Consider the following 54,630-nt stretch of genomic DNA (forward strand, 5'->3'; position numbering starts at 1 on the left):
GCCCGTCTGGTCGTCGAGGCCGCCGACCGCCATTTCGCCGCGAAAGAGGCCGAGATCGGCGAGGCCGACATGCGCAACATCGAGCGCTTCATCATGCTGCAGGTGCTCGACCAGAACTGGAAGGAGCACCTGGCGCGCATGGACTACATGCGCCAGGGCATCCACTTGCGCGGCTACGCGCAGAAACAGCCCAAGCAGGAGTACAAGCGCGAGAGCTTCGAGCTGTTCTCCGAGATGCTGGAGAAGGTCAAGCGCGATCTGATCCAGATCCTCGCCCGCATCCGCATCCGCAGCGAGGAGGAGGTCGCCGCGCTGGAAGCCGCCGAGCGCCAGCGCCAGGCCAACCGGCCGATGCAGTTCCAGCACCCGGAGACCGGCGGCTACGGCGCCGACGAGGAAGCCGCCGAGGTCGAGGCCCGGCGTCAGGCCGGCGCCGGTCAGCCGGTGGTGCGCGACATGCCCAAGGTCGGCCGCAACGACCCGTGCCCCTGCGGCTCCGGCAAGAAATACAAGCAATGCCATGGCCGCCTGAGCTGACGGCGGCGCCGGGCCTTGCCACCTTGCAGGAATGATCCACCCCGCTTCCGAGCCGCAAGATGCGATCGTCCGTGCCCGGCCCTGAGGGCCGGCGTCTGCATGTGGTGGCGGCCGTCCTCGAAGATGCCGGCGGCCGCGTCCTGCTGACGCGGCGCACCGAAGGACGCGATCTCGCCGGCGCCTGGGAGTTTCCCGGCGGCAAGCTGGAGAACGGCGAATCGCCCGCCGCCGGCCTCGCCCGCGAACTGCACGAGGAACTCGGCATCGCTGTCGATCCCGCCGACTGCTCGCCGCTGATCGCCGTGCCCTTCGCCTACGCCGACAAGCGCATCCTGCTCGACGTGTTCCGCATCGCGCGCTGGGAGGGTGCCCCGCGCGGGCTGGAGAGCCAGGCGCTGGCCTGGGCGCCGCCCGAACGCCTGCACCGTTACCCCATGCCGCCGGCCGACCGTCCGGTGATCGCCGCCCTGCGCCAGCCCGGGTGCTATCCGATCACGCCCGAGCCGGGCGACGACCATGCGGCTTTCGTCGAGCGGATCGAACGCCTGCTCACCGCCGGCTGGCGGCGCATCCAGCTGCGCGCGCGCCGCCTGGACCGGGACGCCCTGCGTCCGCTGGCGGCGCAAGTCGCCGCCCGCTGCCGCGAGGCGGGGGCCGAGCTGCTGCTCAACGGCGACATCGCCCTGGCACGCGAACTCGCCCTCGGCGTGCACCTGCGCGCCGACCAGCTGCCCGGGCTGAAACGGCGTCCGCTGCCCGAGGGCCAGCCGGTCGCCGCCTCCTGCCACGACGCCGACGAGCTGGCCCGCGCCGAAGCGCTGGGCGTCGACTTCGCCGTGCTCGGTCCGGTGCGGCCCACCGCCAGCCATCCCGGTGCCGCGCCGCTCGGCTGGGACGGCTTCGCCGCCCTGCGCGAACGCACCACGCTGCCGCTGTACGCACTCGGGGGCCTGCGGCCCGACGACATCGCCGAGGCGCGCCGTCACGGCGCCCAGGGGGTGGCCGGCATCTCCGCATTCTGGCCGCCGGCCCGCTGAGGCGCCTGTCCTGCACGGGCGACACAAACCGCGACCGCGGTGGCGGGAAACGAGCGGGGGGAGTGCGGAGCGGGAGAACGACAAGGCAGCGCCGGTCGCGCGCTCCCCCGTTTCTCACGCCGCCCGACTCACGCCCGGATGCCCGGTCCCGGGGCGCTTCACGTCGGCGTGTGGCGCGCCGTCGCGTCCGCCGCCAGCGCCAGATAGCGTGCGTGCAGCGCGGACACCGCCGCGTCCAGTGCATCCAGCGGGCCGTCGTTGCCGATCACGTCGTCGGCCAGCGCCAGCCGTTGCTCGCGCGTGGCCTGCGCCGCCAGCATCCGCCGCGCCAGCGCCTCGTCGATGCCGTCGCGCCGCATCAGCCGGCGGACCTGTTCGTCGACCGGCACGTCGACCGCCAGCACCCGGTCCACCCACGGGTAGGCATCCCGGCCGCCCACCTCGGTCAGCAGCGGCACCGCCACCATCGCGTAGGCGCCCGGCGCCTGCGCGCATTCGCGTGCCAGCGCCTCGCGGATGCGCGGGTGCAGGATCGCCTCCAGATCGCGCCGCGCCTGGTCGTTGTCGAAGACGTGCCGGCGCAATGCCGCACGGTCCAGGCGTCCCTGCGCATCCAGCACACCGGCGCCGAAGCGGGCGACGATGTCCGCCAGCGCCGGCTGCCCCGGCTCGACCAGGGCGCGCGCCGCCACGTCGGCATCGGCCACATGCACGCCCAAGCGCTCGAAGCGGCGCGTCACTTCCGACTTGCCCGAGGCGATGCCTCCGGTGATGGCGACGACGTAGCGGGACATCAGCGACCCGGCGTGGCGGGAAGTGTCGCGCACCGCGGGCGATCACTGCCGCGTGACAGGCGTTTTATCGCCTGCCAGTCGCCGCGCGTCAAAGCCTCTTTCTTGGCCCGGCTCCAGCCTTTGACGCGCCGCTCTGCGGCCAGCGCCTCCTCACGACTGGCAAAGCTCTCGGACCAGCACAGACGCAGCGGCCGGCGATCGCGCGTGTAGCCCGGCAGCTCGCCTGCATGGTGCTGGGCGATGCGTCGATCGAGATCGTCCGTGTGGCCCGTGTAGTAGGAGCCGTCCGCGCAACGGAGCATGTAGACCCAGAAGGGCATGGTGTCCTCCCTGACTGTGGGGCATGAAGAAGCTGGCGCCAGTCCGAGCGGAGCGTCCTCCGACATCGGCCCGGCCCCCGTTCGTCCTGAGCGTAACGCAGTGAAGTCGAAGGATGAACGGGGTGGGGTGGATGTTTCGGGGCGTCCTTCGACTCCGCTTCGCTACGCTCAGGACGAGCGGGGGGTGGGGCTGAGCGGGTGAGCGGGGGCTGGGGGTGAGCGGGTGAGCGGGGGCTGGGGCTTGTGCGGATGAGCGGAGGTGGGGCGAGGTGGTCTCATGCTGCTGCCTCCCATCCTCATCAGCCCTGGACCCCGTTCGTCCTGAGCGTAACGCAGTGAAGTCGAAGGACGAACGGGGTGGGGTGGGTGTTTCGGGGCGTCCTTCGACTCCGCTTCGCTACGCTCAGGACGAACGGGGAGGTTGGGACTGAGCGGGTGAGCGGGGGCTGGGGCTTGAGCGGATGAGCGGAGGTGGGGCGAGGTGGCCTCATGCTGCTGCCTCCCATCCTCATCAGCCCTGGACCCCGTTCGTCCTGAGCGTAACGCAGTGAAGTCGAAGGATGAACGGGCTGGGTGGATGTTTCGGGGCGTCCTTCGACTCCGCTTCGCTACGCTCAGGACGAACGGGGGGGTTGGGGCTGAGCGGGTGAGCGGGGGCTGGGGTGGGTGTTTCGGGGCGTCCTTCGACTCCGCTTCGCTACGCTCAGGACGAACGGGGGGGTTGGGGCTGAGCGGGTGAGCGGGGGCTGCGCGCACGAATGCAGGCAGGGGATATGCGTGCGTGCAGCGGCGGCAGCGTCCGTGCTCAGGCCAGTCCCGCCCAGCGCGCGTAGGCGCCGAGCAGGTCGGGCTGGAAGACCAGCTCCACCCAGCCGGCCAGTGCCAGATAGGGGCCGAAGGGGATCGGCGTGGCGCGGTCGCGGCCCTTGAGGGCCAGCCAGGCGCTGCCGACGATGGCGCCGATCAGCGAGGACAGCAGCACGATCGGCAGGATCGCCTTCGCCCCGCACCAGGCGCCCAACGCGGCCAGCAGCTTGAAATCGCCGTAGCCCATGCCCTCCTTGCCGGTGAGCAGCTTGAACAGCCAGTACACCGACCACAGGCTGAGATAGCCGGCCACCGCACCCAGGATCGCCGCCGGTGGCGCCACGTACAGCGTCACCAGGCTGGCCAGCAGGCCCAGCCACAGCAGCGGATAGGTGAGCTGGTCGGGCAGCAGGGTGGTGCGCAGGTCGATGCCGGCCAGCGCCACCAGGAAGCCGGTGAACACCACCGCCCCCGCGCCTTCCCAGGTCAGGCCGAAGCGCCACACGCAGGCCATCACCATCAAGCCAGTGACCAGCTCCACCAGCGGGTATTGCCAGGAGATCGTCGCGCCACACTGGCGGCAACGCCCGCGCAACAGGACAAAGCTCAGCAGCGGGATGTTCTCCCACGCCGCCAGCGCGTGGCCGCAGTGCGGACAGCGCGAGCGCTCGATGACGATGCCCGGCGGCGCCGGCCCGTCCTCGGCCGGCAGCTCCAGCATCTCGCGGCAGTCGCGCCGCCACTGCCACTCCAGCCGGCGCGGCAGGCGCAGGATCACCACGTTGAGGAAGCTGCCCAGCAGCAGTCCGAAGGCGAAGGCGCTGGCGAGCGTCAGCGCCGGGGAAGACTCGATCAGGCCCAGCACGCGATGGCAGGCCTCAGATCGCCGCGGCGAGCTTGAAGATCGGCAGGTACATGCCGATCACCATCGCGCCGACGATGCCGCCGATGAAGATCATCACCATCGGCTCGATCAGGCTCGACAGCGCGTCCACCGCGTTGTTGACCTCTTCCTCGTAGAACTCGGCCACCTTGAACAGCATGGTGTCGAGCGCGCCGGCCTCCTCGCCGATCGCGGTCATCTGGATCACCATGTGCGGGAACAGGTTGACCTGGCGCATTGCCACGTTCACCTGGTAACCCACCGAGACGTCGTCGCGGATGCGTTTGACGGCATCCTCGTAGACCACGTTGCCGGTGGCGCCGGCGACCGTGTCCAGCGCCTCCACCAGCGGCACGCCGGCCTTGAAGGTCACCGCCAGGGTGCGGGCGAAACGGGCGATGGCCGCGTTGTGCATGATCTGGCCGATCACCGGCAGCCTGAGCATCATCCGGTCGAGGAAGCGCGCGAAACCCACCGAGCGTTTCCTGGCCTGGACGAAGGCGAAGATCATGCCGACCGCGCCGAACAGCACCGCCCACCAGTAGGCGATCATGAAATCCGACGCCGCGATGATCATCAGCGTGAACGCCGGCAGATCCGCGCCGAAGCTGCTGAACACGTTCTGGAACTGCGGCACCACGAAGATCAGCAGGATGGCGCTGACCAGGATCGCCACCGCGATGACCACCGCCGGGTAGAACAGGGCCTTCTTGATCTTGCCCTTGAGCGACTCGATGTTTTCCTTGTAGGTGGCCACCGTGTCGAGCACGGTATCGAGCACGCCCGCGCTCTCGCCCGCCTTCACCAGGTTGCGGTACAGCTCGTCGAAGTACACCGGGTGCCTGCCCAGCGCCTCGGACAGGGACGAGCCGCTCTCGATGTCGTTCTTGATGTCGGTGAGCAGCTCCTTCATGCGCGGGTTCTTCTGCCCGCCGGCCATGATCTCCAAGGCCGTCACCATCGGCACGCCCGAGGCCATCATGGTGGCGATCTGGCGGCTGAAGATGGCGATGTCGCGTGGCGTCACCGCCTTGCCGGCCTTGCCGAACAGCGGCTTGGGCTTGGCCTTGACCACCGTCGGCTGGATGCCCTGCCGGCGCAGCTCGGCACGCAGCATGTTGGGGTTCTTGGCGAGGGTTTCGCCCTTCATCTTGACGCCGCGCTTGTCGACGCCTTCCCACACGTAGGTGTCCAGGACGCCGGTCCCGCGACTCTTGGGCTGCGTCTGGGCCTTCACTGCGGACTTGGTGGCAGCCATGGCTTGGTCCTCAGTCCTTGGTCACGCGGTTGATTTCGGCCAGGCTGGTCACGCCCTGCTTGACCTTCCACAGCGCCGAGGTGCGCAGGTTGCGCACGCCCGAGCGCTTGGCCGCCTCGGCGATCTGGATGGCGTTGCCGCCCTCCAGCACGATGCGCTGGATCTCCTCGGTCATCGGCATGACCTCGTAGATGCCGGTGCGGCCCTTGTAGCCTTCGTTGCAGTCCTGGCAGCCGACGGCCTCGTAGATGCGCAGCCCTGCGGCGATCTCTTCCTTGCTGAAGCCTTCCGCCAGCAGCGCGTGTTCCGGCAGATGGACCTCGCGCTTGCAGTTGTTGCACAGCCGCCGCGCCAGGCGCTGGGCGATCACCAGCGTCACCGACGAGGTGATGTTGTACGGCGCCACGCCCATGTTCATCAGGCGGGTGATGGTCTGCGGCGCGTCGTTGGTGTGCAGCGTGCTCAGCACCAGGTGGCCGGTCTGCGCCGCCTTGATGGCGATCTCGGCGGTTTCCAGGTCGCGGATCTCGCCGACCATGATCACGTCCGGGTCCTGGCGCAAGAAGCTGCGCAGCGCGGCGGCGAAGGTCATGCCGCGCTTGACGTTCATCTGCACCTGGTTGATGCCCGGCACGCGGATTTCCACCGGATCCTCGACCGTGGAGATGTTGCGCTCCTCGGTGTTGAGGATGTTCAGGCCCGTGTACAGCGACACCGTCTTGCCCGAGCCGGTCGGGCCGGTCACCAGGATCATGCCGTAGGGCTTGGCCAGCGCGTCCAGGTAGAGCTGCTTCTGGTCGTCCTCGTAGCCGAGCTTGTCGATGCCCAGCCTGGCCGCGCTGCCGTCGAGCAGTCGCAGCACCACCTTCTCGCCGAACAGCGTCGGGCAGGTGCTGACGCGGAAGTCCATCTGCCTGGACTTGGAGATGTTCAGCTTGATGCGGCCGTCCTGCGGCACGCGTTTCTCGGCGATGTCGAGCTGTGCCATCACCTTCAGGCGCGCCGAGATGCGCTCCTTGAGCTTGATCGGCACCTTGGCCACCGGCTTGAGGATGCCGTCCAGGCGCAGGCGCACGCGGTAGTCGTTCTCGTAGGGCTCGAAGTGGATGTCCGAGGCGCCGCGCTTGACCGCGTCCAACAACACCTTGTTGATGAAGCGCACCACCGGCGTGTCGTCGCCCTTGGCATCCACGCCGCTGTCGGAGGCGCCGGGCTCGTCGTCATCGGCACCGATCTCCAGGTTCTCCAGCCCCTCGGCGTCCTCCATGCCCTCGGTCAGGGCCGTGCTGGAGGCGAGGAAGTGATCGATGGCGCGCTTGAGCGTCTCCTCGTCGACCAGGATCGGCTCGACGGTGAGATTGGCCTGGAACTTGATGTCGTCCAGCGCCCGCGTATGGGTGGGGTCGGCGATGGCCACGAACAACCGGTTGCCGCGCTTGAACAGCGGCAGCGCCTGGTTCTTCTGGATCAGCTCCTCGTCGACCAGCTTGACGGCCGACTGCGCCACATCCAGCGCCGAGGCATCGAACAGCGGCATGCCGAACTCGAGCGAATTGGCCGCCGCCACATGGGCCGGGCTGACCAGCTTCTTCTCGATCAGGTAGGCATGGATGGGCTTGCGCTCGGAAGAGGCCGCCGTCATGGCCTGGCGGGCATCCGGCTCGGCGAGCACGCCGTCGAGCACCAGCCGGCGCACGATGCCGGTGATGCCCACGAGATTGGCCGCTGCCGCCACGTTCATCTCGCCCCCCCAAGGACTTACGCCCGGAACTTTACCTTAAAACGCGATACCGGCCACAGCCGGGCCGCCCACCCCGGCCGGGCTGGGGCGGGCCTGCACACCTTATAAACTATTGCGCCGCTGCGACAGCATTCTGTCGCCCACGTCGCGGAACGCGCCGACGGAATCCCGCCAGCACTGCCCCGTGGCATGCGCTCCGCGCACGATCCGGGCCGCTGCCGAAGCCTGTAGCCCGGATGCAGCGAAGCGGAATCCGGGAGGCGTGCCGCGCCCCGGATGCCGACCTGCGGCCTTCATCCGCGCTACGGCACGGCCTGTCGGTCGGTGTTGCATGCGCCAAGCGCCCGCTCTACTCCCTCCCCTTGAAGGGGAGGGCTTGAAGCGCGCAGCCCCGTGGCATGCGCTCCGCGCACGACCCGCGCCGCGGCCGGGGCCTGAAGCCCGGATGCAGCGAAGCGGAATCCGGGAGGCGTGCCGCGCCCCGGATGCCGGCCTGCGGCCTTCATCCGCGCTACGGCACGGCCTGTCGGTCGGTGTTGCATGCGCCAAGCGCCCGCTCTACTCCCTCCCCTTGAAGGGGAGGGTTTGAAGCGCGCAGCCCCGTGGCATGCGCTCCGCGCACGACCCGCGCCGGGCCGAGGCGGCCGTGCCGGGCAAGCCACCACCCGCACGACAGCCTGCCCCGCAATCCGCTACCCTCTTCGATGTGCCCGGGGCCGGGCCGACGTGTCCGAGCCGGCAGTTGCCCGGCCGGCGAGGCGCGACATGGCCGGAGGTGATCATGCCGCCATGTGCGACAGTGGCACATGCTCGACGAGGCACGCAGCATGGAGAGACGACAATGCGCCCCACCGAGCTGGACCCTCTCACCGAGCGCGCCGTGCGGCTTTTTCTCCAGCGGATCGCCGCACAGCACCAGGCGCAAGGTGCCATCGTTTTCGGCAGCCGCGCCCGCCGTACTCACCGGCCGGACAGCGACGCCGACGTAGCGGTGCTTCTGCGTGGCGAGCCCGGCCGTTTCCTTGCGACCAAGCGGTCCATGGCCGACGCCGCCTTCGACGTGCTGCTCGAAACCGGGATCCGGGTACAGCCCCTGCCCGTCTGGGAAGCGGAGTGGGCTCACCCGGAGCGCTACCCGAATCCGCGCCTGCTTCGGAACATCGCCAAGGAAGGTATCCGTCTGTGAGCGAAGGGCTGACGCCGGCCGTCCTGATCGCCAAGGCCTGCCGCGCCTGTGAGTCCGCCCGGTTGCTGCTGGCGGCGGGAGACATCGATGGCGCCTGCAACCGGGCGTACTACGCCATGTTCGACGCCGCGCGCGCCGCCCTGTTCGGTGGGCCTGCGGCCATACCGCCCGAAACCGTCAAGACCCACAGCGGCCTCATCGCCGCGTTCGGCCTCAACCTGGTCAAGCCGGGCTTGGTGCCACTGGCTCTCGGGCGTGCGATCAACTGGGCGGAGGACCTGCGCCTGATGGCCGACTACCGGGGCGACGCGATCGAACCCGGCGATGCGCGCGAACTCGTCGAGCAGGCCGAAGCGTTCGTCGCCGACATCCAGCGCATTTTTCCGGCCTTGCGCGACACGCACGAGCCGATATGAGCGTCACGCCTCGCTGTCACCCCAGCACCCGTTCGTCCCGTTCGGCATAGCCGACCCGCACGCATTCCGGGAACACAGCCGGCCCGAAGGGCTGGTGGCGTCGAAGGACGAACGAACCGGCCACCCCCATTGCCGCCATGGCGGCTCCCACAGGCCGGATCGTGCGCATGGCGCACGCTACAAGAAGTCGCGCGCACCCCGTAGCGTGCGCTATGCGCACGACCCGCGCCGCGGCCGGGGCCTGTAGCCCGGATGCAGCGAAGCGGAATCCGGGAGACGTGCCGCGCCCCGGATGCCGACCTGCGGCCTTCATCCGCGCTACGGCACGGCCTGTCGGTCGGTGTTGCATGCGCCAAGCGCCCGCTCTACTCCCTCCCCTTCAAGGGGAGGGCCGGGGTGGGGATGGTGTGCATGCCGTATCGCATGCGATGCGGGTGCGGGAGATGTTTTGTCGCGCCAACACCATCCCCACCCAACCCTCCCCTTGAAGGGGAGGGCTTGAAGCGCGCAGCCCCGTGGCATGCGCTCCGCGCACGACCCGCGCCGCGGCCGGGGCCTGTAGCCCGGATGCGGCGAAGCGGAATCCGGGAGGCGTGCCGCGCCCCGGATGCCGGCCTGCGGCCTTCATCCGCGCTACGGCACGGCCTGTCGGTCGGTGTTGCATGCGCCAAGCGCCCGCTCTACTCCCTCCCCTTCAAGGGGAGGGCCGGGGTGGGGATGGTGTGCATGCCGTATCGCATGCGATGCGGGTGCGGGAGATGTTTTGTCGCGCCAACACCATCCCCACCCAACCCTCCCCTTGAAGGGGAGGGCTTGAAGCGCGCAGCCCCGTGGCATGCGCTCCGCGCACGACCCGCGCCGGGCCGAGGCGGCCGTGCCGGGCAAGCCACCACCCGCACGACAGCCCGCCCCGCAATCCGCTACCCTTCCCCTGCCATTTTCCGGGGGAGTGCCGGATGCGCATCACCGTCATCCTGCCCGCCAAGAACGAAGCCCAAGGCCTGCGCCAGATCCTGCCCGCGCTGCGCCAGACCCTGCCCGAGGCCGAGATCATCGTCGTCGACGACGGCTCCAGCGACGACACCGCCAGCGTTGCCACCGAACACGGCGCGCGGGTGCTCGGCACTCCCTATTCGATGGGCAACGGCGCCGCCATCAAGCGCGGCGCCCGCGCCGCCAGCGGCGACGTGCTCGTCTTCATGGATGCCGATGGCCAGCACAACCCCGCCGACATCCCGCGCCTGCTCGAGAGACTGCAAGCCGGCTACGACATGGCCGTCGCCGCCCGCGACCGCCACGGCCAGGCCAACCTGCAGCGCGGCCTGGCCAACGCCTTCTACAACAAGCTGGCGAGCTGGATGACCGGCCACCCCATCCGCGACCTCACCTCCGGCTTCCGCGCCGTACGCGCCGACAAGTTCCGCGAATTCCTGCACCTGCTGCCCAACGGCTTCAGCTACCCCACCACCATCACCATGGCCTTCTTCCGCAGCGCCTACCCGGTGGCCTACGTGCCGGTCGAAGTCGCCGCCCGCGTCGGCACCGCCAGCCACATCCGCCCTCTGCGCGACGGCCTGCGCTTTCTGCTGATCATCTTCAAGATCGCCACCCTGTACTCGCCGCTCAAGCTGTTCGCCCCCACCGGCTTCGCCTTCTTCCTGCTGGGCCTGGGCTACTACGGCTACACCTACGCCACCATGGCGCGCTTCACCAACATGAGCCTGCTGCTGTTCAGCGCCGCGGTGATCATCTTCCTGATCGGCCTGGTGTCCGAGCAGATCACCTCGCTGGTCTACAGCAAGTCGCGTGGTTGAGCGTGCAGCCTGCCATCGTTCTCGTCACCACCTCCTTCCCCATCCTCGGGGACGGCAGCGAAGCGGCCGGTTCGTTCGTTTCCGACCTCGCCGAAGAACTCGCCAAGCACCTGCCCGTGCGCGTGGTCGCGCCCGGCGCGCACAGCACGCGCGAGCATTGGGCCGACAATGTCGAGGTGTTCCGCTTCGCCGCCCCGGACAAGCCGCTGTCCACGCTCAAGCCGTGGATGCCGTCGGACCTGCTGGCGATCCGGCGCGTGCTTGCCGCAGGCGAAGCCGCCACGCGCGAGGCCGCAGGCGCCGGCCCGACCGCGCACATCCTCGCGCTGTGGGCATTGCCCTCGGGCCATTGGGCCCGGCGCATCTCGCGTGAAACCGGCGTGCCGTATTCGGTGTGGACGCTGGGCAGCGACATCTGGACGCTGGGCCGCATCCCCGTCGTGCGTGGCCATCTGCGGCGCGTACTGCGCGATGCGCACACCTGCTACTCAGACGGCCTCAAGCTGGCCGACGACACCCGTCGTATCGGTGGGCGCGAAGTCGAGTTCCTGCCCAGCACCCGCCGTATCGAGCGCACCCGCACCACGCCGCTCAAGTCGGCACCGCCGTATCGCCTGCTGTTTCTCGGTCGCTGGCACCCCAACAAGGGCGTGGACCTGCTGATCGACGCGCTCAAGCTGCTGCGCGACGAGGACTGGCAACGCATCGAGACCGTGGAAATCTGTGGCGGCGGCCCGCTCGAACCGCTTGTGAAACAGGGCGTCGCCGACCTGCTGGCCGCGGGCCGCCCCATCGAGCTGCGCGGCTACCTCGACAAGGCTGCCGCCGAGGAGGCCATCCTGCGCGCCGACTACCTGCTGATCCCGTCGCGCATCGAGAGCATCCCGGTGGTGTTTTCGGATGCGATGAAGCTGGGGTGCCCGGTCGTCGCAACACCTGTCGGCGACCTAGACTCGCTGGTGACGCATTATCGGTGTGGCGAAGTGGCCACCGAGGTGTCTCGCGACGCGTTCGCCGAGTGCCTGCGCAGGTCGCTGACGGCTGATCGGAGGAGTCTCTCCCCCGGCATCTTCGAAGCGGCAGTTCGTTTTTCTCTGGATACGCTCGCTACGCGCATCCAGTCATCTACATCCAATCCACGCGGACGAGAATGAAGGCATGTCAATGCATGCCGTGCTGGTGCGCAAAGCAATACTGGCCGCCTTGGTGGTGGCCGGTATCGGCTTTTCGGCCTATCTGGCTTGGGTATACCGCACTGATATCGCTGTTGCTCTTCGTAACGCAGATCTTCTGGCAATCCTTGGCTGCCTGATTTTGTTGATGTTGGCCAACATGTCGATTGCCTGGGTTTTCTCCGAGCTGGCGAGCAGGGAGGCTGACCAGCCCATTCCAAAAATGGCCGTCGCCGGAGCCTTTCTTCTTGCTCAAGTAGGGAAATACGTTCCAGGCCGGGTGTGGGGGTTGGTCATGCAGAAGGCTGCCTTGGGTCAAGCACTTCAAACGCGAGCAATGATAGTCGCAAACCTAGAGGTGTCTTTGATCTCATTGGTGGGAATGGCGGGGAGCGGTCTGGCATGCATTGCACTCATCCGTTTGGGGTGCGTTACTGCGGTCGCAGCCGTGTTGCTCACGGCAGGGGCGATGGTGGCGATGATGTCAGCGCGTTTCATGAAGCGCGCCGAGGATTTGATCGTGCGTGTCGTTGGGAGGGCGGGCTATCAGACTGAACGGCGGCGCGCGCCGAATTCAGCCATACGCCTTGTCCGCGTGGTCCCGCTCATTCTTGCCTACTTGTCGCTGTATGCCTTCGGTTGGACGATGCTGCTAATGTTAGGCTTTGGTGTCAGGCTTGAGCCTGCCCTGCAGTTTGTCGCCGCTCAGTCGGCATCGCAAATTCTTGGTGTGCTGAGCATGGTGCCTGCTGGGATCGGTATTCGAGAGGTGGCACTACTGGCATCCTCGTCATGGTTCGCTGTGGATGCGGTTGTTGTGGCTGCTCTTGTGGTGATCACGCGACTGGCGCTGGTCTGCATCGACCTGCTGAGCATGCCGTTAGGCGCCTTGATGCTCTATGGCGGGCGCAGGGGTTGATCAGATGGCGGGAACCATCAAGCACGGTGTTTTTGTCTTGTTGGAAATGCTATTGCGCCTGTGTGTCGCACCGAGATTGCGCTCGAATCTTTTGAGACTTTTGGGAGCAAAGGTCGGGAAGAACGTCCGCGTGTACGAGTGCCGTTTCATCAACTTGGAGAACGGCTTCAAGAACCTTCATCTTGCGGATGATGTCCATGTCGGGGCCGACTGCCTGTTCGACCTGAAGGGTCCAGTTCGCATCGGCAGGGGCACAACCTTGTCTCCACGCGTGACGATCATCAGCCATTCCGATCCCGGGTCCAGTCACGGATCTCCGATAGTGGCTCAGTACCCATGTGAAGCACATGGAGTCACCATAGGAGATTTTTGCTGGATCGGGACTGGCGCCACAATTCTGTCCGGCGCGATCGTAGGCAACGGAACAGTCGTCGGCGCAGCGGCATTGGTGCGAGGTGATCTTCAGGCCAACTCGCTATACGTCGGTGTGCCAGCCCGTCGGATAAAGAGCATCTGAGCGCATTCTCGGCGACGCATCGAAGGGCTAAAGCAGATTTCCAACTGCTGAGAGCACGCGAGCGACATCTGATTCGGACAACTTCGCCGACAACGGCAAGCTCACCGTCTCCCGCCCGATCTTCATCGCGTTCGGCCATTGTTCCGGCCGCCAGCCGAAACGCTGCTGGTAGTAGGGGTGCTCGGGCACCGACAGGTAGTGCACGCCGGTGCCGATGCGCTGGGCGTTCATGCGGTCGAGGAATTGGTCGCGCCCGATGCCGCAGCGGTCGCGGTCGATCATCACCGTGTACAGGTGGTAGGCGTGGCGGGTGCCGGGGGCGGGTTCGGCCGGAAGGCCGATGGGCAAGTCGGCGAGGGCCTGCTGGTAGTGGTTCCAGACCTCGCGGCGGCGCAGCCAGTTCTTCTCCACGCGGGCGAGCTGGTGGATGCCGATGGCTGCCTGCAAGTCCATCATGTTGTATTTGAAGCCGCACTCCACCACCTGGTAGTGCTTGTAGCCCTTGTCGCCGAAGCGGTGCCAGGCGTCCTTGCTCATGCCGTGCAGGGCCAGCACCTTGGCGCGGGCGATGTGCGCCTCGCTGCGGCCCAGGATCATGCCGCCCTCGCCGGTGACCACGTTCTTGGTCGCGTAGAAGCTGAAAGCCCCGAAGTCGCCGAAGGTGCCGGCCTTGCGGCCGTGGTACTCGGTTTCGATGGCGTGGGCGCAGTCCTCGATCACCAGCAGCTTGTACTTGTCGGCGATGGCCATGATGCGGTCCATCTCGCAGGGCCGCCCGGCGAAATGCACCGGCAGGATCGCCTGCGTGCGCGGCGTGATGGCGGCTTCGATGGCATCGGGCGAGATGCATTGCGTCACCGGGTCCACATCGGCCAGCACCGGCGTGAGCCCGGCATGGATGATGGCGTTGACGGTGGCGCAGAAGGTGAGCGGCGTGGTGATCACCTCCGCGCCCGGCTCCAGCCCTGCCGCCACCATGCTCACGTGCAGCGCCGCCGTGCAGGAGTTGACCGCCGCCACATGCGCCGCGTCGGTGCCCAGGTAGGCGGCAAAGTCCGCCTCGAACCGCGCCACGCGCGGCCCGGTGCCGAGCCAGCTCGAGCGCAGGCAGGCTTCGACCTCGGCGATCTCTTCCTCGCCGATGAGGGGGCTGCCGAATGTCAGAAACGGCTGCTCGTCCATGGCTGGTCCCTATCGGTGCGCATTGCGCTCCAGGTGGGTTGAGGTCACGTGCTGCCGCTCGTGGTCAGGGGCACGATGAGGCGTGCGCCAATGCGACGGCCACTCTTCCAGTCGTCGATCGCGGATTGAAAGGTCTCAATGGCCTTGTCGAGCCTGAGATCGCCTTTTCCTTTTGATTTCTTGAGAATGTCGAGCACTTCTTCACATGTCTCCATGTTCCCGAGAGATGCGCTGACCTGGAAGAGAAAGACGCCGACGCCGATATTGTGGCGGCTCGATTCCCATGCCTGGTGGGCGAGCATGGCTGCTTCATCCAGGCTCCCCTGTGACGCAAGCATTCTTGCGAGGTTGTATCTGACTCGCCAGTTGCCATGCTCGGTTTCGGGTGTGGATGTGCTCTGGAGCCAAGATCTTCCGATGGCGATGAGATCGCCAGCATCGACTGCCGCGCATTGCCCGGCTTCCACTCGTTGGGAAAGACGTTCCCAGACATTCAGTGCAAGAATCGAGATCGGCGCATCTTTGCGGGCAAGCAGCTCGTCGATGAGGCCGTCATCGATGGGGGTGTTTGCTGCGCAATGAGCCAGTGCCTTCGCGATGGAAATGCCCATCTTGTCGCGATCCGATGCGTAGGTCTCGGCGATCCTGAGGTGGTGCAGCGCCTCGTCGAGGCGGCCGGCATCCATGTACTCGGCTGCGAGGATGGTCTGCATTCGGGGGGATGTCGGGTTGTGCCGAAGCTCTTGCGTCATGATGTGGGCGAAGTCCGACCACACGATGTTTCGCGAGTACGTGGCGAAGGAGAAAACGACAGCGCACACGCTGGCGACAAATGTCAGCAATCGTTTTCTGTTTTGCTCGTCCGGGCTGCCTTGGGTGATCAATGTGTTGATGAGCGCAGCCAGCGCCAGTAGAAGGCCAAAAGAAGGGAAGTAGTTTCGATGCTCGAAGTAGGGTTCGAGCGGAAGGAAGCTGGACTCGAGTGCGTGCCCTGCGAAAAAGATCCCGATGCCGGCAAGCATCGAGGGGGCGCGTTTGCGCAGGGCGATCGCAATGGCGATCACGAGAGCCCATCCAGTGATGGCCAGGATCGTGGTGGCCGGAGAAAGCAGGCCTGTAGACAACGGGTAGTTGTCGTGGAATATCCCCATGCTTGGCCCATGGGGCACGATGAGGTTTCCGGCGTAGTCCCAGAGGATTCTCGGTTGGCTCAGCACCCTTTCGAGCAGTGTGAATGCCCGTTGCTCATAGCCTGCCAGGAAGTAGTCTGGTCGCAGAACGAGGGCTGCGGCCGCAAGAAGTGCAGGAGTTAGCAGGAACAGGCCGAAGTAGAGTCGGCATGCCGGCGTGAGGCGGCGTTCCCGTGAGCGTCGGAAATAAGCGATCTCGATTACGCCAGCAATGAGGGGGACGAGAATGCCGTTCTCTTTGCTGAAGGCTGCGAGGCCGGTAAGCACCGGCGAGAGGACGAGCAGCCACAGCCAGCCGCTTCCTGGCGAAAGAGCCTCCCTTTGTCGGCCAACCACGAAGGCCCAGATGGCCAAGAGCATGAAGAGGGTGCTGAGCTGCGCCATGCGCTGCACCACATAGAGCACCGTGCTCACGTGTGCGGGTGCGATCAGCCATGCCGCAGCCAAGACAGCCGCTGCCAGTGTGGGGTTCCGGAAGCTGCCATCGACTTCCATGAGCCGCTTCATCAGCCGCCATGCGATCAAGCCGCATGCCAGATGGATCAGCAGATTGACCAGCTTGAGGTGATAGGCGTCGAACAGGCCGAGCTTGGCGTTCGCCACAAAGCTCGCCATCGAAACGGGGCGCCCCAAGGGGCCGGATCTGTTCCCGAAGACGACGGACTCTGCCGTCCTGTGCCCGTCCACATACTCTTGCACAGGGTCAAGATTCTGGGCGTCATCCAGCAGGAATGGGCCATCGAGGCCCGGCAGATAGAGCAGCGCGGTGACAAGGGCGAACCCGAGAAAGACCCAACTGCCGATGCTCTTCTTCGTCATGGCGCCCTGCCGAAGCTTCTCCGCGCAAAAAAACAGCCCCGTCACGATGACGGGGCTGTCGTCAGACTGCAAGCAGTCAGCGGCAGGTGGCCGGCAGATAGCGCGAGGGCACCGTACCGGGGGCGCAGGTCCAGCGCACGGATTCGCTGGCAAACGTCGGAGTCAAGGTGACGGTGGCGTCAGTGGGCAGCTCCGTGATGTTGCGATAGGTCACGGTGATCACGCCATTGGCGCCCACCGCGATGCTGTTCACATAGGTGGACTGGATGGTGTTGGCGATGCCGGCGGTAGCATTGTTGCTCGGCCATGTGCCGCGCGTCTGGCGGGTCTCGCTGACGCCGAGCTTGGCGGCGGTGGCCATGTTCAGGCCCTCGGAAACCTTCGCGCGGACGGTGTAGTCCTGATACGCCGGAATGGCGATCGCCAGCAGGATGCCGAGGATCGCGATGACGATCATCAGTTCGATGAGGGTGAAGCCTTGCTGGATCTTCTTCATGTTCATGACGTTTCCCCTAGGTGGAATGTTTGCTCACGTGCCCGTCGCGGGCCTTGCCAATCCATTGGTGCAGCCGTGCGACCTTCGCACGTGCATGGCAGAGGATGCATCAAGCGTGCCATTTGGGCCAGCGGTTGACAGCGCGAACTTCATCGCACTTCCGGGATGTTGGGGGCTGTTTTTCCGGGGTGGACGTGAGGGGGCGGCCGGGGTGCGGGGCACATAGTGACGCAAAGGGTCACTGTTGGACATGGGGGTGGGGGGTTCCCTTGCGTTCGCTGTTCGCATGTCGGGGGCGCGCCATGACGGCGATGGTCGGCGTGGGCTATCGGCGCGGCACGGGCGCGTGTTCGATGCCGGGCTGGCCGGGCTGGCACGCGGCGAGCTGCCGGTGCTGCGCGAGCCGCGCACGGACCAGTACGGGATACGTGCGGTGCTGGGCGATGCGGTGGCGCCGGTCAAGTTCGAGATCGTGCGCGAGGCGCGCATCGCGCTCTCGGCTGCGCCGGAGCGGCTGGCCGGCGTGCCCTTGCTGTCGCGGGCGGACCTGCACGCCGAGAAGCTGCTGGCCAATGCCGACTGCGGTCTGGATGCGGCCACGCTGCATCGTGACTTGATCGACCTGTGCGTGATGGTGCGTCGCTGGGGGGCGATCCCCGTGGCGGCGGCGGACAAAGCGCGCGCAGCGTACGGGCACAGCATCGACCGCGCCTTCGAGCGCGTCGCGGCGCGCTTGCGCGAGCAGCCCGCGGAGAGGCGGCGTTGCCTGGCGGCATTGCAGGCGGAGGCGGACGTGGCGGCGGATGTCGAGGCCGTGCTGGCCTGCGATGGGTTGGATGCGTTGATCGCGGCGGATTGAGCGGGCGTCGCATTCGCCCGGCCTGTGTTGCCTGCGCGAAACCCCGTGGCGTGCTGCGCGCACGATCCGCCGCGTGGCCGAAGTGCGGAGCCGGGATGCGGCGAAGCGCAGTCCGGCAGGCGCGCCGGATGGTGTGTACATGGTGTTGCCTGGGGGTGTTCATGCGCACAGCGCACGCTACCTGCGGCATGCGGTGGCCGGGGCGCTGTGGGGTGCGGCCATGGCCGCGATGGTCGGCGCGGCATGTGCGGGGTGCGCGCGGTGCGCGGGATCGCCGCCGTGGCGGCTCCCACGGGGAGGGGCTGTCGGCTTTGGGGTGGAGCCCTCGACGCCGCGGAGCCGCGCTAGAATCGCGCCGATCACGGGAGATTCGCCATGAAGTTCAATATCGAGTGCGAGCGTGAGGCGGATGGGCGCTGGCTGGCCGAAGTCCCCGAGCTGCCGGGGGCGATGGCATACGGCGCTACCGCCGACGAGGCCATGGCACGCGCCGAGGCGCTGGCGCTTCGCGCGCTTGCGGAGCAGCTTGAGAGCGGCGAGGTCCGCCCGCTCGCCATCAGCATCTCGCTCCCTGCCGCTGCATGAGCGAGTGGCCGGCGTGCAAGGCCCGGCGAGTCCTCGCCGCGCTGCATCGTCTGGGGTGGAGATTGAAACGTCAGTCCGGTTCTCATCGGACGTTGTCCAGGGATGGCTTTCCGGATTTCGTCTTCGCGTTTCATGACGCAGACGAGATCGGACCGCGCATGCTCGTCCGCATCGCGAGGCACACCGGTCTGCGGCCGGAAGACCTCTGAGACTGCTGCTGCATTGCGTGGCGTGCGGCGTGTCCCGGTGGCGGTGTTGTGAGGGCGGCCGTTGTCGCGATTGCCGCGATGGTCGGCGCGGCACGGGCGCGGTGCGCGGGGATCGCCGCCGTGGTGGCTCCCACAGGGAGAGCCGTGCGCGCAGCGCGCGCTGCGTGTCGGTTGGTGTTGCATGCGCGATGCGTGCGGTGTGCACGCTTTACTCCCTCCCCTTCAAGGGGAGGGCCGGGGTGGGGATGGTGTGCATGCCGTGCCGCATTCGATGCGGGGTGCGGGAGGCGTTTGGCCGCGTCGACACCATCCCCACCCAACCCTCCCCTTGAAGGGGAGGGCTTGAAGCGCGGAGCCCTGTAGCGTGCGCTCTGCGCACGATCCGCCGTGCAGGGGAGGCGGGCATTCCCCTTTTGATCTGAGAATGATTATCATTCGAAGCCTTCCCCCTGCGGAGCTTCGCCATGATTCGTCGCCCGTTGATCCTGTCTGTCACGCTGCTGGCGCTTGCGGCCTGTTCGCGGGCGCCGGAGGAGTCGGCGTCCGCGCCGGCCGCCCGGCCGGTGGAGCTGGTGGTGTATTCGGAGCGGCGCGAGCCGCTGATCCAGCCGATCTTCGAGCGCTACACGGCGGAGACGGGCATCAAGGTGAGCTGGCTCACCGATGCGGCGCCGGCGCTGATCGAGCGGCTGGCGGCGGAAGGCGCGAACACGCGCGCGGACCTGTTCATGGCGGTGGACGCGGGCAATCTGTGGCAGGCGGCCGAGCGCGGGGTGCTGGCGGTGATCGATTCGCCGGCGCTGGAGGCGGCCATCCCGGCCCATCTGCGCGATCCCGACGGCCGCTGGTTCGCGCTGTCGCTGCGCGCGCGCACGCTGGTGTACTCCACCGAGCGGGTGCGGCCGGAGGAGCTGTCCACCTACGAGGACCTGGCCGACCCGAAGTGGCGCGGCCGGCTGTGCCTGCGTTCGTCGAAGAAGGTCTACAACCAGTCGCTGACGGCGACGCTGATCGAGCGCCTGGGGGCGGAACGCACCGAGGAGATCCTGCGCGGCTGGGTGGCCAACCTGGCGGCGCCGCCGTTCGCCGACGACACGCTGCTGATCCAGGCGGTGGCGGCGGGGCAGTGCGATGTGGGCATCGTCAACACCTATTACTTCGGCCGCGTGCAGAAGGACACGCCGGATGTGCCGGTGGCGGTGTTCTGGCCCAACCAGGGCGAGGGCGAGGCCGGCGTGCACGTGAACATCTCCGGCGCGGGCGTGACGGCGCACTCGAGGAACGCCGCCGCGGCGCAGGCGTTCCTGGAGTGGCTGGCCTCGGACGCGGTGCAGGAGGCCTTCGCCAAGACCAACTTCGAGTTCCCGGCCAAGCCGGGCGTCGCGGTCGATCCGCTGGTGGCGGCCTGGGGCGGGTTCCGCGCCGATCCGGTGAACGTGGCAGTCGCCGGGCGCCGCCAGGCCGAGGCGGTGCAGTTGATGGACCGCGCCGGCTGGCGCTGAGCGCGAGCGCGCGATGACACCCGCCGCCGCGCCCCCGCGCTGGCCGCGTTACGCGGCCTGGCTGCTGGCGCTGCCGCTGCTGATGCCGGCGGCGTTTCTCGCCGCCGGTTTCGCCGAGATCGACGCGGCGCTGTGGGCGCACCTGTCGCGCCACCTGTTGCCGCAGGCGCTGGCGAACACGCTGACGCTGGCGGCGCTGCTGGCGGCCTTCGTGCTGGTGCCGGGCCTGGGCTTCGCCTGGGCGAGCGCACGCTACGACTATCCGGGGCGGCGCGTGCTGGACTGGGCGCTGGTGCTGCCGCTGGCGATACCGGGCTACGTGGTCGCCTTCGTCTATGTCGGCCTGCTCGATTACGCCGGGCCGGTGCAGAGCGCGTGGCGGTCGTGGTTCGGGGCGACGGCTTCGTTGCCGAACGGGCGCGGCGTGGTCGGCGCGGCGCTGATGCTGGCGCTGGTGCTGTATCCCTATGTTTACCTGCTGGCGCGCGCGGCCTTCGTGCGCCAGGGCAGCGTGGCGATGGACGCGGCGCGCAGCCTCGGACACGGGCCGTTGGCGGCGTTCTTCCGCGGCGTGCTGCCGCTGACGCGGCCGGCCTGGGTGGCCGGGCTGACGCTGGCGGTGCTGGAGGCGCTGGCGGATTTCGGTGCGGTCAGCATCCTCGGTGTGGACACGCTGACGACCACGATCTATCGCACGTGGTTCGGGTTGTACTCGCTGCCGACTGCGGCGCAACTGGCCTTCGGCCTGCTGGCGCTGGTGGCGCTGGTGCTGCTGCTCGAACGCCTGGCGCGCGGGCGCGCGCGTTTCGCCGAGCGCAGCCTGCGCCCGCAGCCGCGCCGTCCCCTGCGCGGTTGGCGCGGCTGGACGGTGTCGGCGCTGGCGACGGGGGTGGTGCTGCTGGGCTTCGTGGTGCCGCTGTGGCGGCTGGCGACCTGGGCGTGGTCGGTGCGCGGCGGTTTGCCGGTGGTGGGGCAGGCGGCGCTCAACACGCTCGCGCTGGGCGCGCTGGCGACGGCGCTGGTGCTGGCGGTGGCGCTGCTGTTCGCGCTGCTGGCGCGGCGTGCGCCGGGCGATCGCGGGGTGGCGGCGGCGAGCTTCGTCGTCAATCTCGGCTATGCGGTGCCCGGCACGGTGCTGGCGGTGGGCGCGATGGTGTGGCTGGTGCGCGCCGAGGGCTGGCTGGCCGGGCTGGCCGGCGTGCAGTGGGCGCTGTCGTCGAGCCTGCTGGCGGTGCTGTTCGCGCTGTCGGCGCGCTTCCTGCGGGTGGGGCATGGCGCGGTGGAGTCGGCCTTCGCCACGCTGCGGCCGTCGCTGCTGGAAACGGCGCGTTCGCTGGCGGTGCCCGCGTGGCGGCGCTTCACCGGCATCGTGCTGCCGCTGCTGCGGCCGGGGCTGGTGGCCGGCGCCCTGCTGGTGCTGGTGGAGGTGATGAAGGAGCTGCCGGCGACGCTGATGCTGCGGCCCTTCGGCTGGGACACGCTGGCGATCCGCATCTATGCCTACGCCGCCGAGGGGTTGTGGATGGAAGCGGCGTGGCCGGCGCTGCTGCTGTCGCTGGTCGGTCTGCTGCCGGTGTGGTGGCTGGTGCGGCAGCAGCGGTGAGGCGCCGGGATTCGGGAGTCGGGAAGCGGAGCAGACCCACTCTCATCCTGTCCGTAATCCCTCGCTGCGCCCGGGATGGCGGCAGGACGCGAGCGCCGGCGCTTCCGGTTTCCGGTTTCCGGTTTCCCATTCCCGATTCCCGGCTTCTGCGATAATCGCGGTTTTCCGCAGGGCCGCCCCGCCATGACCAGCAAGACCATCCTCAACGATGCCCATCGCGCGCTCGGCGCCAAGATGGTGGATTTCGGCGGCTGGGACATGCCGCTCAATTACGGCTCGCAGATCGAGGAGCACCACCAGGTGCGCCGCGACGCCGGCATGTTCGATGTCTCGCACATGACGGTGGTGGACCTGCGCGGTGAGCGGGTGCGGCCGTTGCTGCGCCGGCTGCTGGCCAACTCGGTGGACAAGCTGAAAGTCCCGGGCAAGGCGCTCTACAGCTGCATGCTCAACGCCACCGGCGGGGTGATCGACGACCTGATCGTCTATTACCGCGACGAGGCGTTCTTCCGCATCGTGGTCAACGCCGCCACCCGCGACAAGGATCTGGCCTGGATCGGCGAGCAGGCCAGGGCTTTCGATGTGTCGGTGAGCGAGCGCCGCGACCTGGCGATCATCGCCGTGCAGGGGCCGAACGCCCGCGCCAGGGTGATGTCGCTGCTGTCGCCGGAGGGCGCCGAAGTCGCCGGCAGGCTCGGCAAGTTCGCCGCCGCCGAGGTCGATGGCCTGTTCGTGGCGCGCACCGGCTACACCGGCGAGGACGGCTTCGAGGTCATGGTACCCGAGACGCAGGCGGTCGATTTCTGGAACCGCCTGCTCGCCGCCGGCGTGAAGCCGGCCGGCCTGGGGGCGCGCGACACCTTGCGGCTGGAGGCGGGCATGGCGCTGTACGGCCAGGACATGGACGAGTCGGTGACGCCGCTGGAGGCCGGGCTGGCCTGGACGGTGAGCTTCGACGAGGGCCGCGACTTCATCGGCCGCGCCGCGCTGGAGCGGCTCAAGGCCCAGGGCGTGCCGCGCCAGACCATCGGCCTGGTGATGGACGAGAAGGGCGTGCTGCGCCACGGCCAGGCGGTGCACTGCGCGGCCGGCGCGGGCGAGATCCTGTCCGGCACCTTCTCGCCGACGCTGGGCAAGGCGGTGGCGCTGGCGCGCGTGCCCAGCGGCGAGCTCGGCGCGGTGTCGGTGGACATCCGCGGCAGGCAGGTGCCGGTGCGGGTGGTGAAGTATCCCTTCGTCCGCGACGGCCAGGCACAGCCCGGCGTGCTCTGAGCCGGGGTCGGGGACCGGAAGCGCGGTCGATGCGGTGGCGACGGACGGGGCTTTGCGGTGCATGCGAGCCGGGGCGCCTGCGCCGCGATGACCGCCGGTTTCCGATTTCCCATTCCCGGTTCCCGGCCTCGGTTACAATCCGCGCCGCGTCCACGCCCCAATTTCCCAGGAGCATCCCATGAGCGAGATCCCAGGCGACCTGAAGTTCATGAAGTCCCACGAGTGGGCCCGCGTCGAGGACGACGGCACCGTCACCGTGGGCATCTCCGACCACGCCCAGGGTCTGCTCGGCGACCTGGTCTATGTGGAGCTGCCGAACGTCGGCGACCAGGTCGAGGCCGGTGCCGCCTGCGCCGTGGTCGAGTCGGTGAAGGCCGCCTCGGACGTGTACAGCCCGGTGTCCGGCAAGATCGTCGCGGTCAACGAGGCGCTCACCGACAAGCCCGAGACCATCAACGAGGACGCCTACGGCGAGGGCTGGATCTTCGTGGTCAGGATGGACGACGCCGAGCAGCTCAACGAGCTGTTGTCGCCGGACGACTACGCCGAGCTGCTCGAAGAAGAAGGCCACTGAGCGGCCGGCCATCGGGTGCGGGAGCGGGAGTCGGATGCGGCCTGCTGCGCCGCCCCGATGCCCGGGCCCGCCCCGGTCCCCGACGCTCGCGCGTTTCGCTATCCCCTGTATCCCCCATTCCCCCCTTCCCCCATTCCCGGTTTCCGGCCCCATGCCTTTCATTCCCCACAGTGAAGCCGACGTCCAGTCCATGCTGAAGGCCATCGGCGCCGCCAGCATCGAGGAACTGTTCGACGAGATCCCCGCCGAGCTCAAGGTCCGTTCGCTGGACGGCGTGCCCGAGGGCATGAACGAAATGCAGGTCGAGCGGCTGATGCGCGAGCGCGCCCGGCTCGACGAGACCCGCCTGTGCTTCGCCGGCGCCGGCGCCTACGAGCATCACATCCCCGCGGCGGTCTGGCAGATCGTCGGCCGCGGCGAGTTCTATTCGGCCTACACGCCGTACCAGGCCGAGGCCAGCCAGGGCACGCTGCAGCTGATCTACGAATACCAGACCATGATGACGCGGCTGACCGGCATGGACGTGTCCAACGCGTCGATGTACGACGGCGCCACCGCGCTGGCCGAGGCGGTGCTGATGGCCGAGCGCAGCGCCAAGCGCGGCGGCGCCCGCCGCGTGCTGGTGCCGGTGTCGGTGCATCCGGCCTACCGCAAGACGATGAAGACCATCCTCGGCCTGCAGGACATCGCGGTGGAGGAGATCGACTGCCCGGGCGGCCGGCTCGACATCGCGGCGCTGGAGGCGGTCGAAGGGGCGTTCACCGCGCTGGTGATCCCGCAGCCGAACTTCTTCGGCGTGCTGGAGGACGTGGATGCGCTGACCGACTGGGCGCATGCGCGCGGGGCGCTCGCCATCGCCGTGGTCAATCCGATGTCGCTGGCGCTGCTCAAGGCGCCCGGCCGCTGGGGCGGGACCGGCGCCGACATCGTCTGCGGCGATGGCCAGCCGCTGGGCGTGCCGCTGTCTTCGGGCGGCCCGTACTTCGGCTTCCTCACCTGCAAGAAGGACCTGGTGCGCAACATGCCCGGCCGCATCGTCGGCCGCACCACCGATCTGGACGGCCGCGAGGGCTTCGCGCTCACCCTGCAGGCGCGCGAGCAGCACATCCGCCGCGCCAAGGCGACGTCGAACATCTGCACCAACCAGGGCCTGCTGGTCACCGCCGCCACCATCTACATGAGCCTGCTCGGTCCCGAGGGTCTCCGGCGCGTGGCGGTGCAGTCGGCCAGCGGCGCCCGCGCACTGCGGCGGCGCCTGGAAGCGATTCCCGGCGTGCGTGCGCTGTTCCCGGAGGCGCCGCACTTCCACGAGTGCGCCTTCGTGCTGCCGAGGCCGGCCAGCGAGGTGATCGCCAAGCTCGCCGAGCAGCGCATCGTCGCCGGCGTCGCGCTGGGCGAGGAGTACCCGGCACTCGGCGACGCGCTGCTGGTGTGCGTCACCGAGACCAAGACCGACGCCGATCTGGACCTGTTCGCCGAGGCGCTCGCCGCCGCCGTCGCCTGATCCGGTCCGACGCTTCGATCTGCGCGAACCCGCGGCGGCGACGTCGCGGGTTCGTGCGTTTCGGGGGCCTCGCATGCGGGCTGACGGACGACAGGGTGTCGTGTTCGTCCGGCGCCACCGCCGGGTTGCCCGCACCGGCCGACAGAGCGATGCGGATGGCGTCGGTTGCGCTCGGTCGCATCGTCCGCATGCGCGTCGGTGGCATCGCAAGTTCGCGCACTTCTGGCTTGTGCGATGCGAAAAACCGGTGCGACGGCGGTTGCGGTGAGCGCTGGCGTCGAGGTCGTGGTCGCCCGCGGCGCGCATGTCCGGCCGCATGTCGCGCGTCGCGGCGATGCAAGTGCGCGATCGCGTGCAAGCCGCGCGGATGCTTGCTTTCATCGCATGCGCGTTGGTTCTTCGCGATCGCGATGGCGAGCATGTCGTGGTCGCCCGTGCGAGGCGTTGCCCGACGCGCGTGCGGCGGCGTCGAAAAAAATGCGCCTGGAGTTATTGACACTGTGTTTTCACGTGATTAGCTTTCGCCCAGCAGACGCCGGCTGCGGGGAATAGTGAGTCGAAACCAACTTCCAACATGCGCGACACGCTTCGCCGCCCAGGAAGTCGTCAGGTGGACTCAGGGGATCTTTCCCTCGAAAAAAGCCGCAGCCTCTCCCGAGGCACCCATCGATCTCACGCCCATGCCGCTGCCGGCATGGGCGTTCGTTTTGGGCGGGATGCATGGTTCGTCCCGTCCGGCGCATCCGTCGCGCCGCCCCGCGTGGGTGGCCGCGGTCCGTCCCGGGCTCGTCTCCTGTGACGGTGACTTCAACACTGGGCAGTCAACAGCCAACTGACGAGGAGCTAGACGAACCATGGCTATGAAGAAAGCTGCGAAGAAGACCGCCGCGAAGAAATCCGCGGCCAAGAAAACCGTGAAGAAGGCCGCTGCCAAGAAGCCGGCGGTGAAGAAGGTCGCCAGGAAGGCGGCTCCGAAGAAGGCTGCCAAGAAGGTCGCCAAGAAGAAGGCGGCTCCGAAGAAGGCCGCCAAGAAGGTCGCCAAGAAGGCGGCTCCGAAGAAGGCCGCCAAGAAGGTCGCCAAGAAGGCGGCTCCGAAGAAGGCTGCCAAGAAGGTCGCCAGGAAGGCGGCTCCGAAGAAGGCTGCCAAGAAGGCGGCTCCGAAGAAGGCCGCTGCCAAGAAGGCGGCCCCGAAGAAGGCCGCTCCCAAGAAGGCGGCAAAGAAGAAGGCCGCTCCGGCTCCGGTGATGCCGGCGGCCCCCGTCGCGCCGGTGATGTAAGCCGACGTCCCGAACCGTAAGTCCGGACTCTCTCCCTGTGGGCCCAGGCAGGGAGAGAGACTTTCGGGGGAGGGGGTGAGACGGCGCCGGCAGGCGCCGTTGCTCCATTGGGGACAGCGCAGGCCGTGCGGGCGTGAAGTGGCAACATCCGGGCATCCCGGATCGATCAGGACGGCGTCGATGCGCGGTGAATCGAGGACAGGGCGATGCGGGTAGTCAAGGCGCTGGCGGGAGTGATCGCGGCGCTGGTCGTGCTGTTCTTCGCGGTCGGCTGGTTGCTGCCCGACCGGGTGGTTGTCGAGCGGGGCATCCATGTGGCGCGTCCGCCGGCCGAGGTGCATGCCGTGCTGGACGGGTTCGGCCGCTTCAACGAATGGTCGCCCTGGGCCGAACTGGACCCGCAGGCCCGGTATGAATTTTCCGGTCCGCCGACGGGCGTCGGCGCGACCCTGCGCTGGTCGGGCAACGATGCCGTCGGCAGCGGCCGCCAGCGCATCGTCGAGAGCGTGGCGGGCGAGCGGGTGGTCACCGCGCTCGAATTCGACGGGCAGGGCGAGGCGACCGCCCGGTTCCTGCTCTCGCCGCGTGATGGCGGCACCGATGTGCTGTGGCGGTTCGAGGCCGACTTCGGGGGCAGCATCGCCGGGCGCTGGTTCGGACTGTTCCTCGACCGCCTGATCGGTGCCGACTACGAGCGCGGGCTGGCGCGCCTCAAGGCGCTGCTCGAGTCCGGGTCCGGATCGGCGTCGTCCGCCATGGTGGACGGCGAGGAGATCGACTTCGTGCCGCTGAGGCTGCTGTATGCGAGCGGCACCGCGCCGGTCGACGACATCCATGCCATCGCCGAGGCGCTGGCCGCGCGCTACGGCGAGATCACGGCGCTGATGCAGGCGCAGGGCGTCCGCCAGGTCGGCGCACCGCTGACGATCACCCATGCGGTCGAGGACGGGGTGTGGCGCTTCGATGCCGCGATCCCGGTGGACCGCAACGACATCGCCCTGGCCGGCGAGGTGCGCGCCGGCATGTCGCCGGGCGGCCGCGCGCTGCGTTTCGTCCACGTCGGGCCCTACGAGCGCCTGCACGCGTACTGGCAGGGGGCGATGGACTGGACCGCCGGCCACGGCTACCGCCAGCGCGGGCCGGTGATCGCGCAGTACCTGAGCGACCCCGGCGAGATGCCGCCGGAGGCGCTGGTCACGCACCTGGTGGTCCCCATCGAATGAGCGGCAGGATCACTCACATCGGCCGGACGCTGCCACGCCTGTCGGGCGATGACAGCCTGTTCCGCGAGCTCGCCGAGCAGTCCGGCGACGTGCTTTCGGTCGGCGAGGCCGATGGCCTGATCCGCTACGTCAGCCCGTCGGTGCACCGCGTGCTCGGGCACGACGTGGCCGGGCTGGCGGGGCGCAGCGTGTTCCGCTTCCTGCATCCGGCCGACGTGCCGCGGCTGCGCGCCACCTACGAGCGCGCCCGCTCGGGCGGCGTGCGCGAGGCGACCATCGAACTGCGCGCGCGGCACAGGTCCGGCCACTGGCTGTGGCTGGAGTCGCGGCTGCGCTGGATTCCCGGTGGTGGCGAGGACGGCTGGCGCTGGGTGGCCAGCCTGCGCGACATCACCGAGCGGCGCCGCTTCGAGCAGCGTCTGGCGGCCGAGAAGGAGCGCGCCCAGGCGACGCTGCGCGCGATCGCCGACGGTGTGATCAGCGTCGCTCCGGACGGCCGCATCGATTACCTCAATCCGGCCGCCGAGCGCATCACCGGCTGGAGCGCGGGCAGCGCGGTGGGGCGGCCGGTGACCAGCGTGTTCATGCCCAGCGGGCATCGCGCGCCGCCGCCCGAGAACGAAGGGCTGGCCGGGCTGTCGGCCTGGTTCCATGCCGTCGCCGACGCGCCGGCCACGCTGCGCCGGCGCGACGGCAGCGAGTGCGTGGTGCAGGTGGCGGTGGCCGCGGTGGCCGACAGCGAGGGCCGGCCGCAGGGGCTGGTGCTGACCTTCCGCGACACTTCGCAGACCGCCGCGCTGCTGCGCGAGCTGGCCTACCGCTCCAGCCACGACTCGCTGACCGGGCTGTACAACCGCGAGGAGTTCGAGCGTCAGCTCAAGCGGCTGGTGCTCGAAGCCAACGCCGGCAGCGGACCGCATGCGCTGTGCTACCTCGATCTGGACCAGTTCAAGCTGGTCAACGACACCTGCGGCCACGCTGCCGGCGACGCGCTGCTCAAGGACGTGGCGCAGACGCTGCGATCGGCGCTGGGCGAGGGCGACGTGCTGGCGCGGCTGGGTGGCGACGAGTTCGGTGTGCTGATGCCGCAGCGCGGCACCGCCGAGGCGGCCCGGCGCGCGCAGGCGCTGGTCGATGCGCTGAGCCGGATGCGCTTCGAATGGAGCGAGCGCCAGTTCGTCATCACCGGCTCGGTCGGCGTGGCGCCGGTGAGCCGTCAGTCCGGCACCTACGAGAGCGTGCTGATGGCGGCCGATGCCGCCTGCTACATCGCCAAGGAGCGCGGCCGCAACCGCGTGCATGTCTCCGAGCCCGCCGACGTCGACCTGGTGCGCCGGCAGGGCGAGATGCGCTGGATCCCGCGCCTGCAGACCGCGCTTGAGGTGGGCGACTTCCATCTGCTGGCGCACGACATCGTGCCGGTGCAAAGCGGCATTCCGACCGGCCGCCACATCGAGGTGCTGATCTCGCTGCCCGACGCCAGCGGACGGCTGGTGCCGCCGGGCGAGTTCCTGCCGGCGGCGCTGCATTACGGGCTGATGGGACGGATCGACCGCTGGGTGATCGGTCAGGTCTGCGAGTGGCTGCTGTGGCGTTCGCACACCGGCCGCGCCCTGCCCGAGCTGGTGGCGATCAACCTGTCCGGCTCGTCGATGAGCGACGCCGAGTTCCGCGACTACCTGGAAGAGCAGGTGCGCGGCCTGCCCACGGGCGGCACGCTGTGCTTCGAGATCACCGAGAGCGAGGCGATCGCCAACCTGGCCGAGGTCGGCGACTTCATGCGCCGGATGAAGGACTACGGCTGCCGTTTCGCTCTGGACGACTTCGGCAGCGGGCTGAACTCGTTCGCCTACCTCAAGCGGCTGCCGGTGGACTACATCAAGATCGACGGCCAGTTCGTGCGCGACGCCGCGCAGGACGGCGTCAACCTGGCGATGGTCGAGTCGATCCACCGCATCGGCAAGGTGATGGGGGTCAAGACCATCGCCGAGTTCGTCGAGAACGAGGCCATCTTCCGCCGCATCCGCGAGATCGGCGTGGACTACTGCCAGGGCTTCCTGTTCGGCATGCCGAGGCCGCTGCTCAACCTCGACTGAGCCGGTGGCCGGAGCGCCGCAGGAGCGTGCCGGCTCAGCGCGCGCCGCGCGCCGCGTGGCGCTCCAGTTGCAGCCAGTCGCGCTGCGGCAGGCCGAGCGCGCGGTCGATCAGCGTCGGGAACAGGCCGGACGGGGCCGGGCTCTCGCTGTTCCAGATCACCGCCACGCCCAGGCCATGGTCGGGCAGGAAGCCCATCATCGCGCGATAGCCCTGTACCGCGCCGCCGTGGAACTGCAGACGGTGGCCGGAGTAGTCGTAGCTGCGCCAGCCGAGCGCGTAGTGGGCGTTGCGCAGGCGCTCGCGTCGCCAGGGCGAGCCGCCGAGCTGGTCCGGCGTGCGCACCTGCGGGGTGTGCACCTCGCGCAGCAGGTCGGGTGGCAGCACCTCGGGGCGATGGCCGAGCTGGGCGATCAGCCACTGCGCCAGGTCGCGCGCACTGGCGTTGACGCCGGCGGCGGGCGGCACGCGGTAGTAGGTCTCCTTCGGCCGCACCGGCACCCAGCCGCCGCGCCCGCGCACGTGTGGCGCCGCCCAGCTCGGGCTGGACTCGAGCGCGTCGCGGCCGAAGGTGGCGCCGTACATGCCCAGCGGGTGGAACAGGCGCTTCTCGACCAGGCGGCTGTAGAAGTCGCCGGTCACCGCGAAGGCGATGTCGCCGATCAGGCTGAAGGCGATGTTCTGGTAGCCGTAGCAGTCGCCCGGGCGGCAGATGATCGGCGTCTCGCCGAGTTTGGCGACCAGCAGCGGGTAGGGCTGGTCGGCTTCCAGGTCGTTGTCGAGCGCGTGGTAGGGCAGCCCGACGCGGTGGCTGAGCACGTCGCGCACGGTCAGGTTCTGCGAGCCCTCGACATCGGCCAGGCGGAAGGCGGTGAGGTAGTTGGAGATCCGCGTGTCCCAGCTCAGCGCGCCGTCGCGCACCAGCAGCGCCGCCAGGGTGGCGGCGAAGCCCTTGGACAGGGAGGCGACGCGGAAGGCGGTGTCCGGCGTGACCGGCTCGCGGGTCCGGACGTTGGCGACGCCGAAACCGCGCGCGGTGAGCACCCGGTCGTCCTGCACCACCACCAGCATCAGGCCGGGGATGCGGGCCTCGTCGACGATGCGCTGGGCCAGGCGTTCGCCCTGGCGGGCGATGTGCGTGTAGTCGCGCCCGGCTTCGCGGGTGGCGTCGATCGAATTGGCGTGGGCCGGCGCAACGGGGAGCACGGGGGCGCCCGCGCAGGCGAGCAGGAGGGCGAGGAGCGCGGCTTTCGTCTGTGGCATCGCCTGCGTATGCTTGGAACGGCCGCCCCATTCTAGCGCCGTACGCCGCATGTGGGCCGTCTCGTTCAGGGAAGGAGTCATCCGATGGGCTTTCTGATCTTTCTGGCCGTACTGGTCGTCCTCGTGCTGTGGGCGGTCGGCATCTACAACGGGCTGGTGGTGGCGCGCAACGCGTTCCGCAACGCCTTCGCGCAGATCGACGTGCAGCTCACCCGCCGTCACGACCTGATCCCGAATCTGGTCGAGGTCGCCAAGGGCTACATGGCCCACGAGCGCCAGACGCTGGAGGCCGTGATCGCCGCCCGCAGCGCCGCGGTGAACGCGCAGAAGAACGCCGCGGCCAGCCCGGGCGATCCGGCCGCGATGCAGCAGCTTGCCGGCGCCGAGAACATGCTCACCCAGACCCTGGGCCGGCTGTTCGCGCTGTCCGAGGCCTACCCGGACCTCAAGGCCAACCAGAACATGATGCAGCTCTCCGAGGAGCTGACCTCGACCGAGAACCGGGTCGCCTTCGCCCGCCAGGCCTTCAACGACGCGGTGATGGGCTACAACAACAAGCGCGAGGTGTTCCCCGCGAACATCGTCGCCGGCCTGTTCGGCTTCCAGCCCGCCGCGCTGCTGGAGATCGAGTCGCCGGAGATGCGCCGCGCGCCGCAGGTGAAGTTCTGACGCGTGGCGGGTGGGGGCGCGCCGCAGGGGCTTCCGACGGTCCGTGCAGGCGCGGTGTGGGCCGTGGCCGGCAGATCGGCGCGCCGTCCGTCCGCGGACCGCGCCGCTAGGGTGCGGCGGCGGATCTCTCCCCATACTCTCGCATCACGATGAACTTCTACGAACGTCAGGATGCCGCCCGCCGCCAGTCGCGGCGGCTGATCGTGCTGTTCGCGCTGGCGGTGCTCGGCATCGTGCTGGCGGTGGACTTGGTGCTGCTGTTCGCCTTCGGCCTGGTCCACCGGCCGGTGGGCGAGGTGATCGGGCCACTCGTGTTCGTCAGCCTGGCGACGCTGGCGGTGATCGGCCTGGCCTCGCTCGCCCGTGTGGCCGGTCTGCGCAGCGGTGGCGGCGCGGTGGCGCGCGAGCTGGGCGGTGTGCGGGTGCCCGAGGACACGGTCGATCCGCAGCTGCGCCGGCTGCGCAACGTGGTCGAGGAGATCGCCATCGCCTCGGCGGTGCCGGTGCCGGAGATCTACGTGCTGGAGCAGGAGGCCGGCATCAACGCCTTCGCCGCCGGCTGGTCGCCCTCGGATGCGGCGGTGGCGGTGACCCGCGGCGCGCTGGAGCGGCTCAACCGCGACGAGCTGCAGGGCGTGATCGCGCACGAGTTCAGCCACATCCGCAACGGCGACATGCGGCTGAACATCCGCCTGATGGGCGTGCTGTTCGGCATCCTGGTGCTGGGGCTGATCGGCCGCAAGGTGCTGCAGCACGCGCGTCTCGCCCGCGGCGGGCGCGATTCGCGCGGGGTGGCGGCGGTGATGCTGATCGCGCTGGCGATCACGGTGATCGGCTACGTCGGCGTGTTCTTCGGCCGGTTGATCAAGGCCGGCGTGAGCCGCCAGCGCGAATACCTGGCGGATGCCTCGGCGGTGCAGTTCACCCGCCAGACGCAGGGCATCGCCGGCGCACTGAAGAAGATCGCCGGCCTGCCGGAGGGCTCGAAGCTGGTCAGCGCCGATGGCGAGGAGGTCGCGCACATGCTGTTCGGCGACGGCGTCGGCTTTTCCTCGCTGTTCGCGACGCATCCGCCGCTGCTCAAGCGCATCCAGGCACTGGAGCCGGGTTTCAGGCCGGAAGAGGTCGCGCAGTTGCGGCGGCGCTGGCGCGACGCGCCGCCCGCGGGGCTGGACGAGGATCGCGCGCTCGGGCTGACCGGACGCGAGGCGCCGCTGCCGACGCCGGGGGCGGCGCTCGACGTGGTGCCGACGGCGGTGGCCGCGCATGTCGCCGCGCCGGTCGAGGGCGACTACCGGCGTGCCGGCGCGTTGCTGGCGTCGATCCCGGAGCACCTGCAGGCGATGGCGCGGCAATCGGATACGGCCATGAGCCTGCTGTTCGGCCTGCTGTTCTCGCGCGATGCGGCCATCGCGCAGCGCCAGTACGGCGAGCTGATGGCCCGGCACGGCGGCGCGGTGGCGGACGCGGCACGGGCGGTGGCGCAGGATGCGGCCAGGCTGCATCCGATGCTGCGGCTGCCGTTGGCCGAGCTGGCCTTTCCGGCGCTGCGCCGGCAGCCGCGGCCGGTGCTGGAGGCCTTCGCCGACAGCGTCCACGCGCTGGCGCATGCCGACGGCAGACTGAGCCTGTTCGAGTATTGCCTCGGCCAGTTGCTGCGCAGCCAGGTGCTAGAGGCGCTGGATCCGGCGCGGCACTGGCGCCCGGGACGGCGCAAGCTGACCGAGGCGCGCGAAGCGGTCGCCCGCCTGCTGGCGGTGATGGCGCAGGTTGGGCACGCCGATCCGGCGCAGGCGCGGCGTGCCTACCACGTCGGCCTCGATCGGGTGCTGCCGCACCAGCACCTCCCGTACGCGCCACCGGAGGCCGGCGTGCAGGCGCTGGACCAGGACTGGCCGTTGCTGGACGAGCTGCAGCCGCTGGCCAAGTCCTTGCTGGTCGAGGCGCTGGTGGCGGCGATCAGCCACGATGGCCAGGTGACGGTGGAAGAGGCCGAGCTGCTGCGCACCGTGTGCGCCGTGCTGCACTGCCCGTTGCCGCCGCTCATCGAGCAGGGCTGAGTCGCGTCGTCCGGGACGGCGTGTGCGGCCAGTCCAGTGCTCGTCGGGATCCGGGGCCCGGGAAAGAGCATGCCGGCTTGCGCCGGGATGACAATGCTTTGATGCTCTTCCGGTTTCCGGTTTCCGGTTTCCGGTTTCCGGTTTCCGGTTTCCGGTTTCCGGTTTCCGGCCCTATTCCAGCTCGCGATGGAAGGTGAGCACGTCCTCGCGGCCCTGTTCGCGGCAATGCCGCGCCAGATGCTCGGCGAGAAAGACCGAGCGGTGGCGGCCGCCGGTGCAGCCGAAGGCGATGGTGACGTAGCTGCGGGTGCCGTCCTCGAAGCGCGGCAGCCAGGCGTCGAGGAAGCTGGCGACCTGTTGGACGAACTCGCGCACCTCGGGCTGCGCCTCCAGATGCTCGCGCACGGCGGCGTCGCGGCCGGACAGCGGGCGCAGGCGGCTGTCCCAGTGCGGGTTGGGCAGGCAGCGGGCGTCGAACACGAAGTCGGCGTCGGCCGGCAGGCCGCGCTTGTAGGCGAAGGATTCGAACAGCAGCGACAGGCCGGGGCGCTGGCCGGCGCCGAGCTGGACGATCACCCGTCGGCGCAGCTGGTGGACGTTGAGCTCGCTGGTGTCGATGACGTGGTCGGCGATGGCGCGCACCGGGCGCAGCACCTGCCGCTCCAGCACGATGGCGTCGGCCAGCGCCAGGCCGGTGTGGCTGAGCGGGTGGCGGCGGCGCGTTTCCGAGTAGCGCTTGAGCAGGATTTCGTCGCGGGTGTCGAAGTAGACCAGGGTGTAGTCCACGCCGAGCGCACCGACCGCCGACAGCCACTCGGGGAGTTGCGAGAGGTCGACGCCACGGTTGCGCACGTCGATGCCGACCGCCAGCCGTGGATGCGCCTCGCCGCTGCGGGTGACGCTCTCGACGAAGGCCGGCAGCAGTTCGGCGGGCAGGTTGTCGACGCAGTTGTAGTCGAGGTCTTCGAGCGTGTTCAGCGCCACCGACTTGCCGGAGCCGGACAGGCCGCTGATGACGACCAGGCTGGGGCGGGTTGGCGCGCTGTCGGTCACCATGGCGAGACGTCGTTCTTCAGTTGCTGGCTGTGGCGGGCGAGGAAGGCCTGCGCCGGGTCGATGCCCTTGGCGCGCAGCAGGTGCAGGCGCACGGCGGCTTCCAGCAGCACGGCGAGGTTGCGGCCGGGTGCGACCGGCAGGGTGATGGTGGGCACGTCCAGGTCGAGTACCCGGCGCAGGCCGAGATCGCCGAGCAGGCGGTCGATGCCGCTGTGGTCGGGGTCGCCGACCGGCTTGAGGTGGACGATCAGGCGCAGGTACTTGTTCCGCTTGATCGCGGTGTGGCCGAACATCTGGCGGATGTTGAGGATGCCCAGGCCGCGCACCTCCAGCAGGTCCTGCAGCAGCTCCGGGCAGGTGCCGTCGAGCACGTCGGGGGCGATCTGGGTGAATTCGGGCGCGTCGTCGGCGACCAGGCGGTGGCCACGGGTGACCAGCTCCAGCGCCAGCTCGCTCTTGCCGGCCCCGCTCTCGCCGGTGATCAGCACGCCGATCGAGTACACCTCCATGAACACGCCGTGCAGCGTGATCCGCGGCGCCAGCGCGCGGGCCAGGTGGTACTGGATCAGGGTGAGCAGCTCGTGGCCGCGGCGCGGCGAGATCCAAAGCGGGGTCTGCGATTCCTCGCAGGCGTCGTGCAGGTCTGCCGGGCAGGGCTGGTTCTTGCTGATGACCAGGGCCAGCGGACGGAAGTTGACGATCTTCTGCAGCGTTTCCCAGCGTTGGCGGGCGTCGAGGCCGTCCAGCCAGGCCAGCTCCTCGCTGCCGAGGATCTGCACCTTGTTCGGGTAGATGATGTTCAGGTAGCCGGCCAGCGAGGGCCGGCGCGAGAGGTGCTCGCCGGATTCGAGCACGCGCGATTCGCCGGCCTGGCCGGCGGCCCAGCGCAGCTCGAGCCGCGCCTGCAGCTGGTCGAACAGTTCGCGGGCGGCGATCTGGGAGGCCATGCCCGTGCTAGGCCGCGTGGGCGCTTTGCCAGTCCGAGAGCAGGCGGTACAGCGCGGTCGAGTCCTTGGCGGCGCGCAGGCGTTCGCGGAAGGCCGCGTCGCCGAACATCTCGGCCAGCTGCGAGAGCAGCAGCAGGTGCTGGTGGGTGAAGTGCTCGGGCACCGCCAACGCGAAGACCAGGTCGACCGGCTGGCCATCGGGCGCGCCGAAGTCGATCGGCTCGGCCAGCCGGATGAAGGCGCCGGTCGCCGCGGCCAGTCCGGCGGTGCGGCCGTGCGGGATCGCCACGCCGTGACCCAGGGCGGTCGAGCCCAGCCGCTCGCGCGCACAGAGGCTGTCGAAGACGGCGGCTTCCAGCGCGCCGTCCTGATTGTCGGTGAGCAGGCGGGCCAGCGATTCCAGCAGCCGCTTCTTGCTGGTGGCATGGACCCCGGCGCTGACGCGCGCGGGGCTCAGCAGGTCGAGCAGGTGCATGGCGGGGACGTGGCTCAGCCGAGGCTGCCCGAGCGCGCGGCGTCGAGGCCGCGGTGGTGGTCGGTCATCTTTTCCTTCTGCTTGATCAGCAGGCGGTCGAGCTTGTCGGCCAGCAGGTCGATGGCGGCGTACATGTCCTCGGCGACGGCGTCGGCGAACAGGGTCTTGCCGGGGGTGTTCAGGGTCGCCTCGGCCTTGTGCTCCAGCTTGTTCACCGAGAGGATCACGCGCGCTTCGAGGTGGTGGTCGAAGTGGCGATCGGGGCGCTCCAGCTTGTTCTTGACGTAGTCGTGCAGGGCGGGGGTCACGTCGATCTGGTGGCCGCTGATCTCGATCCGCATGACAGATCTCCTTACTCGTGGACGGCAGGAATGCGCCCGTCCCGGGACGGACGCGGGGAGGGAAGGGGGGAGGGGATCGTCGCGCGCCCAACCGGGGGCCGGGCCGCTGCCGTGTCGATCATCGGGGCCTCAGCCGAGTCGCTGCCGCTCGTTGGACGAGGGGATATTCATCGCTTCCCGGTATTTTGCCACGGTTCGCCGGGCCACGGGGATGCCGGCCGCCTTCAGCTCGGCGGCCATCCGGGCGTCGGAAAGCGGCCGGCGCGGGTCTTCGGCTTCGATCAGCTTGCGGATCATGGCCTGGATGGCGGTGCTGGAGGCGGCGCCGCCGTCCCCGGTGCCGATCCCGGAAGCGAAGAAGTGCCGGAACTCGAAGGTGCCGCGCGGGGTGCGCAGGTACTTGCGGGCGGTGGCGCGGGAAACGGTCGACTCGTGCAGGCCCAGCTCGTCGGCGACATCGCGCAGGGTGAGCGGGCGCATGGCCTCGGGGCCATGGTCGAGAAAGCCGCTTTGCTGGCGGACGATGCAGCGGGCCACCCGCAGCAGGGTGTCGGCGCGGGTCTGCAGGCTCCTGATCAGCCAGCGCGCCTCCTGCAACTGGCCGCGCAGGTAGTGCGCATCCTCGCGGCTGGCGCGGGCCAGCAGGCGCTGGTAGCGGCGGTTGATGCACAGCTGCGGCTGGCAGCCGTGGGCCAGTGCGACCTTCCAGACCCCACCCTCGCGCCAGACCACGCAGTCGGGGCGGATGTACTCGGGCGCGGCCGGGGTGATTTGCGCGCCCGGGCGCGGGTCGAGCGAACGCAGCAGGTCGATCGCGACGGCCAGCTCGGCCGGATCGGCGTGCAGTTCGGCGGCGAGTCGCTCGGGGCCGTGGCGGGCCAGTGCTTCGAGGTGGTCGGCGGCGATCCTGCGCGCCAGCGCCAGCCCGGGGGTGTCGTGGGACAGGGTGCCGAGCTGGATGGTCAGGCAATCGGCCAGGTCGATGGCGCCGACGCCGAGGGGGTCGAAATGCTGGATGCGATGCAGGACCGGCAGCATGTCCTCCAGGGTGACGTCGATCTCGGGGCGCAGACTGGCGCGGATGGCGTCCAGCGGTTCGGTCAGGTAGCCGTCCTCGCCGATGGCTTCGATCAGGGCGACGGCGATGGCGCGGTCGCGGGCGCCCATCGGGGTCAGGTGCAGCTGCCAGTAGAGGTGGTCGTGCAGGTCCTCGGGCGCACTGACGGCGACCGGGCGGTCGCCGTCCTCGCCGTCGCTTCCGTCGTCGTCGCCGCGGCCGTGCCAGTCCAGGCCGTCGTCGAAGTCGATGGCGTCGATGGCGTCGGAGGCGTCGGAAGCATCGATGTCGGCCGGGTCGCTGGCGCCGGTCGCGTCGGCCGTGTCGGCCGCCGGGCCGGCTTCGGCGGCCGTTTCCGCGCTGTCGCCTTCGCCGCTGGCGTCGTCGTCCGGCTCGGCCTCGTCGGCGCGTTCGAGCAGCGGGTTGCCGTCGAGGAGTCGGGCGACCTCGGCTTCCAGCTCGATCGACGACAGCTGCAGCAGGCGGATCGCCTGCCGCAGCTGCGGGGTGAGCGCGAGGTGCTGGCCGAGGCCGGGTCGGAGGGTGGGTTTCATGCGCGCTCGGAGCGGCGGTGCCGGGCCGTCGCGCGGGCGGTCAGAGCCGGAAGCTCTCGCCCAGGTAGACGCGACGCACTTCGGGATTGGCGAGCACCGCCTGGGGGGCTCCCTCCGCGAGTACCGTACCGGCGTTCAGGATATACGCGCGGTCGCAGATGCCCAAGGTCTCGCGCACGTTGTGGTCGGTGATCAGCACGCCGATGCCGCGGTTCTTGAGGTGGCGGACGATCTTCTGGATCTCGCCGACCGAGATCGGGTCGACGCCGGCGAAGGGCTCGTCCAGCAGCATCAGCCGCGGCCGGGCAGCCAGGGCGCGGGCGATCTCGACGCGGCGGCGTTCGCCGCCGGACAGGCTGGCGCCGAGCTGGTCGGCGACGTGGCCGACCTGCAGCTCGTCGAGCAGCGCCTCCAGTTCGCGCTCGCGACCGGCGGCGTCCAGGTCCGGACGCAGTTCCAGCACGGCGCGGATGTTGTCGGCCACGCTGAGCTTGCGGAACACCGACGGTTCCTGCGGCAGGTAGCCGACGCCGAGGCGGGCGCGGGCGTGCATCGGCAGGCCGGCGATGTCGGCGCCGTCGAGCACGATCTCGCCGGCGTCGGCCGGGACCAGGCCGACGATCATGTAGAAGCAGGTGGTCTTGCCGGCGCCGTTGGGTCCGAGCAGGCCGACCACCTCGCCGGCGTCGAGCGTCAGGCCGAAATCGCGGACGACCTCGCGCTGCCGGTAACGTTTGCGCAGCCCGCGCGCGACCAGCATCAGGGCGCGCCCTCGCCGCCACGCGGCTGGATGGTCATGCGCACGCGGCCGCCCTCGCTGCCGGCATCGACCCGCCCGGTGCTCAGGTCGTAGGTGACGTGCTCGCCGCTGAGCGTGCCGCGCGACTGCTCGACGGTGACCGCGCCGCTGAGCACGATCACGTCGCTGGACAGGTCGTATTCGACCCGTTGCGCGACGGCGCGCATCGGGTTGCCCTCGTCGTCGATCTGACTGAGCGTGGCCGGGGCGCCCTCGATGATCACCCGGGCGATCTCGCCGCGGCGCCGGATCACCAAGGCGCTGTCGGCGTGCACGTCGAGCGAGCCCTGGGTGATGCGGACGTTGCCGGTCAAGCGCGATTCGCCGTCGTCGGTGAGCAGGGCATCGCCGCGGTCGGCCTCGATCTGCATCGGCTGCCGGCGGTCGTCCGAGCGCGCGGCGGCATCCGGCGCGAGGGCGAGAGCGGCCAGCAGCAGGATCGAACGCAAGGCGGTATCAGCGGCGGATCGGAACATGGCGGCTTCGGACCTCGACGAGCTGGATGCGGCGGGCGGCGAGGTCGGCGTCGAGCTCGCGGCCCCGGAGTATAGAGTCGCCGAAGGTGACGTACACCTCGCGCTGGCTGGTGGCGCGCTGGGTCTTGGGGAACAGGGTGAGTTCCTCGGTCTCGATCCGCAGTGCGCCCTTGCCCGGCATGGGCGGGCCGTCGACGCGCACCGCGCGGGTCAGGCGCAGCTCGTCGCCGCGGTCGTTGACCCAGCCGTCTTCGGCGCGCGCGACCCAGGCGCCATTTTCGGCAGGGACGCTGAACACCGGCTGGTCGATGGTGATCTGGCCGGTGTAGGGATCGCGCGCCAGCAGCGGGCCGCGGGCAGTGAAGGACTCGCTGCCGAACTCGTCGAGGAAGACCACCTGGAAGTCGTCCAGGGTGTAGCTGGCGCGTGGCGGACCCATGTATTCCTGCGCCGGCGCGCGGCTGCGCAGCTGCCAGGCCATCCAGCCGGTGGCGACGACGGCGGCGAACAGGAACAGGGCGACCAGCGGACGGGCTTTCATCGATCCAGGAAACGGGCGAGCACGGCTTCGGCATGGCCCTGCGCGGCCAGCAGCAGGTCGGCCAGTTCGCGCACGGCGCCGGCGCCGCCGGCGTGCTGGGTGCGCCAGTGCACGCGCTCGCGGACCCAGGGGTGGGCGTTGGCCGGGGCCACCGAGAACCCGGCAAAGCCGAGCGCCGGCAGGTCGGGCAGGTCGTCTCCCATGAACGCGGCCTGGTCCGGGGCGAGGCCAAGCCCGGCGCACAGCGCGCGCAGGCAGTCGCGCTTGTCCCTCACCCCCTGATGCACGTGCGGCAGGCCGAGTTCGCGCGCCCGCGCCTCGACGACCGGGCTGCGCCGCGCGGTGACCAGCGCCACCGCGATGCCGTGCTCGCCGAGCAGCTTCAGCCCGAGCCCGTCCTGCACGTGGAAGGCCTTGGTCTCGACGCCGGCGTCGCTGTGGATCAGCCGGCCGTCGGTCAGCGTGCCGTCGACATCCAGCCCGAGCAGCCGCACACGCGCGGCGCGTTCGCGGATGTCGGCGGGGAAGTCGTTGAGGTGGGAGTAGGGCATTTTTTGCCGGGAATCGGGAAGGGGGAGTCGGAAGAGCGGAAACCGGGAACTGGAAGCCGGAAACCGGAGAGCGAGGAGCGAGGAGCGAGGAGCGAGGGTGGGGAGTCGTGGCTGGCCGGGATGCGCTCTCCGATTGCCGATTACCGATTCCCGGTTTCCGGTTTCCGGCCTTTAGACCACCCTCGCCCGCAACAGGTCGTGAATGTTGAGCGCACCGACCACCCGGTTGTCGGCATCGACCACCAGCAGGGCGCTGATCTTGTGCGACTCCATCAGGTGGGCGGCTTCCACGGCGAGGCTGTCCGGGCGGATCGTCTTGGGCTTGAGCGTCATCAGGCTGGCCACCGGCGTGCGGCGCAGGTCGAGCTGGGTGTCGTCGAGGGTGCGGCGCAGGTCGCCGTCGGTGAACACGCCGAGCAGGCGGTTGTCCTCGTCGACGATGGCGGTCATGCCCAGCCGCTTGCGGCTCATTTCGACCAGCGCCTCGGTCACGGTGGCCTCGGCGCGCACGCGCGGGATGTCTTCGCCGCTGTGCATCACGTCGCGGATGTGCAGCAGCAGGCGGCGGCCGAGCGCGCCGGCCGGGTGCGAGCGGGCGAAGTCCTGCTCGGTGAAGCCACGCGCCTCCAGCAGCGCCACCGCCAGCGCGTCGCCCATCACCAGCGAGGCGGTGGTGCTGGAGGTCGGCGCCAGGCCCAGCGGACAGGCCTCGGCCGGCACGCTGACGTCCAGGTGCGCGTCGGCATGCTGTGCCAGGCTGGACTGCGGGCGTCCGGTCATCGCGATCAGCGGCACGCCCAAGCGCTTGATCACCGGCACGATGGTCAGCACCTCGTCGGTTTCGCCCGAGTTGGACAGCGCGAGCACCACGTCGCCGCGGGCGATCATGCCGACGTCGCCGTGACTGGCCTCGCCCGGGTGGACGTAGAAGGCCGGGGTGCCGGTGGAGGCGAGGGTGGCGGCGATCTTGCGGGCAATGTGGCCGGATTTGCCCATGCCGGTCAGCACCACCTTGCCGGTGCAGGCCAGCATCAGTCGGCAGGCGGCGACGAAGCCGCCGTCCACGCGCGGCTTGAGCGCCTCCAGGGCCTGGGCTTCGATGTCGATGACCGCCAGCGCGCTGTCGACCAGCAGCTCGTCGGGGCAGTCATGGGCCGGCGCGGCGGCGGGAAGGGCGTTCATCATGGTGGTGAGGGCTCGACGGGCGGCGGCTCGGCGTTCCGGCGCCGCGCGGTTTCCATTAAAGTAGCGGCCCATTGTATCCCAGCCATCACCCGCGCCCGTTCCGCGGCGCCGACTCCCCATGGACGCAGACACCATCCGCCAGCTGATCGAGCAGGGCCTGCCCGGCGCGCGCGCCGAGGTGCGCGGCGACGACGGCGTGCACTTCGAAGCCACCGTGGTCGCCGAGGCCTTCCGCGGCAAGCTGCCGCTGGCCCGCCATCGCCTCGTCTACGCCACCCTGGGCGAACTGATGGGCGGCGCGATCCATGCGCTGTCGCTGCGCACCCTGACGCCCGACGAGGCCGGGACCGGGGAATAGGGCGTGAGGGCTCGCCGCGTGCCGCGCGCCCGCCCCCGTTCCGCCCTGTCCTGTCCGCAGACCGGCCGATGTCCGCGCTAGAACGGCCGGGGAGCTCCATCGCGCGTCGACGGTGCCGCAATCCGCCGTTGCCGATTTCCGATTTCCGATTTCCGGGTTCCGTTCCATGGCCAAAATCCTGATCCACGGCGGTCAGCCGCTCCACGGCGAGGTGCAGATCTCCGGCGCCAAGAACGCCGTGCTGCCGATCCTGTGCTCCACGCTGCTGTGCGACGGGCCGGTCGAGATCGGCAACGTGCCGCACCTGCAGGACGTGACCACCACCATGTCCCTGCTCGGCGAGCTGGGCATGCAGCTGACCATCGACGAGAAGATGCGGATCCAGGCCGATCCGCGTCACGTCGAGCGCTTCGTCGCACCCTACGAGCTGGTCAAGACCATGCGCGCCTCGATCCTGGTGCTGGGCCCGCTGGTGGCGCGCTTCGGCCATGCCGAGGTGTCGCTGCCGGGCGGCTGCGCGATCGGTTCGCGCCCGGTCGACCAGCACATCCGCGGCCTGCAGGCGCTGGGCGCCGAGGTCGTGGTCGAGAACGGCTACATCAAGGCCCGCGCCGAGCGCCTGAAGGGCGCGCGCATCGTCATGGACGTGGTGACCGTCACCGGCACCGAGAACCTGATGATGGCGGCGGCGCTGGCGCGCGGCACGACGGTGCTGGAGAACGCCGCCCAGGAGCCGGAAGTGGTCGATCTGGCCCGTTGCATCAATGCCATGGGCGGCAAGGTCCACGGTGCCGGCACCAGCACCGTCACCATCGAGGGCGTGGAGCGCCTGCACGGCGGCGTCTACGAGGTGCTGCCCGACCGCATCGAGACCGGCACCTTCCTGGTCGCGGCGGCGATGACCGGGGGCCGCGTGGTCGCCCGCCGCACCCGCGCCGACATCCTCGATGCGGTGCTGATCAAGCTGGAGCAGGCCGGCGCGCACCTGGACACCGGGCCGGACTGGATCGCGCTGGACATGGGCGGCCGCCGGCCGAAGGCGGTCAACCTGACCACCGCACCGTATCCGGCCTTCCCGACCGACATGCAGGCGCAGTTCACCGCGCTCAACTGCATCGCCGAGGGCGTGGGCGTGATCACCGAGACGGTGTTCGAGAACCGCTTCATGCACGTGCAGGAGCTGCGCCGCCTCGGTGCCGACATCGACGAGGAAGGCAACACCATCATCATCCGCGGCCGCGAGCGCCTGACCGGCGCGCCGATCATGGCCACCGACCTGCGCGCCTCGGCCTCGCTGGTGCTGGCCGGGCTGGTCGCCGCCGGCGAGACGACGGTGGACCGCGTCTATCACATCGACCGCGGCTACGAGAACATCGAAGAGAAGCTCGGCGCGCTCGGCGCGCGTATCCGGCGGGTGCCTTGATCACGGCAGCCGGTAACCGGGAATCGGTGACCGGCAACGGGGCTTCGACTCGCGTTGCCGCGAGAAGACGGTAGCGCGAGCCTTTCCGATTCCCGATTCCCGATTCCCGATTCCCGATTCCCGATTCCCGATTTCCGATTCCCGATTTCCGATTCCCGATTTCCGATTCCCGATTTCCGGTTACCGGTTACCGGTTACCGGAGTTACCGGTTACCGGACCTCCACCAGCCGCATCTCGATCGTCTCGCCCTTCGGCTCGCGCTGCACCATGCGTACCGGCAGGTATTCGCGCGCCGGGTCCATCCAGGTGGTGGTGCTGCGGCCCGGGGTCTCGCGCACGCGCTCCACGCGCACCGCGCGGATCGCGCCGGCGGGCACCTGCACGGTTTCGTCGCCGGTCACGCGGTAGCGCTGCAGTTCGTAGTCGTCACGGTCGACCACGCGGTATTCCAGGCCGTCGCGTTTGCCGGCGGCGAGATCGCGGCCGATCGCGAGGGTGACGGCCTGGCGGTCGAGCGTGCCGGGCTGCAGATCGAAGCGGTATTCGCGGTCGCGGTCGGTGCTGATCACGCGGCCGGCGGCCGGGTCGACATCGACGCGACGCTCGCGCGTGCGTATCGCGCCGCTCTGCCGATAGCGGTAGGCGAGCGTCTCGGGGCGCCCGTCCTGCCAGCGGAACTGCGAGCGTTCGTCGATCTCGATGCCGACCAGCGCCGCCAGCCCCGCGGTGCCGCGGGTCAGGGAATGCAGCTCCCAGCGGTCGCCGGACAGCGGTTGCAGGCGCACTTGGGCGCGGCCGATGGCGCTGCCATTGCGCAGCACTTCGTACTCGGCGGTGTAGCCGCGCAGGGGCGAGGCCTCGGCGCTGCCGGCGGCGAGGGCGGCGAGGGTGAGGATCAGGCTGTGGACGATTCGCATGGCGGGTGCAGCTCCTGGTCGGGTCCGAGCAGCAGCGGGGCGGGCAGCGGCCGGCCGTCCAGTGCGACGGCGGCGCCGGCCTGGCGCACGCGGCCTTCGGCGATCCACCGCACGCTGGCGACCAGCAGTGGATGCTCGCGCTCCAGCACGCGCCCGGCCAGCGTCTCCGGCGTATCGCCGTCTAGCACCGGCACCCGGGCCTGCGCGATCACCGGGCCGGCATCCAGCGCCGGGATCACGTAGTGCACGCTGGCGCCGTGCTCGCGCTCGCCGGCCGCGATGGCCCGGGCATGGGTGTGCAGCCCGGGATACTTCGGCAGCAGCGAGGGGTGGATGTTGATCATCCGCCCCGCAAAGCGCCGCACGGCCGCCTCGCTGATGAGCCGCATGTATCCCGCACAGACGATGAGGTCCGGCTGAACCGCGGCGATGCGGCTGAACAGCGATTCATCGAAGGCCGTGCGATCGGCGGAATCCTTCGGCGACAGCGCGAGCGCCGGGATGCCGTGGGCGCGTGCGATCTCCAGCGCGCCGGCACCGGCGCGGTCGGAGAACACGCCGACCAGTTCCACCGGCAACCGCCCGGCCGCGCGCGCGGCGATCAGCGCGGCCAGGTTGCTGCCGCGGCCGGAGGCCAGCACCGCGATGCGGAAGGGCCGGAAGGTGTGGGAATGGGCTGGGCTCACGGCGTGGGGCTCTGGTCGGAGCGGCGCGAGATGCGAGCGGATGGCCCGTGGGTTGGCCAGGCGTGGCTCGTGCCGCTCCTGCGGGGACTCAGCCGATGCGCACGCGCCCGCCGCTGCCGGCCCGGGTGACCCGGCCGATGGTCCAGTGCGCGATGCCGTGCCGGGCCAGGTCGGCGCTGAGGGCGGCCTCGGCCTCGGGCGGCACGATCAGGGTGAAGCCGATGCCGCAGTTGAAGGTGCGCCACATCTCCGGCATCGGCACCGCGCCCTCGCGCTGCAGCCAGTCGAACACCGCCGGCAGCGTCCACGCGCTGGTGTCGATCTCCAGACCGAGGCCCTCGGGCACGACGCGGATGATGTTCTCGGTCAGGCCGCCGCCGGTGATGTGCGCCATGGCGTGGATCGGATGCGTGCGCAGCAGCGCCAGCACCGGCTTGACGTAGAGGGTGGTGGGCGCCATCAGCGCGTCGGCGAGGCTGACGCCGCCCAGGTCGAGGTCGAACGGGCGCTCGGCGCGGTCGACGATGCGGCGGATCAGCGAGTAGCCGTTGGAGTGCGGGCCGCTGGAGGCCAGGCCGACGATCAGGTCGCCTTCGCGCACGCGGCTGCCGTCGAGCAGTTCGGACTTCTCCACCGCGCCGACGGTGAAGCCGGCCAGGTCGTATTCGCCCGGCGGGTACATGTCGGGCATCTCGGCGGTCTCGCCGCCGATCAGCGCGCAGCCGGCCAGCTCGCAACCCCTGGCGATGCCGCCGACCACGGCGACGGTGGTGTCGACGTCGAGCTTGCCGGTGGCGAAGTAGTCGAGGAAGAACAGCGGCTCGGCGCCCTGCACCAGCACGTCGTTGACGCACATGGCGACCAGGTCGATGCCGATGCTGTCGTGGCGGCCGAGGATCTGCGCCAGCTTGAGCTTGGTGCCGACGCCGTCGGTGCCCGACACCAGTACCGGCTCGCGGTAGCGGCCGGACAGGTCGAACAGGGCACCGAAGCCACCCAGTCCGCCCATCACCTCGGGCCGGAAGGTGCGCTTGACCAGCGGCTTGATGCGTTCGACGACGGTGTTGCCGGCGTCGATGTCGACGCCCGCATCGCGGTAGGTGAGCGGGGTGGCGTTCGGATTCACGGGGCGGCTCGGCGCGGGAAAACACCATTCTACCAGCGCCGTGCCGGGCGGCCGGCGCGGTTGGACGGCGGCGGCGGGCTTGCGGCACCATGTCGGCCGTCCGCTTTCCCGACGCCCGCCCCCTTCCGGATGCCGCCCATGCGTCTGTCGCCGCGCCGCTGCCTGTTCGCTCTCGCCCTGCTGCTGTCCCTCGGCGCCGCCGCCGCGCAGGAGCTGGACCTGTACGAGGGCGAGGCGCCGGTACAGGGGCAGGATGCCGCCGAGCGCGAGGCCGCGCTGGCGCAGGCGTTGGCGCAGGTGGTGGTCAAGCTCACCGGCATCCGTGGCGCCGCGACCGACCCGCGCATCCAGTCCGAGCTGCGGCGCGCACCGGAGCTGGCGCGGCAGTTCCGCTACCGGCAGGACCTCGATACCAGCACCGGCGTCCCGGTCTACCTGCAGTACCTGGTGGCACGCTTCGACCCGGTCGCAGTCGAGACGATGCTGGCCGAGGCCGGCCTGCCGGTGTGGCCGGCGCCGCGGCCGCGGCTGCACCTGTGGTTGGTGATCGACGACGGTCGCGGCCCGCGCCTGGTCGGCGCGGCGCAGGCCAATGCGGTGCGCGCGTTGAGCCGGCGCGCCGAGGAGCGCGGCATCCGCGTGACCCTGCCTGCAGCCGACGAGTCGAATGCCGACCTCGCCCTGCGCGCCGTCTGGCGCGGCGAGGCCGAGGCGCTGGCGGCGCTGGCCGAACGTCACGGCAGCGCACCGCTGCTGCTCGGCCGGTTGGCACGCAGCGGCGCGGGCTGGTCGGTGGAATGGACGCTGCGCGAAGGTGGCAGCGAGGTGGCGCGCTGGGGCGCCAGCCACGAGGACGCCCGCCTCGCCCTGTCCGACGGCGCCGACGGCGCGGTCGATGCGCTCGGCCGCCGCTACGCCGACCTGCTCGCCAGCGGCCCGCCCGGCAGCCACGAGATCGTGGTGCGCGGGCTGCGCTCGGGCGACGACTACATCCGCCTGATGGGCTATCTGGACACGCTGGCCATCGTGCGCTCGGTCACGCCGCTGCAAGCGCGCGACGACAGCCTGCGACTGCGGCTGGAGCTGGCCGCCGGGCTGGAGGGCTTCCGCCGGCTGGTGGCGGGCGGGCGCACGCTCGAGCCGGCCGCCGCGCGTGGTGACGAGGCGGAGTTCAGGCTGCGCCCATGAGCCTGGCCTGGCTGCCCAATGCCATCACCCTTGCCCGCATGGTGATGGTGCTGCCGCTGTGGTGGCTGCTGGCACGCGGTGACTACGGCTGGGCGCTGGCACTGGCGGCACTGGCCGGCTTCTCCGATGCGCTCGACGGCGTGCTGGCCAAACGCTTCGGCTGGCAGTCGCGGCTGGGCGGGCTGCTCGACCCGATCGCCGACAAGCTGCTGCTGGCGGTGGCCTTTCTCAGCCTGTGGTGGTACGGCGGGCACTTCCCGACCTGGCTGGTGCTGCTGGTGCTGTGCCGCGACGTGGTGATCCTGGCCGGCGCCGGCATCTGGCAGCTGCGCATCGCCCCGCTGGAAGCGGCGCCGACCCGGCTCAGCAAGGCCAACACCTTCTTTCAGATCGTGCTGGTGCTGACGGTGCTGGTGCAGCTCGGCTTCGGCGGCGTGCCCGGCGCGGCGCGCGATGCACTGGTGTACGCGGTGGCGACGCTGACCGTCGCCAGCGGTGTGGACTACGTGGTGTGCTGGAGCCGCAAGGCGCGGCAGCATGTCAGAGGGGGCGGGGATGAGCGGTGAGGATCTGCGCAAGTGGTGGTGGTTGGCGATGGCGGCGGTGCTCGGCGCGTTGCTGTACGCGCTGGGGCCGATCCTCACGCCGTTCGCGGTGTCGCTGCTGCTGGCCTGGCTGGGCGACCCGCTGGTCGGACGCCTGCAGCGGCGCGGGATGGGCCGCACCCTGGCGGTGGTGCTGGTGTTCGCGCTGATGACGCTGGCGCTGCTGTTGGCGCTGCTGGTCGTGGTGCCGCTGCTCGAACGCCAGATCGCCTACCTGGTGCAGCAGCTGCCGGCGTATGGCGCGTGGCTGCGCGACACCGCGCTGCCCTGGATCGAGCAGCGCACCGGGCTGGAGCTGGCCGGCTATTTCGACCCGGCGCGGTTGATCGGGCTGCTCAAGCAGCACTGGCATGAGGCCGGCGGCATCGCCTCGGCCGTGCTCGGCGGCATCTCCCGATCCGGGCTGGCGATCCTCGGCTGGCTGGCCAGCCTGCTGCTGATTCCGGTGCTGACGTTCTACTTCCTGCGCGACTGGCCGGGCATGGTCGAGCGCGTGCGCGAGCTGCTGCCGCGCCCGCTGGAGCCGACCGTCGTGCGGCTGGCGGCCGAGTCCGACGCCGTGCTCGGCGGCTTCCTGCGCGGGCAGCTGTCGGTGATGCTGGCGCTGGGCGCGATCTACTCGCTCGGCCTGTGGCTGGTCGGCATCGAGCTGGCCTTCCTGATCGGCATGCTGGCCGGCCTGGTCAGCTTCGTGCCCTACCTCGGCGCCTTCATCGGCGTCGCCGCCGGGCTGGTCGCCGCGCTGGTGCAGCACGGCGATCTGTTGCATGTCGTGCTGGTGCTGGTCGTGTTCGGCGTCGGCCAGGCCCTGGAGAGTTTCCTGCTCACGCCGTGGCTGGTCGGCGACCGCATCGGCCTGCATCCGGTGGCGGTGATCTTCGCGATCATGGCCGGCGGCCAGCTGTTCGGCTTCCTCGGCGTGCTGCTGGCGCTGCCGGTGGCGGCCGTGGCGATGGTGGTGCTGCGCTGGCTGCATGCCCGGTACACCGAGAGCGACCTCTACGGCGCACCGGCCGTACCGCCGCTGGTGGCGCACACCGGCGAGCCGCTGGCGCCCGCGGGCGATTCGATGCCGAAGCGGGACGCGTGAGCACGCCGCAGCTCCCCCTGGCCCTGCGCTTTCCTCCGGATCAGCGCTTCGACGGTTTCGTCGGAAGCGACCCGGTGGTGGCGCTGCTGCGCGCCGTCGCCCGTGGCGGACTGGCCGACTGGGTGTATGTCTCCGGTCCGGCCGGCAGCGGCAAGACCCATCTGCTGATCGCCGCCTGCGCCGAGGCCACGCAATGCGGCCGGCGCGCCGCCTACCTGCCGCTGGCCGGTTGCGCAGGGCAGGTGGCCGAGGCGGTGGCGATGTTCGAGGGCTTCGATCTGGTCTGTCTTGACGGGCTCGATGCCGTCGCCGGCCAGCGCGGGGACGAGATCGCATTGTTCGACTTCCACAACCGGGCCCGCAGTGCCGGCAGCACCGTGCTGTACGCGGCGCAGGCCACGCCGGCGCAACTGCCGCCGGGCTTGCCCGACCTGCGCTCGCGGCTCGGCCAATGCGCGCAATTGACGCTGGCCACGCTCGACGATGACGGCCGCCGCCAGGTGCTGCGCCGCCGCGCCGCCGCGCGCGGACTGGAGCTCGACGAGGCGGTGCTGGACTGGCTGCTGCGCCGCGTCGGTCGCGACCTGGGCACCCTCACCGCGCTGCTCGACCGCCTCGACCGCGAGAGCCTGGCCGCGCAACGCCGCATCACCATCCCGTTCCTGCGCCAGCTGCTTGAGCCGTAGCACGACGTGGTCGTCCGCCGAAGGCTGACGGCGGAAGCCGCGACCGGCTGCCCGGAAAGCGACAGCCTTTGGCCACGGATTCACGCGGATGAGGATGAACGCGGATGGCGCCGGACCAAAGCCTTATCCGCGCTCATCCGCGGAGCTCCGTGGCTGAATGCTTTGTTCTCGCCGGATCCGTGGGTCGCGGCCGGCGTTGCTCCTACCATGTGCCGCGCAGGCGGGTGTCGAGTTCGGCCAGACGCGCCGGCGTGCCGACGTCGGTCCAGTGGCCGCGATGATGCTCGCCGGTGATCAGTCCGCGCGCCATCGCCGCGCGCAACAGCGGCGCGAGCCGGAAGCGTGGCGGGGTCTGCGCCGCCCCGGGCGCGTCGCCGACCACGGCGCGCCAGCCCTCGAAGAGTCGCGGCCGGTAGATCCCGATGCCGGCGAAGGTCAGTCGCGTATCGCCGTCGTCGCTCAGGCGGCCATCCCCGGTGAGCACGAAATCGCCGCCCGGGTGATGCGCCGGATTCTCGACCAGCACCAGATGAGCCAGCCCTGCCGGTTCGCGTGGCAGGCGCGCGAAATCGAAATCGCACCAGATGTCGCCGTTGACGGCGAGGAAGGGCGCTTCACCCAGCAACGGCAGGGCATGCAGCATGCCGCCGCCGGTCTCCAGCGGCTCGGCGCCCTCGTGCGAATAGTGCAGGCGCAGCCCCCAGCGCGCGCCGTCGCCGAGCACGGCGGGGAAGGCATCGGCCAGCCAGGCGGTGTTGATCACGACCTCGCGCACGCCGAGCGCGGCCAGTTTTTCCAGATGCCAGACGATCAGCGGCTTGCCGCCGACGGACAGCAGCGGCTTGGGCGTGGCCTCGGTGAGCGGACGCATCCGCTCGCCCTTGCCGGCGGCGAGGATCAGCGCGCGCATGGGCGGCGGGAGACGAGAATCGAAGCGCGGCGCCTGCGAGCAGCGCTCATGCCGCCTCCACGGGCCGTGTCAGGTCGCGGCCGGCGATGGCGCGCTCGATCAGCGCGATCAGCGGGCGGGTGTCGTCGTACTGGCTGCCGACCTCGCGGGTGTAGCGCCAGACCCGCGGCAGGTCGGCGAGGTAGCCGGCCTTGCCGTCGCGATACCACAGCCGGCAGAAGATGCCGAGCACCTTGAGGTGCCGCTGCAGGCCCATCAGGTCGAACCAGCGGCGGAAGCGGGCGCCGTCGGCCTGCACGAGCCCCGCATGCGCGAGCCGCCGGCGGTGTCGCTCGACCCAGCCGTAGACGCGGGCGTCCGGCCAGGCGATGTAGCAGTCGCGCAGCAGCGAGACCAGGTCGTAGGTGACCGGCCCGCGCACGGCGTCCTGGAAGTCGACGATGCCGGGGTTGTCGCCTGCGACGATCAGCAGGTTGCGCGAGTGGTAGTCGCGGTGGACGAAGGCCTGCGGCTGTTCGAGTGCGTTGTTCACCAGTGCGCGGAAGGCCGACTCGATCACGTCCCACTGCTCGCACCCGGGAGTGAAGCCGAGGTGGCGCTGCAGGAACCAGGTCGGCATCAGCTCCATCTCCGCCACCAGCCGCGCATCGTCGTAGGGCGGCAGGCCGGTGCAGTCGACGCCCGCCTGCATTCTCAGCATGGCATCCAGCGCATCGCCGTAGAGCGCATCGACCGTGGCCTCCGACAGCTCGGGCAGGTACAGGCGGTGGCCGAGGTCGGTCATCAGGACGAACCCGTGCTGGCGGTCCACCGCATGCACCTTGGGCGCGTTCAGGCCGGCGGCGCGCAGGCGGGCGGCGATGTCGAGCCAGGGGCCGATGTCCTCCTTGTCCGGCGGCGCGTCCATCACGATCCAGTGCTTCCCGCCGGAGTGCGCGCGCCAGTAGCTGCGGAAGCTGGCGTCGGCCGAGGCAGGCTCGAGCGTCGCGGCGGGGTCGTCCAGCACGGCGCGGGTCCAGGCCAGGCGGCGGGGGGCGCGGTCGTTCGTCATCGGTCACGGGCGGCGGAGGCGGTGGCCGCACACTGTAAACTTCCCGCATCCGCGCCGCGAGGCACAGGGAATCGATCCGCATGTCCGAGCTTCTGCCCGTCATCCTGTCCGGCGGTTCCGGCACCCGCCTGTGGCCGCTGTCGCGGGAGGCCTATCCCAAGCAGTTCCTGCCGCTGGCCGGCGAGCGCTCGATGCTGCAGGACACCTGGCTTCGGGTGGCGGCGCTGGCGCCGGCACCGCTGGTGATCGCCAACGAGGAGCACCGCTTCATGGTCGCCGAGCAGTTGCGCCAGGCCGGCTGCACGCCGCGCGCCATCGTGCTCGAGCCGGTCGGCCGCAACACCGCGCCGGCGATCGCCATCGCCGCGCTGGAGGCGAGCGCCGACGGCGCCGATCCGCTGCTGCTGGTGCTGCCTTCCGATCACGTCGTGCGCGACCCGGCCGCTTTCCGCGCCGCGGTGCAGAAGGCGCTGCCGGCCGCGCGCGTGGGCCGGCTGGTGACCTTCGGCATCGTTCCGACCGGGCCGGAGACCGGTTACGGTTACATTCGGGCCGGGGAGGCGGCCGAGGCCGGCGAGGGTGTGCGTGCGGTGGCGCGCTTCGTCGAGAAACCCGACCTCGCCACCGCCAGCCAGTACCTGGCCTCCGGCGAATATTTCTGGAACAGCGGCATGTTCCTGTTCCGCGCCTCGCGCTACCTGGAGGAGCTGGGCAGGCACCAGCCGGCGATGCTGGACGCCTGCCGCGCCGCGCTGGCCGCCGCGCGCCGCGACAGTGAGTTCGTGCGCCTGCCGAAGGAGCGGTTCGCCGCCTGTCCGGCCGACTCCATCGACTACGCGGTGATGGAGAAGACCGACGCTGCCGCCGTGCTGCCGGTGGATGTGGGCTGGAACGACGTCGGCTCGTGGTCGGCGCTGTGGGAGGTGGCCGAGCAGGACGGCGACGGCAACGCCCACCACGGCGACGTGCTGGCGCGTGGCTGTCGCAACACGCTGGCCTGGGGCGACCACCGGCTGGTGGCGCTGCTCGGGCTGGAGGACGTGGTCGTGGTCGATACCGCCGATGCCGTCCTGGTGGCGCACAGGGAGCGCGTGCAGGAGGTCAAGGAGATCGTCGCCGCGCTCAAGGCCGGCAACCGCCCGCAGGCCACCTGGCACCGCAAGGTGTACCGGCCGTGGGGCAGTTACGACGGCATCGACGTCGGCCCGCGCTTCCAGGTCAAGCGCATCACCGTGAAACCGGGCGCAGCGTTGAGCCTGCAGATGCACCACCACCGCGCCGAGCACTGGATCGTGGTCAGCGGCACCGCCCGGGTCACCCGTGGCGAGGAAGTCTTCCTGCTCGGCGAGAACCAGAGCACCTACATCCCGCTCGGCGTCAAGCACCGGCTGGAGAACCCCGGCCAGGTGCCGCTGGAGCTGATCGAGGTGCAGTCCGGCAGCTATCTGGGCGAGGACGACATCGTGCGCTTCGAGGACGTGTACGGGCGGGGCTAGCTTTTTCGGGGCCCCGGTCCCGAATCCCAGCCCTCAGCAGCAACCGTGGTCGCCGAACTTGGCGTGCCCGTGGGTATCGACGCCGACGCCCTGGGTCAGGCCCTTGAGGCTGGCCTGGTGGTGTTCGGCGATGACCCGCGCCACCGCGGCGGTGACGCGCTTGCCGGTCGGAATGTGCAGGAACTCGTTCGGGCCGTGCGCGTTGGAATGCGGGCCGAGCACGCCGGTGATCATGAACTGCGCGCCTGGGAATTTGGCGCCTAGCATGCCCATGAACGGGATCGAGCCGCCTTCGCCCATGTACACCGCCGGCTTGCCGAAGAAGGCGTGGGAGGCCGCGTCGATGGCCTCGGTCAGCCAGGGCGACATCGCCGGCGCGTTCCAGCCCGTGGAGGACTTCTCCAGCGCGAACTCGACCCTGGCGCCGTAGGGCGGGTTCTCGGTCAGCAGCTTCTGCACCAGCCTGCCGGCGGTGTCGCCGTCCAGCGTGGGCGGCAGGCGCAGGCTGAGCTTGACCGCGGTGAACGGGCGCAGCACGTTGCCGGCATCCGCCAGCGGCGGCAGGCCGTCGGCGCCGGTCACCGACAGTGCCGGGCGCCAGGTGCGGTTGAGCACCAGCTCGTGCAGTTCGTCGTGCATCGGCCGCATGCCGGGCAGGAACGGGAATTTGCTCCACACCGCGTCGCCCAGCACGGCAGCGGCCTGCTTCGCCTGCGCGATGCGCTCGGCGGGGATCTCCACGTGCAGATCCTCGACGTGGATGCGGCCGCTGATCTCGTCCTCCAGCCGCGACAGCAGCTGGCGCAGGACGCGGAACGAGGACGGCACCACGCCGGAGGCATCGCCCGAGTGCACGCCCTCCTCCAGCACGGTCACCTTGAGATTGCCGCCGCAAAGACCGCGCAGCGAGGTGGTGCACCACAGCTGCTCGTAGTTGCCGCAGCCCGAATCCAGGCAGACCACCAGCGAGGGCTTGCCGATGCGGTCGGCCAGATGGTCCACGTAGTACGGCAGATCGTAGCTGCCCGACTCCTCGCAGGCCTCGATCAGCACCACGCAGCGGCTGTGCGCGATGCCTTCCTGCTGCAGCGACAGGATCGCCGTCAGCGAGCCGAAAATGGCATAGCCATCGTCGGCACCGCCGCGGCCGTAGAGCTTGTCGCCCTTGATCACCGGCTTCCACGGGCCGAGGTCATCGGCCCAGCCGGTCATCTCCGGCTGCTTGTCGAGGTGGCCGTAGAGCAGCACGCAGTCGTCGTGGCCTTCCGGCGCGCCGAAGGCCGGGATGTCGATGTAGATCAGCGGCGTGCGGCCTGCCAGGCGCACCAC

53 protein-coding genes (2 of these 53 only partly in view) are annotated in these 54,630 nt (G+C 69.9%); 28 read left to right on the forward strand and 25 right to left on the reverse strand.

Annotation, left to right across the window (positions count from 1 at the left end; genetic code table 11):
• Positions 1-537: the 3' end of a preprotein translocase subunit SecA gene (gene secA, locus HNQ58_RS02160; protein WP_183947134.1), read on the forward strand. 2,193 nt of this gene lie to the left of the window's left edge; 537 of the gene's 2,730 nt are visible here — the last part of the coding sequence; its start codon lies beyond the left edge, outside the window; the stop codon is at positions 535-537.
• A 71-nt stretch (positions 538-608) separates the two neighbouring features.
• Positions 609-1,574 (forward strand): Nudix family hydrolase, encoded by a 966-nt coding sequence (locus HNQ58_RS02165; protein WP_343057137.1) that lies wholly within the window; start codon positions 609-611, stop codon positions 1,572-1,574.
• 158 nt (positions 1,575-1,732) lie between these two features.
• On the opposite strand, the gene coaE is transcribed toward HNQ58_RS02165, so the two are convergent.
• The 5 genes from coaE to pilB form a co-directional block, all read right to left on the reverse strand.
• Positions 1,733-2,368, reverse strand: coding sequence for a dephospho-CoA kinase (coaE, locus tag HNQ58_RS02170; protein WP_183947136.1), 636 nt, complete (start codon positions 2,366-2,368; stop codon positions 1,733-1,735).
• Complete coding sequence (locus HNQ58_RS02175; protein ID WP_183947137.1) at positions 2,368-2,688, reverse strand: GIY-YIG nuclease family protein; 321 nt, start codon at positions 2,686-2,688, stop codon at positions 2,368-2,370. The genes coaE and HNQ58_RS02175 overlap by 1 nt, the downstream gene beginning before the upstream one ends.
• Before the next feature lie 805 nt (positions 2,689-3,493).
• Positions 3,494-4,357 (reverse strand): prepilin peptidase, encoded by an 864-nt coding sequence (locus HNQ58_RS02180; RefSeq protein WP_246416862.1) that lies wholly within the window; start codon positions 4,355-4,357, stop codon positions 3,494-3,496.
• A gap of 16 nt (positions 4,358-4,373) precedes the next feature.
• Positions 4,374-5,636, reverse strand: coding sequence for a type II secretion system F family protein (locus tag HNQ58_RS02185; RefSeq protein WP_183947138.1), 1,263 nt, complete (start codon positions 5,634-5,636; stop codon positions 4,374-4,376).
• 10 nt (positions 5,637-5,646) lie between these two features.
• The gene (gene pilB / locus HNQ58_RS02190) at positions 5,647-7,377 is read right to left on the reverse strand and encodes a type IV-A pilus assembly ATPase PilB (RefSeq protein ID WP_183947139.1); all 1,731 of its coding nucleotides are present in this window, start codon (positions 7,375-7,377) and stop codon (positions 5,647-5,649) included.
• A gap of 841 nt (positions 7,378-8,218) precedes the next feature.
• Here pilB and HNQ58_RS02195 point away from each other — a divergent pair.
• The 6 genes from HNQ58_RS02195 to HNQ58_RS02220 all read left to right on the forward strand — a co-directional run bounded on the left by HNQ58_RS02195 (position 8,219) and on the right by HNQ58_RS02220 (position 13,401).
• Entirely contained in the window at positions 8,219-8,563 is a 345-nt protein-coding gene (locus HNQ58_RS02195) for a nucleotidyltransferase domain-containing protein (RefSeq protein ID WP_183947140.1), read from the forward strand.
• Positions 8,560-8,979 carry a HEPN domain-containing protein gene (locus HNQ58_RS02200; protein WP_221301113.1) on the forward strand — a complete coding sequence of 140 codons (420 nt, stop codon included), beginning with the start codon at positions 8,560-8,562 and terminating at the stop codon, positions 8,977-8,979. Before HNQ58_RS02195 ends, HNQ58_RS02200 begins: the two co-directional genes overlap by 4 nt.
• Before the next feature lie 956 nt (positions 8,980-9,935).
• Positions 9,936-10,793, forward strand: a complete 858-nt coding sequence (locus HNQ58_RS02205; protein ID WP_183947141.1) for a glycosyltransferase family 2 protein — start codon at positions 9,936-9,938, stop codon at positions 10,791-10,793.
• Positions 10,794-10,795: 2 nt separating this feature from the next.
• Positions 10,796-11,947: a glycosyltransferase gene (locus tag HNQ58_RS02210; RefSeq protein WP_343057147.1), complete on the forward strand. Its 1,152-nt coding sequence runs from the start codon at positions 10,796-10,798 to the stop codon at positions 11,945-11,947.
• Positions 11,948-11,951: 4 nt separating this feature from the next.
• Positions 11,952-12,884, forward strand: coding sequence for a lysylphosphatidylglycerol synthase domain-containing protein (locus tag HNQ58_RS02215; RefSeq protein ID WP_183947143.1), 933 nt, complete (start codon positions 11,952-11,954; stop codon positions 12,882-12,884).
• A 4-nt stretch (positions 12,885-12,888) separates the two neighbouring features.
• Complete coding sequence (locus tag HNQ58_RS02220) at positions 12,889-13,401, forward strand: acyltransferase (RefSeq protein WP_183947144.1); 513 nt, start codon at positions 12,889-12,891, stop codon at positions 13,399-13,401.
• A gap of 27 nt (positions 13,402-13,428) precedes the next feature.
• Here HNQ58_RS02220 and HNQ58_RS02225 read toward each other — a convergent pair whose 3' ends face one another.
• From HNQ58_RS02225 to HNQ58_RS02235, 3 genes are read right to left on the reverse strand one after another with little or no spacing between them, the layout of a single operon-like run.
• The gene (locus HNQ58_RS02225) at positions 13,429-14,583 is read right to left on the reverse strand and encodes a DegT/DnrJ/EryC1/StrS family aminotransferase (RefSeq protein WP_183947145.1); all 1,155 of its coding nucleotides are present in this window, start codon (positions 14,581-14,583) and stop codon (positions 13,429-13,431) included.
• A gap of 44 nt (positions 14,584-14,627) precedes the next feature.
• Positions 14,628-16,664 (reverse strand): hypothetical protein, encoded by a 2,037-nt coding sequence (locus tag HNQ58_RS02230; RefSeq protein WP_183947146.1) that lies wholly within the window; start codon positions 16,662-16,664, stop codon positions 14,628-14,630.
• Between the two features lie 4 nt (positions 16,665-16,668).
• Entirely contained in the window at positions 16,669-17,094 is a 426-nt protein-coding gene (locus HNQ58_RS02235; RefSeq protein WP_281379538.1) for a pilin, read from the reverse strand.
• A gap of 244 nt (positions 17,095-17,338) precedes the next feature.
• Between HNQ58_RS02235 and HNQ58_RS02240 the strand changes: the two genes are divergently transcribed.
• The 11 genes from HNQ58_RS02240 (at position 17,339) to HNQ58_RS02290 (ending at position 29,792) form a co-directional block, all read left to right on the forward strand.
• On the forward strand, positions 17,339-17,947 hold the full coding sequence (locus HNQ58_RS02240; protein WP_246416867.1) for a nucleotidyl transferase AbiEii/AbiGii toxin family protein: 609 nt from the start codon (positions 17,339-17,341) through the stop codon (positions 17,945-17,947).
• A gap of 375 nt (positions 17,948-18,322) precedes the next feature.
• A complete protein-coding gene (locus tag HNQ58_RS02245; protein WP_183947148.1) occupies positions 18,323-18,532 on the forward strand; it encodes a type II toxin-antitoxin system HicB family antitoxin in 210 nt (69 codons plus the stop codon).
• Positions 18,529-18,741, forward strand: coding sequence for a type II toxin-antitoxin system HicA family toxin (locus tag HNQ58_RS13515; RefSeq protein WP_183947149.1), 213 nt, complete (start codon positions 18,529-18,531; stop codon positions 18,739-18,741). The genes HNQ58_RS02245 and HNQ58_RS13515 overlap by 4 nt, the downstream gene beginning before the upstream one ends.
• A gap of 464 nt (positions 18,742-19,205) precedes the next feature.
• A complete protein-coding gene (locus tag HNQ58_RS02255) occupies positions 19,206-20,243 on the forward strand; it encodes an extracellular solute-binding protein (RefSeq protein ID WP_183947150.1) in 1,038 nt (345 codons plus the stop codon).
• A gap of 13 nt (positions 20,244-20,256) precedes the next feature.
• Positions 20,257-21,846, forward strand: a complete 1,590-nt coding sequence (locus HNQ58_RS02260; protein ID WP_183947151.1) for an ABC transporter permease — start codon at positions 20,257-20,259, stop codon at positions 21,844-21,846.
• A 183-nt stretch (positions 21,847-22,029) separates the two neighbouring features.
• Positions 22,030-23,118, forward strand: coding sequence for a glycine cleavage system aminomethyltransferase GcvT (gene gcvT, locus HNQ58_RS02265; RefSeq protein ID WP_183947152.1), 1,089 nt, complete (start codon positions 22,030-22,032; stop codon positions 23,116-23,118).
• 178 nt (positions 23,119-23,296) lie between these two features.
• Positions 23,297-23,692, forward strand: a complete 396-nt coding sequence (gene gcvH / locus HNQ58_RS02270) for a glycine cleavage system protein GcvH (protein ID WP_183947153.1) — start codon at positions 23,297-23,299, stop codon at positions 23,690-23,692.
• Positions 23,693-23,843: 151 nt separating this feature from the next.
• Complete coding sequence (gcvPA, locus tag HNQ58_RS02275) at positions 23,844-25,196, forward strand: aminomethyl-transferring glycine dehydrogenase subunit GcvPA (RefSeq protein ID WP_183947154.1); 1,353 nt, start codon at positions 23,844-23,846, stop codon at positions 25,194-25,196.
• Between the two features lie 854 nt (positions 25,197-26,050).
• On the forward strand, positions 26,051-26,473 hold the full coding sequence (locus tag HNQ58_RS02280) for a hypothetical protein (protein ID WP_183947155.1): 423 nt from the start codon (positions 26,051-26,053) through the stop codon (positions 26,471-26,473).
• 206 nt (positions 26,474-26,679) lie between these two features.
• A complete protein-coding gene (locus HNQ58_RS02285) occupies positions 26,680-27,696 on the forward strand; it encodes an SRPBCC family protein (protein WP_183947156.1) in 1,017 nt (338 codons plus the stop codon).
• The gene (locus HNQ58_RS02290) at positions 27,693-29,792 is read left to right on the forward strand and encodes an EAL domain-containing protein (RefSeq protein ID WP_183947157.1); all 2,100 of its coding nucleotides are present in this window, start codon (positions 27,693-27,695) and stop codon (positions 29,790-29,792) included. The genes HNQ58_RS02285 and HNQ58_RS02290 overlap by 4 nt, the downstream gene beginning before the upstream one ends.
• A 34-nt stretch (positions 29,793-29,826) precedes the next feature.
• Here the strand turns inward: HNQ58_RS02290 and HNQ58_RS02295 are convergent, their stop codons facing one another.
• The gene (locus HNQ58_RS02295; protein ID WP_183947158.1) at positions 29,827-31,053 is read right to left on the reverse strand and encodes a serine hydrolase domain-containing protein; all 1,227 of its coding nucleotides are present in this window, start codon (positions 31,051-31,053) and stop codon (positions 29,827-29,829) included.
• An 84-nt stretch (positions 31,054-31,137) separates the two neighbouring features.
• Here HNQ58_RS02295 and HNQ58_RS02300 point away from each other — a divergent pair, with 84 nt between their 5' ends.
• Positions 31,138-31,722 carry a LemA family protein gene (locus HNQ58_RS02300; RefSeq protein ID WP_183947159.1) on the forward strand — a complete coding sequence of 195 codons (585 nt, stop codon included), beginning with the start codon at positions 31,138-31,140 and terminating at the stop codon, positions 31,720-31,722.
• Between the two features lie 149 nt (positions 31,723-31,871).
• Positions 31,872-33,782: a M48 family metallopeptidase gene (locus HNQ58_RS02305; RefSeq protein ID WP_183947160.1), complete on the forward strand. Its 1,911-nt coding sequence runs from the start codon at positions 31,872-31,874 to the stop codon at positions 33,780-33,782.
• Between the two features lie 171 nt (positions 33,783-33,953).
• Here the strand turns inward: HNQ58_RS02305 and rapZ are convergent, their stop codons facing one another.
• From rapZ to HNQ58_RS02355, 10 genes are all read right to left on the reverse strand, one after another.
• Positions 33,954-34,838: an RNase adapter RapZ gene (gene rapZ / locus HNQ58_RS02310; protein ID WP_183947161.1), complete on the reverse strand. Its 885-nt coding sequence runs from the start codon at positions 34,836-34,838 to the stop codon at positions 33,954-33,956.
• Entirely contained in the window at positions 34,832-35,785 is a 954-nt protein-coding gene (hprK, locus tag HNQ58_RS02315) for an HPr(Ser) kinase/phosphatase (RefSeq protein WP_183947162.1), read from the reverse strand. Before hprK ends, rapZ begins: the two co-directional genes overlap by 7 nt.
• A gap of 7 nt (positions 35,786-35,792) precedes the next feature.
• Positions 35,793-36,260, reverse strand: coding sequence for a PTS sugar transporter subunit IIA (locus HNQ58_RS02320; RefSeq protein ID WP_183947163.1), 468 nt, complete (start codon positions 36,258-36,260; stop codon positions 35,793-35,795).
• A gap of 14 nt (positions 36,261-36,274) precedes the next feature.
• Complete coding sequence (gene hpf, locus HNQ58_RS02325) at positions 36,275-36,601, reverse strand: ribosome hibernation-promoting factor, HPF/YfiA family (RefSeq protein WP_183947164.1); 327 nt, start codon at positions 36,599-36,601, stop codon at positions 36,275-36,277.
• Positions 36,602-36,730: 129 nt separating this feature from the next.
• Positions 36,731-38,212, reverse strand: a complete 1,482-nt coding sequence (locus tag HNQ58_RS02330; RefSeq protein ID WP_183947165.1) for an RNA polymerase factor sigma-54 — start codon at positions 38,210-38,212, stop codon at positions 36,731-36,733.
• Positions 38,213-38,252: 40 nt separating this feature from the next.
• A complete protein-coding gene (gene lptB, locus HNQ58_RS02335; protein ID WP_183947166.1) occupies positions 38,253-38,972 on the reverse strand; it encodes an LPS export ABC transporter ATP-binding protein in 720 nt (239 codons plus the stop codon).
• Positions 38,972-39,487: a lipopolysaccharide transport periplasmic protein LptA gene (lptA, locus tag HNQ58_RS02340; protein WP_183947167.1), complete on the reverse strand. Its 516-nt coding sequence runs from the start codon at positions 39,485-39,487 to the stop codon at positions 38,972-38,974. The genes lptB and lptA overlap by 1 nt, the downstream gene beginning before the upstream one ends.
• Positions 39,468-40,028, reverse strand: a complete 561-nt coding sequence (gene lptC / locus HNQ58_RS02345; RefSeq protein WP_183947168.1) for an LPS export ABC transporter periplasmic protein LptC — start codon at positions 40,026-40,028, stop codon at positions 39,468-39,470. The genes lptA and lptC overlap by 20 nt, the downstream gene beginning before the upstream one ends.
• Positions 40,025-40,579 carry a KdsC family phosphatase gene (locus HNQ58_RS02350; RefSeq protein WP_183947169.1) on the reverse strand — a complete coding sequence of 185 codons (555 nt, stop codon included), beginning with the start codon at positions 40,577-40,579 and terminating at the stop codon, positions 40,025-40,027. The genes lptC and HNQ58_RS02350 overlap by 4 nt, the downstream gene beginning before the upstream one ends.
• 171 nt (positions 40,580-40,750) lie before the next feature.
• Positions 40,751-41,761, reverse strand: coding sequence for a KpsF/GutQ family sugar-phosphate isomerase (locus HNQ58_RS02355; protein WP_183947170.1), 1,011 nt, complete (start codon positions 41,759-41,761; stop codon positions 40,751-40,753).
• Positions 41,762-41,882: 121 nt separating this feature from the next.
• Between HNQ58_RS02355 and HNQ58_RS02360 the strand changes: the two genes are divergently transcribed.
• Positions 41,883-42,122, forward strand: coding sequence for a BolA family protein (locus HNQ58_RS02360; RefSeq protein WP_183947171.1), 240 nt, complete (start codon positions 41,883-41,885; stop codon positions 42,120-42,122).
• A gap of 166 nt (positions 42,123-42,288) precedes the next feature.
• Positions 42,289-43,545 carry a UDP-N-acetylglucosamine 1-carboxyvinyltransferase gene (gene murA, locus HNQ58_RS02365; RefSeq protein WP_183947172.1) on the forward strand — a complete coding sequence of 419 codons (1,257 nt, stop codon included), beginning with the start codon at positions 42,289-42,291 and terminating at the stop codon, positions 43,543-43,545.
• Between the two features lie 210 nt (positions 43,546-43,755).
• Here murA and HNQ58_RS02370 read toward each other — a convergent pair whose 3' ends face one another.
• The 3 genes from HNQ58_RS02370 to purM all read right to left on the reverse strand — a co-directional run bounded on the left by HNQ58_RS02370 (position 43,756) and on the right by purM (position 46,311).
• Complete coding sequence (locus tag HNQ58_RS02370) at positions 43,756-44,463, reverse strand: DUF3108 domain-containing protein (protein ID WP_183947173.1); 708 nt, start codon at positions 44,461-44,463, stop codon at positions 43,756-43,758.
• Positions 44,442-45,149, reverse strand: a complete 708-nt coding sequence (gene purN / locus HNQ58_RS02375; RefSeq protein WP_343057140.1) for a phosphoribosylglycinamide formyltransferase — start codon at positions 45,147-45,149, stop codon at positions 44,442-44,444. Before purN ends, HNQ58_RS02370 begins: the two co-directional genes overlap by 22 nt.
• A gap of 88 nt (positions 45,150-45,237) precedes the next feature.
• Complete coding sequence (gene purM, locus HNQ58_RS02380; RefSeq protein WP_183947221.1) at positions 45,238-46,311, reverse strand: phosphoribosylformylglycinamidine cyclo-ligase; 1,074 nt, start codon at positions 46,309-46,311, stop codon at positions 45,238-45,240.
• A gap of 102 nt (positions 46,312-46,413) precedes the next feature.
• On the opposite strand from purM, the gene HNQ58_RS02385 reads away from it, so the two are divergent.
• Genes HNQ58_RS02385 through hda form a run of 4 tightly spaced genes read left to right on the forward strand, consistent with a single transcriptional unit; the run spans position 46,414 to position 49,844 of the window.
• Positions 46,414-47,463 carry a DUF2066 domain-containing protein gene (locus tag HNQ58_RS02385; protein WP_183947174.1) on the forward strand — a complete coding sequence of 350 codons (1,050 nt, stop codon included), beginning with the start codon at positions 46,414-46,416 and terminating at the stop codon, positions 47,461-47,463.
• Positions 47,460-48,029, forward strand: a complete 570-nt coding sequence (locus HNQ58_RS02390) for a CDP-alcohol phosphatidyltransferase family protein (RefSeq protein ID WP_183947175.1) — start codon at positions 47,460-47,462, stop codon at positions 48,027-48,029. Before HNQ58_RS02385 ends, HNQ58_RS02390 begins: the two co-directional genes overlap by 4 nt.
• The gene (locus HNQ58_RS02395; RefSeq protein WP_183947176.1) at positions 48,019-49,158 is read left to right on the forward strand and encodes an AI-2E family transporter; all 1,140 of its coding nucleotides are present in this window, start codon (positions 48,019-48,021) and stop codon (positions 49,156-49,158) included. The genes HNQ58_RS02390 and HNQ58_RS02395 overlap by 11 nt, the downstream gene beginning before the upstream one ends.
• Complete coding sequence (gene hda, locus HNQ58_RS02400; RefSeq protein WP_183947177.1) at positions 49,155-49,844, forward strand: DnaA regulatory inactivator Hda; 690 nt, start codon at positions 49,155-49,157, stop codon at positions 49,842-49,844. The genes HNQ58_RS02395 and hda overlap by 4 nt, the downstream gene beginning before the upstream one ends.
• Positions 49,845-50,046: 202 nt before the next feature.
• Here hda and murU read toward each other — a convergent pair whose 3' ends face one another.
• Together murU and HNQ58_RS02410 are read right to left on the reverse strand one after the other, a co-directional pair.
• Positions 50,047-50,754 carry an N-acetylmuramate alpha-1-phosphate uridylyltransferase MurU gene (murU, locus tag HNQ58_RS02405; RefSeq protein ID WP_183947178.1) on the reverse strand — a complete coding sequence of 236 codons (708 nt, stop codon included), beginning with the start codon at positions 50,752-50,754 and terminating at the stop codon, positions 50,047-50,049.
• Positions 50,755-50,800: 46 nt separating this feature from the next.
• Positions 50,801-51,805 carry an aminoglycoside phosphotransferase family protein gene (locus HNQ58_RS02410; protein ID WP_183947179.1) on the reverse strand — a complete coding sequence of 335 codons (1,005 nt, stop codon included), beginning with the start codon at positions 51,803-51,805 and terminating at the stop codon, positions 50,801-50,803.
• An 80-nt stretch (positions 51,806-51,885) separates the two neighbouring features.
• On the opposite strand from HNQ58_RS02410, the gene HNQ58_RS02415 reads away from it, so the two are divergent.
• A complete protein-coding gene (locus HNQ58_RS02415) occupies positions 51,886-53,301 on the forward strand; it encodes a mannose-1-phosphate guanylyltransferase/mannose-6-phosphate isomerase (protein WP_183947180.1) in 1,416 nt (471 codons plus the stop codon).
• A 33-nt stretch (positions 53,302-53,334) separates the two neighbouring features.
• Here the strand turns inward: HNQ58_RS02415 and HNQ58_RS02420 are convergent, their stop codons facing one another.
• A protein-coding gene (locus tag HNQ58_RS02420) for a M20 family metallopeptidase (protein ID WP_183947181.1) crosses the window boundary here: on the reverse strand, positions 53,335-54,630 show its 3' portion. It continues 201 nt past the right edge of the window; only the last 1,296 of its 1,497 coding nucleotides appear in the window; its start codon lies off the right edge, out of view; its stop codon occupies positions 53,335-53,337.

The organism is Rehaibacterium terrae, from assembly GCF_014202935.1.
In the GTDB taxonomy this organism is placed as follows: Bacteria; Pseudomonadota; Gammaproteobacteria; order Xanthomonadales; family Xanthomonadaceae; genus Rehaibacterium; species Rehaibacterium terrae.

Excerpts from the sequence above, each read along its gene's own strand:
- HNQ58_RS02205 (WP_183947141.1), top strand. The coding sequence starts at position 9,936 with ATGCGCATCACCGTCATCCTGCCCGCCAAGAACGAAGCCCAAGGCCTG.
- HNQ58_RS02240 (WP_246416867.1), top strand. The coding sequence starts at position 17,339 with ATGGGGGTGGGGGGTTCCCTTGCGTTCGCTGTTCGCATGTCGGGGGCG.
- HNQ58_RS02215 (WP_183947143.1), top strand. The coding sequence starts at position 11,952 with ATGTCAATGCATGCCGTGCTGGTGCGCAAAGCAATACTGGCCGCCTTG.
- lptA (WP_183947167.1), bottom strand. The coding sequence starts at position 39,487 with ATGTTCCGATCCGCCGCTGATACCGCCTTGCGTTCGATCCTGCTGCTG.
- HNQ58_RS02245 (WP_183947148.1), top strand. The coding sequence starts at position 18,323 with ATGAAGTTCAATATCGAGTGCGAGCGTGAGGCGGATGGGCGCTGGCTG.
- rapZ (WP_183947161.1), bottom strand. The coding sequence starts at position 34,838 with ATGGTGACCGACAGCGCGCCAACCCGCCCCAGCCTGGTCGTCATCAGC.
- HNQ58_RS02350 (WP_183947169.1), bottom strand. The coding sequence starts at position 40,579 with ATGCCCTACTCCCACCTCAACGACTTCCCCGCCGACATCCGCGAACGC.
- HNQ58_RS02235 (WP_281379538.1), bottom strand. The coding sequence starts at position 17,094 with ATGAACATGAAGAAGATCCAGCAAGGCTTCACCCTCATCGAACTGATG.
- gcvT (WP_183947152.1), top strand. The coding sequence starts at position 22,030 with ATGACCAGCAAGACCATCCTCAACGATGCCCATCGCGCGCTCGGCGCC.
- HNQ58_RS02415 (WP_183947180.1), top strand. The coding sequence starts at position 51,886 with ATGTCCGAGCTTCTGCCCGTCATCCTGTCCGGCGGTTCCGGCACCCGC.
- HNQ58_RS02260 (WP_183947151.1), top strand. The coding sequence starts at position 20,257 with ATGACACCCGCCGCCGCGCCCCCGCGCTGGCCGCGTTACGCGGCCTGG.
- gcvPA (WP_183947154.1), top strand. The coding sequence starts at position 23,844 with ATGCCTTTCATTCCCCACAGTGAAGCCGACGTCCAGTCCATGCTGAAG.
- HNQ58_RS02175 (WP_183947137.1), bottom strand. The coding sequence starts at position 2,688 with ATGCCCTTCTGGGTCTACATGCTCCGTTGCGCGGACGGCTCCTACTAC.
- lptC (WP_183947168.1), bottom strand. The coding sequence starts at position 40,028 with ATGAAAGCCCGTCCGCTGGTCGCCCTGTTCCTGTTCGCCGCCGTCGTC.
- HNQ58_RS02255 (WP_183947150.1), top strand. The coding sequence starts at position 19,206 with ATGATTCGTCGCCCGTTGATCCTGTCTGTCACGCTGCTGGCGCTTGCG.
- HNQ58_RS02330 (WP_183947165.1), bottom strand. The coding sequence starts at position 38,212 with ATGAAACCCACCCTCCGACCCGGCCTCGGCCAGCACCTCGCGCTCACC.
- HNQ58_RS02395 (WP_183947176.1), top strand. The coding sequence starts at position 48,019 with ATGAGCGGTGAGGATCTGCGCAAGTGGTGGTGGTTGGCGATGGCGGCG.
- HNQ58_RS02285 (WP_183947156.1), top strand. The coding sequence starts at position 26,680 with ATGCGGGTAGTCAAGGCGCTGGCGGGAGTGATCGCGGCGCTGGTCGTG.
- HNQ58_RS02370 (WP_183947173.1), bottom strand. The coding sequence starts at position 44,463 with ATGCGAATCGTCCACAGCCTGATCCTCACCCTCGCCGCCCTCGCCGCC.
- HNQ58_RS02355 (WP_183947170.1), bottom strand. The coding sequence starts at position 41,761 with ATGAACGCCCTTCCCGCCGCCGCGCCGGCCCATGACTGCCCCGACGAG.
- hprK (WP_183947162.1), bottom strand. The coding sequence starts at position 35,785 with ATGGCCTCCCAGATCGCCGCCCGCGAACTGTTCGACCAGCTGCAGGCG.
- HNQ58_RS02280 (WP_183947155.1), top strand. The coding sequence starts at position 26,051 with ATGGCTATGAAGAAAGCTGCGAAGAAGACCGCCGCGAAGAAATCCGCG.
- lptB (WP_183947166.1), bottom strand. The coding sequence starts at position 38,972 with ATGCTGGTCGCGCGCGGGCTGCGCAAACGTTACCGGCAGCGCGAGGTC.
- HNQ58_RS02320 (WP_183947163.1), bottom strand. The coding sequence starts at position 36,260 with ATGCACCTGCTCGACCTGCTGAGCCCCGCGCGCGTCAGCGCCGGGGTC.
- HNQ58_RS02185 (WP_183947138.1), bottom strand. The coding sequence starts at position 5,636 with ATGGCTGCCACCAAGTCCGCAGTGAAGGCCCAGACGCAGCCCAAGAGT.
- HNQ58_RS02390 (WP_183947175.1), top strand. The coding sequence starts at position 47,460 with ATGAGCCTGGCCTGGCTGCCCAATGCCATCACCCTTGCCCGCATGGTG.
- HNQ58_RS02290 (WP_183947157.1), top strand. The coding sequence starts at position 27,693 with ATGAGCGGCAGGATCACTCACATCGGCCGGACGCTGCCACGCCTGTCG.
- hpf (WP_183947164.1), bottom strand. The coding sequence starts at position 36,601 with ATGCGGATCGAGATCAGCGGCCACCAGATCGACGTGACCCCCGCCCTG.
- HNQ58_RS02385 (WP_183947174.1), top strand. The coding sequence starts at position 46,414 with ATGCGTCTGTCGCCGCGCCGCTGCCTGTTCGCTCTCGCCCTGCTGCTG.
- murA (WP_183947172.1), top strand. The coding sequence starts at position 42,289 with ATGGCCAAAATCCTGATCCACGGCGGTCAGCCGCTCCACGGCGAGGTG.
- HNQ58_RS02195 (WP_183947140.1), top strand. The coding sequence starts at position 8,219 with ATGCGCCCCACCGAGCTGGACCCTCTCACCGAGCGCGCCGTGCGGCTT.
- HNQ58_RS13515 (WP_183947149.1), top strand. The coding sequence starts at position 18,529 with ATGAGCGAGTGGCCGGCGTGCAAGGCCCGGCGAGTCCTCGCCGCGCTG.
- murU (WP_183947178.1), bottom strand. The coding sequence starts at position 50,754 with ATGCGCGCGCTGATCCTCGCCGCCGGCAAGGGCGAGCGGATGCGTCCG.
- HNQ58_RS02225 (WP_183947145.1), bottom strand. The coding sequence starts at position 14,583 with ATGGACGAGCAGCCGTTTCTGACATTCGGCAGCCCCCTCATCGGCGAG.
- HNQ58_RS02305 (WP_183947160.1), top strand. The coding sequence starts at position 31,872 with ATGAACTTCTACGAACGTCAGGATGCCGCCCGCCGCCAGTCGCGGCGG.
- HNQ58_RS02300 (WP_183947159.1), top strand. The coding sequence starts at position 31,138 with ATGGGCTTTCTGATCTTTCTGGCCGTACTGGTCGTCCTCGTGCTGTGG.
- HNQ58_RS02360 (WP_183947171.1), top strand. The coding sequence starts at position 41,883 with ATGGACGCAGACACCATCCGCCAGCTGATCGAGCAGGGCCTGCCCGGC.
- gcvH (WP_183947153.1), top strand. The coding sequence starts at position 23,297 with ATGAGCGAGATCCCAGGCGACCTGAAGTTCATGAAGTCCCACGAGTGG.
- pilB (WP_183947139.1), bottom strand. The coding sequence starts at position 7,377 with ATGAACGTGGCGGCAGCGGCCAATCTCGTGGGCATCACCGGCATCGTG.
- HNQ58_RS02410 (WP_183947179.1), bottom strand. The coding sequence starts at position 51,805 with ATGACGAACGACCGCGCCCCCCGCCGCCTGGCCTGGACCCGCGCCGTG.
- HNQ58_RS02295 (WP_183947158.1), bottom strand. The coding sequence starts at position 31,053 with ATGCCACAGACGAAAGCCGCGCTCCTCGCCCTCCTGCTCGCCTGCGCG.
- coaE (WP_183947136.1), bottom strand. The coding sequence starts at position 2,368 with ATGTCCCGCTACGTCGTCGCCATCACCGGAGGCATCGCCTCGGGCAAG.
- HNQ58_RS02220 (WP_183947144.1), top strand. The coding sequence starts at position 12,889 with ATGGCGGGAACCATCAAGCACGGTGTTTTTGTCTTGTTGGAAATGCTA.